The sequence below is a fragment of the Stutzerimonas nitrititolerans genome, assembly GCF_003696285.1.
Lineage (GTDB): Bacteria > Pseudomonadota > Gammaproteobacteria > Pseudomonadales > Pseudomonadaceae > Stutzerimonas > Stutzerimonas nitrititolerans.
In genome coordinates, this window is the sequence record NZ_RFFL01000002.1 from 287,566 (window position 1) to 344,994 (window position 57,429).

51 protein-coding genes and 1 riboswitch (1 of these 52 only partly in view) are annotated in these 57,429 nt (G+C 63.8%); of the genes, 27 read left to right on the forward strand and 24 right to left on the reverse strand.

Going from position 1 to position 57,429, the window contains the following annotated elements:
- Both EA795_RS03435 and EA795_RS03440 read right to left on the reverse strand, forming a co-directional pair.
- Positions 1-458, reverse strand: the 5' portion of a protein-coding gene (locus tag EA795_RS03435) for an ABC transporter permease (RefSeq protein WP_014851252.1). It extends 304 nt beyond the left edge of the window; only the first 458 of its 762 coding nucleotides appear in the window; it begins with the start codon at positions 456-458; its stop codon lies beyond the left edge, outside the window.
- Positions 455-1,384 carry an ABC transporter ATP-binding protein gene (locus EA795_RS03440; RefSeq protein ID WP_014851251.1) on the reverse strand — a complete coding sequence of 310 codons (930 nt, stop codon included), beginning with the start codon at positions 1,382-1,384 and terminating at the stop codon, positions 455-457. The genes EA795_RS03435 and EA795_RS03440 overlap by 4 nt, the downstream gene beginning before the upstream one ends.
- A gap of 137 nt (positions 1,385-1,521) precedes the next feature.
- On the opposite strand from EA795_RS03440, the gene EA795_RS03445 reads away from it, so the two are divergent.
- From EA795_RS03445 to EA795_RS03455, 3 genes are all read left to right on the forward strand, one after another.
- Complete coding sequence (locus EA795_RS03445) at positions 1,522-2,850, forward strand: ferredoxin reductase family protein (RefSeq protein WP_122075590.1); 1,329 nt, start codon at positions 1,522-1,524, stop codon at positions 2,848-2,850.
- Positions 2,851-2,918: 68 nt separating this feature from the next.
- Positions 2,919-4,586, forward strand: a complete 1,668-nt coding sequence (ligB, locus tag EA795_RS03450) for an NAD-dependent DNA ligase LigB (RefSeq protein ID WP_122075592.1) — start codon at positions 2,919-2,921, stop codon at positions 4,584-4,586.
- 60 nt (positions 4,587-4,646) lie between these two features.
- Positions 4,647-5,024, forward strand: a complete 378-nt coding sequence (locus tag EA795_RS03455; RefSeq protein ID WP_014851248.1) for a DUF1090 family protein — start codon at positions 4,647-4,649, stop codon at positions 5,022-5,024.
- A gap of 33 nt (positions 5,025-5,057) precedes the next feature.
- Here EA795_RS03455 and EA795_RS03460 read toward each other — a convergent pair whose 3' ends face one another.
- Complete coding sequence (locus tag EA795_RS03460; RefSeq protein ID WP_058074450.1) at positions 5,058-5,504, reverse strand: c-type cytochrome; 447 nt, start codon at positions 5,502-5,504, stop codon at positions 5,058-5,060.
- Positions 5,505-5,575: 71 nt separating this feature from the next.
- Positions 5,576-6,013, reverse strand: a complete 438-nt coding sequence (locus EA795_RS03465) for a hypothetical protein (RefSeq protein ID WP_122075594.1) — start codon at positions 6,011-6,013, stop codon at positions 5,576-5,578.
- A 197-nt stretch (positions 6,014-6,210) separates the two neighbouring features.
- Positions 6,211-6,292: riboswitch (S-adenosyl-L-homocysteine riboswitch) on the forward strand.
- Between the two features lie 24 nt (positions 6,293-6,316).
- Here EA795_RS03465 and ahcY point away from each other — a divergent pair.
- The 3 genes from ahcY (at position 6,317) to rhlE2 (ending at position 10,696) form a co-directional block, all read left to right on the forward strand.
- Positions 6,317-7,726 carry an adenosylhomocysteinase gene (gene ahcY / locus EA795_RS03470; protein ID WP_122075596.1) on the forward strand — a complete coding sequence of 470 codons (1,410 nt, stop codon included), beginning with the start codon at positions 6,317-6,319 and terminating at the stop codon, positions 7,724-7,726.
- A 112-nt stretch (positions 7,727-7,838) separates the two neighbouring features.
- Positions 7,839-8,690: a methylenetetrahydrofolate reductase [NAD(P)H] gene (gene metF / locus EA795_RS03475; protein WP_058078336.1), complete on the forward strand. Its 852-nt coding sequence runs from the start codon at positions 7,839-7,841 to the stop codon at positions 8,688-8,690.
- A gap of 230 nt (positions 8,691-8,920) precedes the next feature.
- Positions 8,921-10,696, forward strand: a complete 1,776-nt coding sequence (rhlE2, locus tag EA795_RS03480) for an RNA helicase RhlE2 (RefSeq protein WP_122075598.1) — start codon at positions 8,921-8,923, stop codon at positions 10,694-10,696.
- Positions 10,697-10,783: 87 nt separating this feature from the next.
- Here rhlE2 and adeC read toward each other — a convergent pair whose 3' ends face one another.
- The 5 genes from adeC to EA795_RS03505 form a co-directional block, all read right to left on the reverse strand.
- On the reverse strand, positions 10,784-12,229 hold the full coding sequence (gene adeC / locus EA795_RS03485; RefSeq protein WP_014851242.1) for an AdeC/AdeK/OprM family multidrug efflux complex outer membrane factor: 1,446 nt from the start codon (positions 12,227-12,229) through the stop codon (positions 10,784-10,786).
- Positions 12,226-15,363 carry an efflux RND transporter permease subunit gene (locus EA795_RS03490; RefSeq protein WP_014851241.1) on the reverse strand — a complete coding sequence of 1,046 codons (3,138 nt, stop codon included), beginning with the start codon at positions 15,361-15,363 and terminating at the stop codon, positions 12,226-12,228. Before EA795_RS03490 ends, adeC begins: the two co-directional genes overlap by 4 nt.
- Before the next feature lie 24 nt (positions 15,364-15,387).
- Positions 15,388-16,512, reverse strand: coding sequence for an efflux RND transporter periplasmic adaptor subunit (locus EA795_RS03495; RefSeq protein ID WP_014851240.1), 1,125 nt, complete (start codon positions 16,510-16,512; stop codon positions 15,388-15,390).
- A 300-nt stretch (positions 16,513-16,812) separates the two neighbouring features.
- Positions 16,813-17,388, reverse strand: coding sequence for a YceI family protein (locus EA795_RS03500; protein ID WP_043942487.1), 576 nt, complete (start codon positions 17,386-17,388; stop codon positions 16,813-16,815).
- Positions 17,389-17,410: 22 nt separating this feature from the next.
- Positions 17,411-17,962 (reverse strand): cytochrome b, encoded by a 552-nt coding sequence (locus EA795_RS03505; protein ID WP_014851238.1) that lies wholly within the window; start codon positions 17,960-17,962, stop codon positions 17,411-17,413.
- 169 nt (positions 17,963-18,131) lie between these two features.
- On the opposite strand from EA795_RS03505, the gene EA795_RS03510 reads away from it, so the two are divergent.
- Positions 18,132-19,538, forward strand: a complete 1,407-nt coding sequence (locus EA795_RS03510; RefSeq protein WP_115027345.1) for an adenosylmethionine--8-amino-7-oxononanoate transaminase — start codon at positions 18,132-18,134, stop codon at positions 19,536-19,538.
- Positions 19,539-19,646: 108 nt separating this feature from the next.
- Positions 19,647-20,363 (forward strand): 16S rRNA (uracil(1498)-N(3))-methyltransferase, encoded by a 717-nt coding sequence (locus EA795_RS03515; RefSeq protein ID WP_014851236.1) that lies wholly within the window; start codon positions 19,647-19,649, stop codon positions 20,361-20,363.
- Positions 20,364-20,442: 79 nt separating this feature from the next.
- Here EA795_RS03515 and EA795_RS03520 read toward each other — a convergent pair whose 3' ends face one another.
- The 8 genes from EA795_RS03520 to pilG form a co-directional block, all read right to left on the reverse strand.
- Positions 20,443-20,913 (reverse strand): chemotaxis protein CheW, encoded by a 471-nt coding sequence (locus EA795_RS03520; RefSeq protein ID WP_043942486.1) that lies wholly within the window; start codon positions 20,911-20,913, stop codon positions 20,443-20,445.
- Complete coding sequence (locus tag EA795_RS03525; RefSeq protein WP_014851234.1) at positions 20,910-21,962, reverse strand: chemotaxis protein CheB; 1,053 nt, start codon at positions 21,960-21,962, stop codon at positions 20,910-20,912. Before EA795_RS03525 ends, EA795_RS03520 begins: the two co-directional genes overlap by 4 nt.
- On the reverse strand, positions 21,955-29,025 hold the full coding sequence (locus EA795_RS03530) for an Hpt domain-containing protein (RefSeq protein WP_122075600.1): 7,071 nt from the start codon (positions 29,023-29,025) through the stop codon (positions 21,955-21,957). Before EA795_RS03530 ends, EA795_RS03525 begins: the two co-directional genes overlap by 8 nt.
- An 11-nt stretch (positions 29,026-29,036) precedes the next feature.
- Positions 29,037-29,903, reverse strand: coding sequence for a protein-glutamate O-methyltransferase (locus EA795_RS03535; protein WP_014851232.1), 867 nt, complete (start codon positions 29,901-29,903; stop codon positions 29,037-29,039).
- Between the two features lie 59 nt (positions 29,904-29,962).
- A complete protein-coding gene (locus EA795_RS03540; protein ID WP_014851231.1) occupies positions 29,963-32,011 on the reverse strand; it encodes a methyl-accepting chemotaxis protein in 2,049 nt (682 codons plus the stop codon).
- 77 nt (positions 32,012-32,088) lie between these two features.
- Complete coding sequence (locus tag EA795_RS03545) at positions 32,089-32,625, reverse strand: chemotaxis protein CheW (RefSeq protein ID WP_065985991.1); 537 nt, start codon at positions 32,623-32,625, stop codon at positions 32,089-32,091.
- A 40-nt stretch (positions 32,626-32,665) separates the two neighbouring features.
- Positions 32,666-33,031 (reverse strand): twitching motility response regulator PilH, encoded by a 366-nt coding sequence (pilH, locus tag EA795_RS03550; RefSeq protein ID WP_014851229.1) that lies wholly within the window; start codon positions 33,029-33,031, stop codon positions 32,666-32,668.
- 44 nt (positions 33,032-33,075) lie between these two features.
- On the reverse strand, positions 33,076-33,483 hold the full coding sequence (gene pilG / locus EA795_RS03555; RefSeq protein WP_014851228.1) for a twitching motility response regulator PilG: 408 nt from the start codon (positions 33,481-33,483) through the stop codon (positions 33,076-33,078).
- Between the two features lie 236 nt (positions 33,484-33,719).
- Between pilG and gshB the strand changes: the two genes are divergently transcribed.
- From gshB to EA795_RS03590, 7 genes are all read left to right on the forward strand, one after another.
- Positions 33,720-34,670: a glutathione synthase gene (gene gshB, locus EA795_RS03560; RefSeq protein WP_058074433.1), complete on the forward strand. Its 951-nt coding sequence runs from the start codon at positions 33,720-33,722 to the stop codon at positions 34,668-34,670.
- 143 nt (positions 34,671-34,813) lie between these two features.
- Positions 34,814-35,710 (forward strand): energy transducer TonB, encoded by an 897-nt coding sequence (locus EA795_RS03565; protein ID WP_058074434.1) that lies wholly within the window; start codon positions 34,814-34,816, stop codon positions 35,708-35,710.
- A gap of 129 nt (positions 35,711-35,839) precedes the next feature.
- Positions 35,840-36,409 carry a YqgE/AlgH family protein gene (locus EA795_RS03570; RefSeq protein ID WP_122075602.1) on the forward strand — a complete coding sequence of 190 codons (570 nt, stop codon included), beginning with the start codon at positions 35,840-35,842 and terminating at the stop codon, positions 36,407-36,409.
- Positions 36,406-36,834 (forward strand): Holliday junction resolvase RuvX, encoded by a 429-nt coding sequence (ruvX, locus tag EA795_RS03575; protein WP_122075604.1) that lies wholly within the window; start codon positions 36,406-36,408, stop codon positions 36,832-36,834. The genes EA795_RS03570 and ruvX overlap by 4 nt, the downstream gene beginning before the upstream one ends.
- A 22-nt stretch (positions 36,835-36,856) precedes the next feature.
- The gene (gene pyrR, locus EA795_RS03580; protein ID WP_014851223.1) at positions 36,857-37,369 is read left to right on the forward strand and encodes a bifunctional pyr operon transcriptional regulator/uracil phosphoribosyltransferase PyrR; all 513 of its coding nucleotides are present in this window, start codon (positions 36,857-36,859) and stop codon (positions 37,367-37,369) included.
- Between the two features lie 9 nt (positions 37,370-37,378).
- Positions 37,379-38,395 (forward strand): aspartate carbamoyltransferase catalytic subunit, encoded by a 1,017-nt coding sequence (locus EA795_RS03585; protein ID WP_058074437.1) that lies wholly within the window; start codon positions 37,379-37,381, stop codon positions 38,393-38,395.
- Positions 38,395-39,666: a dihydroorotase gene (locus EA795_RS03590; protein ID WP_065985749.1), complete on the forward strand. Its 1,272-nt coding sequence runs from the start codon at positions 38,395-38,397 to the stop codon at positions 39,664-39,666. Before EA795_RS03585 ends, EA795_RS03590 begins: the two co-directional genes overlap by 1 nt.
- 44 nt (positions 39,667-39,710) lie before the next feature.
- On the opposite strand, the gene EA795_RS03595 is transcribed toward EA795_RS03590, so the two are convergent.
- Positions 39,711-40,109 carry an NINE protein gene (locus EA795_RS03595; RefSeq protein WP_058074439.1) on the reverse strand — a complete coding sequence of 133 codons (399 nt, stop codon included), beginning with the start codon at positions 40,107-40,109 and terminating at the stop codon, positions 39,711-39,713.
- Positions 40,110-40,260: 151 nt separating this feature from the next.
- Between EA795_RS03595 and EA795_RS03600 the strand changes: the two genes are divergently transcribed.
- Together EA795_RS03600 and EA795_RS03605 are read left to right on the forward strand one after the other, a co-directional pair.
- Positions 40,261-41,472, forward strand: a complete 1,212-nt coding sequence (locus EA795_RS03600) for a putative DNA modification/repair radical SAM protein (RefSeq protein ID WP_122075698.1) — start codon at positions 40,261-40,263, stop codon at positions 41,470-41,472.
- Positions 41,472-42,308 (forward strand): TIGR03915 family putative DNA repair protein, encoded by an 837-nt coding sequence (locus EA795_RS03605; protein ID WP_122075606.1) that lies wholly within the window; start codon positions 41,472-41,474, stop codon positions 42,306-42,308. The genes EA795_RS03600 and EA795_RS03605 overlap by 1 nt, the downstream gene beginning before the upstream one ends.
- A 53-nt stretch (positions 42,309-42,361) precedes the next feature.
- Here the strand turns inward: EA795_RS03605 and EA795_RS03610 are convergent, their stop codons facing one another.
- Positions 42,362-43,507, reverse strand: coding sequence for a PilT/PilU family type 4a pilus ATPase (locus EA795_RS03610; RefSeq protein ID WP_014851217.1), 1,146 nt, complete (start codon positions 43,505-43,507; stop codon positions 42,362-42,364).
- A gap of 58 nt (positions 43,508-43,565) precedes the next feature.
- Positions 43,566-44,600 carry a type IV pilus twitching motility protein PilT gene (gene pilT, locus EA795_RS03615; protein ID WP_014851216.1) on the reverse strand — a complete coding sequence of 345 codons (1,035 nt, stop codon included), beginning with the start codon at positions 44,598-44,600 and terminating at the stop codon, positions 43,566-43,568.
- 67 nt (positions 44,601-44,667) lie between these two features.
- Between pilT and EA795_RS03620 the strand changes: the two genes are divergently transcribed.
- The 10 genes from EA795_RS03620 to EA795_RS03665 all read left to right on the forward strand — a co-directional run bounded on the left by EA795_RS03620 (position 44,668) and on the right by EA795_RS03665 (position 53,328).
- Positions 44,668-45,378, forward strand: a complete 711-nt coding sequence (locus EA795_RS03620) for a YggS family pyridoxal phosphate-dependent enzyme (protein WP_122075608.1) — start codon at positions 44,668-44,670, stop codon at positions 45,376-45,378.
- A 16-nt stretch (positions 45,379-45,394) separates the two neighbouring features.
- Positions 45,395-46,222 carry a pyrroline-5-carboxylate reductase gene (gene proC / locus EA795_RS03625; protein ID WP_122075610.1) on the forward strand — a complete coding sequence of 276 codons (828 nt, stop codon included), beginning with the start codon at positions 45,395-45,397 and terminating at the stop codon, positions 46,220-46,222.
- Complete coding sequence (locus EA795_RS03630; RefSeq protein WP_058078353.1) at positions 46,219-46,809, forward strand: YggT family protein; 591 nt, start codon at positions 46,219-46,221, stop codon at positions 46,807-46,809. Before proC ends, EA795_RS03630 begins: the two co-directional genes overlap by 4 nt.
- A 115-nt stretch (positions 46,810-46,924) precedes the next feature.
- On the forward strand, positions 46,925-48,892 hold the full coding sequence (locus EA795_RS03635; protein WP_122075612.1) for a dynamin family protein: 1,968 nt from the start codon (positions 46,925-46,927) through the stop codon (positions 48,890-48,892).
- 108 nt (positions 48,893-49,000) lie between these two features.
- The gene (gene metX, locus EA795_RS03640) at positions 49,001-50,140 is read left to right on the forward strand and encodes a homoserine O-succinyltransferase MetX (RefSeq protein WP_122075614.1); all 1,140 of its coding nucleotides are present in this window, start codon (positions 49,001-49,003) and stop codon (positions 50,138-50,140) included.
- Positions 50,141-50,149: 9 nt separating this feature from the next.
- Complete coding sequence (gene metW, locus EA795_RS03645; protein ID WP_014851210.1) at positions 50,150-50,749, forward strand: methionine biosynthesis protein MetW; 600 nt, start codon at positions 50,150-50,152, stop codon at positions 50,747-50,749.
- Positions 50,750-50,775: 26 nt separating this feature from the next.
- The gene (locus EA795_RS03650; protein ID WP_058074446.1) at positions 50,776-51,198 is read left to right on the forward strand and encodes a DUF4426 domain-containing protein; all 423 of its coding nucleotides are present in this window, start codon (positions 50,776-50,778) and stop codon (positions 51,196-51,198) included.
- Complete coding sequence (rdgB, locus tag EA795_RS03655) at positions 51,195-51,788, forward strand: RdgB/HAM1 family non-canonical purine NTP pyrophosphatase (RefSeq protein WP_058078357.1); 594 nt, start codon at positions 51,195-51,197, stop codon at positions 51,786-51,788. Before EA795_RS03650 ends, rdgB begins: the two co-directional genes overlap by 4 nt.
- Positions 51,785-52,996, forward strand: coding sequence for a radical SAM family heme chaperone HemW (hemW, locus tag EA795_RS03660; protein ID WP_240644982.1), 1,212 nt, complete (start codon positions 51,785-51,787; stop codon positions 52,994-52,996). The genes rdgB and hemW overlap by 4 nt, the downstream gene beginning before the upstream one ends.
- Positions 52,997-53,004: 8 nt before the next feature.
- Positions 53,005-53,328 (forward strand): DUF3392 domain-containing protein, encoded by a 324-nt coding sequence (locus EA795_RS03665; RefSeq protein ID WP_014851206.1) that lies wholly within the window; start codon positions 53,005-53,007, stop codon positions 53,326-53,328.
- Between the two features lie 758 nt (positions 53,329-54,086).
- Here the strand turns inward: EA795_RS03665 and EA795_RS03670 are convergent.
- The 4 genes from EA795_RS03670 to thiS form a co-directional block, all read right to left on the reverse strand.
- Positions 54,087-55,424 carry a DUF1329 domain-containing protein gene (locus EA795_RS03670; RefSeq protein WP_122075618.1) on the reverse strand — a complete coding sequence of 446 codons (1,338 nt, stop codon included), beginning with the start codon at positions 55,422-55,424 and terminating at the stop codon, positions 54,087-54,089.
- A 129-nt stretch (positions 55,425-55,553) separates the two neighbouring features.
- The gene (gene trmB / locus EA795_RS03675) at positions 55,554-56,264 is read right to left on the reverse strand and encodes a tRNA (guanosine(46)-N7)-methyltransferase TrmB (protein ID WP_014851204.1); all 711 of its coding nucleotides are present in this window, start codon (positions 56,262-56,264) and stop codon (positions 55,554-55,556) included.
- Positions 56,265-56,337: 73 nt separating this feature from the next.
- Positions 56,338-57,132: a thiazole synthase gene (locus EA795_RS03680; protein ID WP_014851203.1), complete on the reverse strand. Its 795-nt coding sequence runs from the start codon at positions 57,130-57,132 to the stop codon at positions 56,338-56,340.
- Positions 57,133-57,216: 84 nt separating this feature from the next.
- Positions 57,217-57,417: a sulfur carrier protein ThiS gene (gene thiS / locus EA795_RS21285; protein WP_014851202.1), complete on the reverse strand. Its 201-nt coding sequence runs from the start codon at positions 57,415-57,417 to the stop codon at positions 57,217-57,219.
- Between the last annotated feature and the right edge of the window lie 12 nt (positions 57,418-57,429).

Genomic DNA, 57,429 nt, shown 5'->3' on the forward strand with positions numbered 1-57,429 from the left:
AACAGGCAGAAGGTAATCGCCGTCAGCACCAGGAAAAACGCCATCCAGAAGGGGTGGGCGATCTCGAAGTCGACGAACAGCCGCGCCGTGATCAGGATGATCAACCCGAGAATGAGGGATTTGGTCGCCGCTGCCCCCACGTAGCCGATGACGATCTCCAGGTAGGAGACCGGCGCCGACAGTACTTCGTAGATGGTGCCCGAATAGCGCGGCATATAGATGCCGAAGGAAGCGTTGGAGATGCTTTCGCTGAGCAGCGCCATCATGATCAGCCCCGGCACGATGAAGGCGCCATAGCTGATACCGTGCATGGCTTCCATGCGCGAGCCGATGGCGGCACCGAACACCACGAAGTACAGCGAGGTGGAAATCACCGGCGTGGCGATGCTCTGCAGCAGCGTGCGCCAGGTGCGCGCCAGCTCGAACAGGTAGATGGCGCGGATGGCGTAGAAATTCATGTGCGGCTGCCCTTTACCAGACTGACGAAGATTTCCTCCAGCGAGCTCTGGCTCGACTGCAGGTCCTTGAAGTCGATGCCATGCTCGCCGAGGCGCTTGAGCAGATCGGCGATACCGGTGTGCTCGTGCTGGGCGTCGAAGGTGTAGACCAGCTGGTTGCCTTCATCGGCCAGCTCCAGCGGATAGTCGCCAAGTTCGGCAGGGATCACCGCCAGGGGTTGCTGCAGGTGCAGCGTGAGCTGCTTCTTGCCGAGCTTCTGCATCAGCGTGGCCTTGTCCTCGACCAGGATGATCTCGCCCTTGCTGATCACCCCGATGCGGTCGGCCATTTCCTCGGCCTCCTCGATGTAGTGCGTGGTGAGAATGATGGTCACACCGCGCTCGCGCAGGCCACGCACCATTTCCCACATGTCGCGGCGCAGCTCGACGTCGACGCCTGCGGTCGGCTCATCGAGGAACAGGATCGAGGGTTCATGGGACAGCGCCTTGGCGATCATTACCCGACGCTTCATGCCGCCGGACAGATCGAGAATGCGAGCGTGCTTCTTGTCCCACAGCGACAGGTCGCGCAGCAGCTTCTCGAGGAAGGCATCGTCCGGCGCCTTGCCGAACAGCCCACGGGAAAAGCGCACCGTGGCCCAGACGCTCTCGAAGCCTTCGTTGAACAGCTCCTGCGGCACCAGGCCGATCTTAGAACGGGCCGCGCGGTAGTCGCGGACGATGTCGTGGCCGTCGACCAGCACCCGTCCGCCGCCAGGATTGACGATGCCGCAGATGATGCTGATCAGCGTGGTCTTGCCAGCGCCATTGGGGCCCAGCAGGGCAAAGATCTCGCCCTTGCGGATCTGCAGGTCGATCTGCTTGAGCGCAGGGTGACCGGAGGCATAGGTCTTGGTGAGTCGTTCGATGGAAATGACGGGAAGCACAGGCAATTCTCTGGAGGATTTCGGGGGAGGTTGAAACCAGCTGCGCCGAATACAAGGCGCGGACCTGACCCCGATCATGTCAGTTCGAGCGTGAACGTCGCATGCTAGCGCAGCATGTAATACACCGGCACCTCTCCATGAAAAACATCAGGCTCAGCTTCATCATCTTGTTCATCGGCCTGTCGCTGCTCTGGCTGCTGGCAGAGGATTTCAGCCTGCAGGGCCATGGATTCTGGCCGCTGCGCACGACCATGGTTCACTACAGCGGCATTCTGGCGATGGGCGCCATGAGCGTGGCGATGCTGCTGGCCATGCGGCCGGTGCGGATCGAGCGCTTCTTCGACGGGCTGGACAAGACCTATCGACTGCACAAGTGGCTGGGAATCAGCGCGCTGGTGCTGAGCATCCTTCACTGGGGCTGGGCCCGGATACCGAAATGGCTGGTCGGCTGGGGCTGGCTGGAGCGCCCGGCTCGCAAAGGCGCCGCCCAGTCAGCGGATACCTTCTACGGTTACCTGCACAGCCTGCGCGGCTTTGCCGAAGGCATCGGCGAATGGGCATTCTACGCCGCCGCGCTGTTGCTCGTGCTGGCGCTGAGCAAGCGCGTTCCCTACCGCTGGTTCTTCAAGACGCACCGCCTGCTGGCACTGGCCTATCTGGTGCTGGTGGTGCATTCGTCGATCCTGCTGCCACCCGCCTACTGGGAATCGGCCATCGGCCCCCTGATGATCCTGCTGATGCTCGCCGCCAGCGTCGCGGCTGGTGTCTCGCTGACGCGCCGGGTCGGGCGTCGGCACCAGGTGGTGGGTCGCATCGACGAACTGCATTATCACCGTGACAATCATGTGCTGCGGGTGGGCATCGACCTCGACGGCCCCTGGCCGGGACATCTGGCCGGCCAGTTCGCCTTCGTCACCTTCGACGCGCAGGAAGGGCCGCATCCGTTCAGCATCTGCTCGGCCTGGCACAACGACGGCAAACTCGCCTTCTCGATCAAGGGGCTGGGCGACTACACCCGCTCGCTGCCGGAAAGGCTCCGCATCGGCAACCCGGTAACGGTCGAAGGCCCCTACGGCTGTTTCGATTTCCGCGGCAGCAAACCCCAGCAGATATGGATCGCCGGCGGTATCGGCATCGCGCCCTTCATCGCCCGCCTGCAGGCCCTGGCACCAACCCGCGGTGGCGGCAACGTCACGCTGTTCTATTCCACCAGCGCACCGGATCGACAGTTCATCGAGAGGATCCGCCAGCTCGCGGCCCAAGCCCGGGTGCAGCTGCACGTACTGGTCACGCATCAGGACGGTCGCCTGACGCCGGAGCGCATGCGGCAACTGGCGCCGCAGTGGAAGCGCTGCGATATCTGGTTCTGCGGCCCGGCGGGTTTCGCCCGAGACCTGCGTGACGACCTGCAGGAGCGTGGCCTGCCGCCAGAGGATTTCCATCAGGAGCTGTTCAACATGCGCTAGCGCACGGCCAGCGAAGCAGGGGATGGCGCACAATGTTGCGATCATCGATCTGAGCAAGGATGCTCGCCATGCGCCTGATAGCGTTACCGCTGATCTTCATCGCCTTTCCTTGCCTGGCGGCTTGCCCACCCTGGCCCGCCGAGCGCGCCGAACCCGAGATACAGGCGCTGAGTCGCCAGCTCGCCGAGTGGGACGAGGCCTATCATGCGCATGGCCTCTCACCAGTCGATGATGAAATCTACGACCAGGCCCGCGCTCGCCTGGATAGCTGGCAACGCTGCTTCGCGTCCTCCGCCGAAACATCAGGGTCACCGTTGCAAAGCGCCGCCGGCCCCCTGAACCATCCGGTGCCGCAGACCGGGCTGGCCAAGCTCGCCGATGAACAGGCCGTACGCAGCTGGATGGCACACCGCGAAGGCCTCTGGATACAGCCCAAGGTCGATGGCGTCGCCATCACCCTGACTTACCGGGACGGTCTGCTGCAGCAGGCGGTCAGCCGCGGTAACGGACAGACCGGCCAGGACTGGACGCACAAGGTGCGTGCCCTTCCCGGCGTACCGCAACGGCTGCCGACGCCCGACGAAGTCATCCTGCAAGGCGAACTGTACTGGCGAATGCCTGGCCACGTGCAGTCCGAAGCCGGCGGCAAGGGTGCGCGCAGCCGGGTTGCCGGCGCCATGGCCAGCCTGCAACTGGACGAGCAGGCAAGCGAACGGATCGGCCTGTTCGTCTGGGACTGGCCCAACGGCCCCGCCACCATGACCGCTCGTCTCCAAGGGCTGGCTGCGCTGGGCTTTGCCGACGCCACGCAGTTCACCTTGCCGATCGAACGGCTCGCCCAGGCACGACAATGGCGCGAACACTGGTATCGAACTCCGCTGCCCTTCGCCACCGACGGCGTGGTCCTGCGTCAGGGACAGCGCCCCGACTCGCAGCGCTGGAAGGCCGAAGCGCCCTACTGGGCCGCTGCCTGGAAGTATCCGCTACGCACCGGTCTGGCGAGTGTCAGCGCCGTGGAGTTTCGCATCGGGCGCAGTGGCCGGATCACACCGCTGCTGCAGCTGGAGCCCTTGCTACTGGACGACCGCCGGATCAGCCGTGTCAGCCTCGGCTCGTTGCAGCGCTGGCAAGCGCTGGATATCCGTCCCGGCGATCAGGTGGCGATCACCCTGGCCGGCTTGACCATTCCGCGCGTGGACGCAGTGGTATGGCGCAGCCAGGAGCGCCCAGTGATCGTTCCGCCCAGCCCGTCGGACTACCATGCGCTGAGCTGCTGGCAACCGGAGCCCGGCTGCGAGCAGCAATTCCTCGCCCGCCTGAACTGGTTGAGCAGTGAACGGGGGCTGGACCTGCCCGGCATCGGCGCCGGCACCTGGCAGGCGCTGCTCGAGGCCGGGCAGTTGCCGGACCTGCTGGCCTGGCTGGAACTGGATGGCGCACGCCTGCAGCGGCTACCCGGCTTCGCTGAAACCAGTGCCGCGAAACTGGCGGCCAGCTTCGCCCTGGCGCGGCAGCGCTCCTTCGCCGATTGGTTGCGAGCGCTTGGCCTGCCACCCAGCGGCGAGGCTTCGCTGGGTGACGACTGGGCCACGCTGGCCACACGCAGCGAGGCGCAATGGCGAGCCGAACCGGGCATCGGCGCGGGGCGCGCACAGCAGCTCAGCGCATTCTTCCGCGCGGCACCAGTCCTGGACCTGCGCGCTCGGCTCCAGGCAGCTGACGTCGCCGGCTTCTGACGGCACTTTCGTCATCGATGCGAAGTCCATAGAGGCTACGACTCGATTACGGAGCCTGGCATGCCTGCCAAGCGAACGATAACCCTACTGCTGCTCGCCAGCCTTGCGGTCGGGCAGATGCTCTGGGCGGCGGAGCCGCCGGCCGATTGCGGCGAGCGACGCAAGGAGCTCGGCGAACGGCTCACGGAGGCGCGACTACAGGGAGACAAGGTGCGGTTGTCGACGCTCGAGGAACACCTGCAAATGCTGAACAAGGACTGCCGAGGCCTGGTTCCCCTGCAGAGCAACCAGGCCGACGTGGGGCGCGCCAATCAACTGACCAGCGAGCGCGAAGCCCGGTTGCGCGAAGCCTTGGGCGCTGGCGATCGGCAGGACATCGACCTACGCAGGAAACAGCTGGACCAGGCCCGCCGCGCGCTCGAAGCGGCCAAACATTGAGATCGGCTTGACGTTGCGTCGCGGCCCCTTCGATCAATAGGCGCGAAACTCTTTATGGCAGGTTTCGCAGGCATCCTCGACCTGCTGGAACGCCGGCGCCACCTTCTCCGCCGTCACCGGTTGCTCGCTGGTCAGCGCCACCAGCGCCGCGGTCTGCTGTTCCAATGCTCGCGCCAGCTCGTTGAAGCGCGCCTCACGCTGCCAGACATCCTCGCGCGCGTCGCTCTGTTCTTCCTTGACCGCGGGATAATGCTGCCAAGGCTGACGTGACAGATCGTCGAGCCGAACCGCGCCGGCTGCGAATGCGTCGCCGTCGAAGGCCAGGCGGCCGCGCAACATGCCCCCCATGTCTTCCTTGACATCGAGCATCTGCTGGTAGATCGCCTTGCGTTTGCCGAGCGGCGAATCAGGGTCGATACGATCACAGCCGGACAGGGCCAGCATGCCGATCAGCGTCAGGCCCAACAACTTCAGCTTCATGTTCAGATCACCGGTCAACTGCAAAGCCGGCGATTATCACCCCTGAAATGGCGCAGGACAAACCACGTGGGCTATTGCGACCATTCACCGCCAGCGCTTTCGCAATCGATCCTGGCTTGCCCGCGGTCGCTGGCGTGGTAGTTGTAGGTGATGATCCGCGCGTCCTTGGCAACGGTCGTGGGCAGGGTACCGTTGTCCGCCTGGGTGCCGGTGGCGCGCTCGTTGGCCAGCGTTTCCGCCGTCATTGGCGCACTGCACACCCCAAAATGTCCCGCGGGGCAGCTGTCGCGCAGCTCACGGCGAGAGTTCTCAACCGCCTCGCTGTCGCTGCACACCCAGTCGATGGCCTTTTCATCGTCTATGCCGTGGTATTCGAAGCACTTCTCCGTGACCACGGGGGGCGGCACGACTCCGGAAGTGTCGGCGCTGACATAGCATGAACGGGCAGCTGCTGGCAGGCTGAGCGCGCCCGCCAGGACCAGCACGAAAGTACGGAACAAGAGGCTCATATCGGCGGCTCCTGATGTCGCCCGGCGAAGGTCGCCGGGGCCTGAAAGGTACGACTCCCGCGGTACGCATGGAGTTCGGCCGAAAGACGACTCGAGCGGCCGGATCCGACCGTTCAAGCCGGGCTTGGGATTGGCTGCGCTGACCGTTATAATCGCCGGGTTTCACGCGACCGACCCCGCTCGGCCGTGCCCGCCACCTGTCCGAGGGGCGCTGCAGCAGTCGAACTGTCAGGCTCGGATGGGGCGTTTCCTAGAACGCATCAACGGCGCCCATTCGCATATCTACGAATGGAGAACTCTTCGATGAGTGCTGTCATGACGCCTGCCGGTTTCACCGATTTCAAGGTCGCCGATATTTCCCTGGCCGCCTGGGGCCGCCGCGAGATCATCATCGCCGAATCCGAAATGCCCGCGCTGATGGGTCTGCGCCGCAAGTACGCCGGCGAACAGCCGCTGCAAGGCGCGAAGATCCTTGGCTGCATCCACATGACCATCCAGACCGCCGTACTGATCGAGACGCTGGTCGCGCTCGGCGCCGAAGTACGCTGGTCCTCCTGCAACATCTTCTCCACCCAGGATCAGGCCGCTGCCGCCATCGCCGCCGCCGGCATCCCGGTGTTCGCCTGGAAAGGCGAGACCGAAGAGGAGTACGAATGGTGCATCGAGCAGACCATCCTCAAGGACGGCCAGCCGTGGGATGCCAACATGGTGCTGGACGACGGCGGTGACCTGACCCAGATCCTCCACGACAAGTATCCGCAGGCGCTGGACAAGGTCCACGGCATCACCGAAGAGACCACCACCGGTGTGCACCGCCTGCTGGACATGCTCAAGGGCGGCACCCTGAAAGTCCCGGCGATCAACGTCAACGACTCGGTCACCAAGAGCAAGAACGACAACAAGTACGGCTGCCGTCACAGCCTCAGCGACGCCATCAAGCGCGCCACCGACCACCTGCTGTCGGGCAAGCAGGCGCTGGTGATCGGCTACGGCGACGTGGGCAAGGGCTCGGCGCAGTCGCTGCGCCAGGAAGGCATGATCGTCAAGGTCTCGGAAGTCGACCCGATCTGCGCCATGCAGGCCTGCATGGACGGCTTCGAGCTGGTCTCCCCGTATAACAACGGCATCAATGACGGCACCGACGCCTGCATCGACGCCGCGCTGCTGGGCAAGATCGACCTGATCGTCACCACCACCGGCAACGCCAACGTCTGTGACGCCGGCATGCTCAAGGCGCTGAAGAAGCGCGCCGTGGTCTGCAACATCGGCCACTTCGACAACGAGATCGACACCGCCTTCATGCGCAAGAACTGGGCGTGGGAAGAGGTCAAGCCGCAGGTGCACAAGATCCACCGTACCGGTGCCGGCAGCTTCGATGCGCAGAACGACGACTACCTGATCCTGCTCGCCGAAGGTCGCCTGGTGAACCTGGGCAACGCCACCGGCCACCCGAGCCGCATCATGGATGGTTCCTTCGCCAACCAAGTGCTGGCGCAGATCCACCTGTTCAACGAGAAGTTCGCCGACCTGCCGGTCGTGGAAAAGACCAAGAACGTCACCGTCATGGTCCTGCCGAAGAAGCTCGACGAGGAAGTGGCCGCCGAGATGGTCCGCGGCTTCGGCGGCGTGATCACCCAGCTGACACCGAAGCAGGCCGAATACATCGGCGTCGAAGTCGAAGGACCGTTCAAGCCGGACAGCTACCGCTACTGATCGCCGTAGGGTGGGAAACGGCCGAAGGCCTTTTCCACCGACCCATCCCAGGCGGTGGAAGAGCGCGGCGCGCTTTTCCACCCTGCGCCTGAAGCAGTCAAAGGAATTACTGATGACTTCTGCGAATCGCCCTTCGATCAGCTTCGAGTTCTTCCCCACCAAGACCGAAGCCGGGCACGAAAAACTGTTGGCCACCGCACGCCGGCTGGCCGAGTACAAGCCGGATTTCTTTTCCTGCACCTATGGCGCCGGCGGCTCGACCCGCGACCGCACGCTGAACACCGTGCTGCAGCTGGATGGTGAAGTGAAGGTTCCGACCGCGCCGCACCTGTCCTGCGTGGGCGACAGCAAGCAGGAACTGCGCGAACTGCTGAACCTGTACAAGAATGCCGGCATCAAGCGGATCGTCGCGTTGCGCGGCGACCTGCCGTCCGGCATGGGCATGGCCAGCGGCGAGCTGCGCTACGCCAACGAGCTGGTGGAATTCATTCGCGCCGAAACGGGCGATCACTTCCACATCGAAATCGCCGCCTACCCGGAGATGCATCCGCAGGCGCGCAACTTCGAGGACGACCTGGCCAACTTCGTGCGCAAGGCCCGGGCTGGCGCCAGCAGCGCCATCACCCAGTACTTTTTCAACGCCGACTGCTACTTCTACTTCGTCGAGCGCGTACGCAAGCTGGGCGTGGAAACGCCGATCGTGCCGGGCATCATGCCGATCACCAACTACAGCAAGCTGGCTCGTTTCTCCGACGCCTGTGGCGCGGAGATCCCGCGCTGGGTGCGCAAGCAGCTGGAGTCCTATGGCGACGACATGGACAGCATCCAGGCCTTCGGCACACAGGTGATCAGTGAGATGTGCGAGAAACTGCTCGCCGGCGGCGCGCCGGGCCTGCATTTCTACACCCTGAACCAGGCCGAGCCGAGCCTGGCGATCTGGGACAATCTCGGGCTGTCGCGCTGATCGAACGGCTCCCTGAAAAAAGGGAGCCAGTCGGCGAACCCTGAAACTGCGACACTGTCGAACCAGCGTGGAGTGAAAAAGCTCTGTTATACTCCGCGCTTCCGCCAGGCTTACGTCCGGATGCCAGCACTCTCAAGTTGCGGCAGGACCGGACGGGATCGCACGCCAGTCGCGATTCAGGCCAGGCATGACCATCCCGGGGCCTCGCCCTCTACAAGACAGGATCACTCATGTCCTTTGCTTCCCTCGGTCTCTCCGAGGCTTTAGCCGGTGCCGTCGAGGCCGCTGGCTATACCCAGCCTACACCAGTGCAACAGCGGGCCATTCCCGCCGTGTTGCAAGGACGCGACCTGATGGTCGCCGCACAGACAGGCACCGGCAAGACCGGTGGGTTCGCCCTCCCTGTTCTCGAACTGCTGTTCCCCGGCGGTCATCCGGACCGGGAACACCGCTACGGCCCGCGCCAGCCGCGTGTGCTGGTGCTGACGCCGACTCGCGAACTCGCGGCGCAGGTACACGACAGTTTCAAGGTCTACGCCCGTGACCTGCCACTGAAAAGCGCGTGCATCTTCGGTGGCGTGGGCATGAATCCGCAGGTCCAGGCCATCGCCAAGGGCCTCGACGTACTGGTGGCTTGCCCGGGCCGCCTGCTCGATCTGGCCAACCAGAAGGCCGTTGATCTCGGCCACGTGGAAATCCTGGTTCTCGATGAAGCCGACCGCATGCTCGACATGGGCTTCATCCACGACGTCAAGAAGGTGCTGGCCAAGCTGCCCGCCAAACGGCAGAACCTGCTGTTCTCGGCGACCTTCTCCAAGGACATCACCGACCTGGCCGGCAAGCTGCTGCATGAGCCGGAGCGCATCGAAGTGACGCCGCCGAACACCACGGTCGAGCGCATCGAACAACGCGTCTATCGGCTGCCAGCGACGCACAAGCGCGCATTGCTCGCCCACCTGATCACCCAGGGCGCCTGGGAACAGGTACTGGTATTCACGCGCACCAAGCACGGCGCCAACCGCCTGGCCGAGTATCTGGAAAAGCACGGCCTGCCGGCTGCCGCGATCCACGGCAACAAGAGCCAGAACGCCCGCACCAAGGCCCTCGCCGACTTCAAGGCGAACCAGGTACGCATCCTGGTGGCGACCGATATTGCCGCCCGCGGCCTGGACATCGACCAGCTGCCACACGTGGTCAACTTCGAGCTGCCCAACGTCGAGGAAGACTATGTGCACCGCATCGGCCGTACCGGCCGTGCCGGACGCAGCGGCGAGGCGATCTCGCTGGTCTCCCCGGACGAGGAGAAGCTGCTCAAGGGCATCGAGCGCATGACCAAGCAGAAGATCGCCGATGGCGACCTGATGGGCTTCGACGCCAGCACCATCGAGGCGGAAAAGCCGGAAACCCGCGAGCCGCGCCAACCCCGCCAGGCACGTGGCGAACGCAAGCCGCGCGGCGAGCGCAGCAAGCCCGCCGAACAGGGTGAGCCGAAAGAACGCCAGGGCCGTAATCGGCGCGCCAAGAGCAAAACCAAGGCACCGGCCGCAGCCGGCGAGACAGGCCAGGCGATCACCCGCCCACCGCAGCTGCCGCCAAACCGGGACCCTGAAGCCTTTCTGGACGACGAGCTGGACAATTTCGGCAACCGCGTCGACTACGTCAGCCCCTACCAGAACAAGCAAGGCCGTGGCCGCCGCCCCGGCGCCCCGGGCAAGCCAGGCGCTGCCCAGCCTCGCGCGGCGAACGGCCAACGCGGTGCCGCCGGTTCGGGCAAGGGCAAGCGCGCATCTGACTCCCGCGGTGGGCAGCAGCCTCGTCGCAAGAACGAAGGGCCCCGCTCCGCGACAGGCACGCAGCAGGAAGCGGCCGTCCGACCGCCGGAGAAGAAGCCGCTGATCATTCACAAGGAGTCGAAGATCGACCGCCTGCCCAGCGCCGAGCAGCTGGAACAGTTGCCCCAGCGCCCACGTGGCGAAAAGCCGGCCCTGCTGACGCGCAATCGCTGATTGTCGCCGTAACGCAAAACGCCGCCCTCGGGCGGCGTTTTCGTTTCATCATCGATTCCGCCCGGGCTTCGGACGGAATCGATGCGATCAACCTTCCGCGGGCGGTGTCGCTCCACCCTGCTCGGTCGAGACCGCTTCCTGCCAGCCACCGCCCATGGCCTTGAACAGGTTGACCTCGCTGGTCAGCTGCGCAAGGCGATCGGCGATCAGTTGCTGCTGCACGCTGTACAACTGACGCTGGGCGTCCAGCAGCGTCAGGTAGTTATCGACACCGGCACGGTAACGCCGCTCGGCGAGCCGGTAATAATCTTCGCTGCTCTCGAGCAGGCTGCGCTGGGCCTGTACCTGGCGGGTATAGGTTTCCTGCGCAGCGAGGCCGTCGGCCACTTCGCGGAAGGCCGTCTGGATGGCCTTCTCGTACTGGGCCACCTGGATGTTCTCGCTGATCCGCGCATAGTCCAGATTGGCCCGCAACTGGCCAGCATTGAAGATCGGCACGCTGATGCTGGGCGCGAAGCTCCAGTAGCCGGAACCACCATCGAACAACCCGGACAGTTCGCTGCTCGCCGTACCGGCGGCACCCGTCAGACTGATCCGCGGGAAGAACGCGGCACGGGCCGCACCGATACTGGCATTGACCGCCCGCAGCTGGTGCTCGGCCTGAAGGATGTCAGGGCGTTTGAACAGCAGATCTGAAGGCAGGCCTATCGGCAACTCCGCCAGTTGCTGGCGCGCCAGACCCTCGCCGCTGCCAGGCAGATCGGCCGGCACTGCCTGACCGAGCAACAGCGCCAGTGCGTTGCGATCCTGGGCGACCAGGCGGGTGTATTGCTCGACATTGACCCGGGCGCTGTCGGCCGCGCTGCGCGCCTGACTCAGCTCCAGCGCCGAGGCGACACCCACATCGAAGCTGCGCTGGGTCAGACCCAGGCTTTCGTCATAGGCCTTGAGGGTATCGTTCGTCACCTGCAACAGCGCCAGGTCGGCCTGCAGTGTCAGCCAGGCATTCGCCACGCTGGCCACCAGACTGATCTGCGCACTGCGCTGTGCCGCTTCGCTGGCGAAGAACTCTTCCAGCGCCTGGTCGCGCAGGCTGCGCAGCCGGCCGAACAGGTCCAGCTCCCAGGAGACGCCGAAGGTTGCGCTGTACTGGCTGCTGATGCCCGATTGACCCATGGGATTCAGATCCGCCGGGGTTCGGCTGCGGCTACCGTCGCCATTGGCGCTGACCGCCGGAAACAGATCGGCACGCTGAATCTGATACAGCGCCCGATACGCCTCGACGTTCAGGGCCGCCACGCGCAGATCGCGGTTATTTTCCAGAGCGACCTCGATCAACCGCTGCAAGGCCGGATCATGGAAGAACTCACGCCAACCCAGTTCCGCCGCTTGCGCGCTGGCGGCGCTCGGCCCGTAGGCTTCGCCCTGCGGCCAGCTATCGGCGACCGGCGCATCCGGGCGCTGGTAGTCGGGGATCAACGAGCAGCCACTCAGCGCCGCGAGCAGCGCCATGCTCAATAATGACTTTTTCACTGGACCTCTCCTTTTTCGCTCTCGGTCGCAGTTTTCTTACCGCCGGCGAGCGAGGACACCATCACGAAGAATAGCGGTACCCAGAAGATCACCAGCAGGGTCGCCGTGACCATGCCGCCGATCACGCCGGTTCCGATCGCATGGGAACTACCGGCCCCCGCACCACTGGCCAGCGCCAGCGGCACCACGCCGAGGGTGAAGGCGAGGGAGGTCATGATGATAGGCCGCAAACGCATGCGACAGGCTTCGACCGCTGCCTCGAACAGGCTCTTGCCCTCGGCATGCAGGTCTTTGGCGAACTCGACGATGAGGATCGCGTTCTTCGCCGTCAGGCCGACCGTCGTCAACAGGCCGACCTGGAAGAACACATCGTTGCTCAGATCGCGCCCCATGGTCGCCAGCACAGCGCCGATCACGCCCAGCGGCACCACCAGCATCACCGCGAACGGAATCGACCAGCTCTCGTACAGTGCGGCCAGACAGAGGAACACCACCAGCAGCGACAGCGCATACAAAGCCGGCGCCTGGCCGCCCGACAGGCGTTCCTCGTAGGACAGGCCCGTCCAGGACACGCCCACCCCTGACGGCAGTTGCTGGGCGAGGCGCTCGACCTCGGCCATCGCATCACCCGTGCTGTAGCCCGGTGCCGCTTCGCCGAGAATCTCCATCGCCGACACGCCGTTGTAGCGCGACAGCTTGGGTGAACCATAAACCCACTTGCCGCTGCCGAAGGCGCTGAACGGCACCATCTCGCCTTGATCGTTACGCACGAACCACTTGTCGAGGTCTTCCGGCCCCATGCGCGAAGGCGCCGTGCCTTGCATGTAGACCTTCTTCACCCGACCGCGATCGATGAAATCGTTGACGTAGCTCGAACCCCAGCCAATCGACAAGGCGCTGTTGATCTCATCCAGGGAGACGCCCAGCGTCCGCGCCTTCTCGTCATCGATCAGCAATTGGTATTGAGGTTCGTCATTCAGACCATTCGGGCGGACCGCCTGCAACACGGAACTCTGAGCCGCCATCCCCAGGAACTGGTTGCGCGCCCCCATCAAGGCCTCATGCCCGAGGCCGGCACGGTCCTGCAGGTAGAAGTTGAAGCCGGTGGCGTTGCCGAGCTCCATGACCGCGGGCGGCGCGAAAGCGAACACCTGAGCATCACGGAAATTGGCGAAGTGCTGCTGGGCGCGCTGGGCCAGCGCGAAGACGCTTTGCTCCGCGTCCGGACGCTCGCTCCATGGCTTGAGCCCGATGAACGCCAACGCCGAGTTCTGGCCGCGGCCGGCAAAGTTGAAGCCGGTTACGGTAAACACCGAGTTGACCACGTCGCTCTCTTCGGTCAACAGGTATTCGCGCATCGCATCCACGGTCTGCTGGGTACGCTCGGCCGTCGAGCCCACTGGCGTCTGAACCTGGGTAAACAGGACACCCTGATCCTCATCGGGCAGGAACGAGCTGGGCAACCGACTGAACAGCACCGCCAGCGCCGCCACGATGACCAGATAAATGATGATGAAAGGCGCCTTGCGCTTCAGTACGGCGACGACGCCCCTCTCGTAGCGATGCACGCCGCGATCGAAGGTGCGGTTGAACCAGCCGAAGAAACCGCGTTTCTCGTGGTGATGACCCTTCTCGATCGGCTTGAGCATGGTCGCGCACAGTGCCGGGGTGAAAATCAGCGCCACCAGCACCGACAGGGTCATCGCCGAGGCGATGGTGATCGAGAACTGCCGATAGATGACGCCCGTGGAACCGCCGAAGAAGGCCATCGGCAGGAACACCGCGGAAAGCACCAGGCCGATACCGACCAGCGCGCCCTGGATCTGCCCCATGGACTTGCGGGTCGCCTCCAGCGGCGACAGGCCCTCTTCGGCCATCACCCGCTCGACGTTTTCCACCACGACGATGGCGTCGTCCACCAGCAGGCCGATCGCCAGGACCATGGCGAACATGGTCAGGGTGTTGACGCTGAAGCCGAACACCGCCAACAGGCCGAAGGTACCCAGCAGCACCACCGGCACCGCCAGCGTCGGAATCAGCGTCGCACGGAAGTTCTGCAGGAACAGATACATCACCAGGAACACCAGCACGATGGCTTCGAACAGGGTGTGCACCACGTTGGTGATGGATGCCGAGACCACCGGAGAGGTGTCGTACGGATAGACGATTTCCATCCCCGCCGGGAAGAACGGCTGCAGGTCGCTGATGGTCTGGCGCACCGCCTTGGCGGTATCCAGCGCGTTGGCGCCGGTGGCCAGCTTGATACCGATACCGGCGGCCGGCTTGCCGTTGTACAGCGCGGTGATGGCGGCGCGCTCGGCGCCCAGTTCGACCCGTGCGACGTCCTTCAGACGCACCTGAGAGCCGTCACCGTTGACCTTCAACAGGATTTCGCGGAACTGCTCGGGCGTCTGCAGGCGCGTCTTGCCGATGATGGTGGCGCTCAGTTGCTGTCCCGGTACCGCCGGCAACCCACCGAACTGGCCGGCGGAGACCTGGACGTTCTGGGTGCGAATCGCATTGGCCACGTCCGTCGGCGTGAGCTGGAAGTTGTTCAGCTTGGCTGGATCCAGCCAGATGCGCATCGCGTACTGCGAGCCGAACACCTGGAAGTCGCCCACCCCGCTGGTGCGCGACAAGGGGTCCTGGATGTTGGAGACGATATAGTCGGCCAGGTCGCTCTGGTTCATGCTGCCGTCCGCCGAAACGACGCCGACCACCATCAGAAAGTTGCGAACGGCCTTGGTCACGCGGATGCCCTGCTGCTGCACTTCCTGCGGCAACAACGGGGTAGCCAGCTGCAGCTTGTTCTGCACCTGCACCTGGGCGATATCAGGGTCAGTGCCCTGATTGAAGGTCACGGTAATCTCCATGCTGCCATCGGAGTTGCTCGACGAGCTGATGTAGCGCAACCCGTCGATACCGTTCATCTGCTGTTCGATGACCTGAACCACGGTGTCCTGCACCGTCTGCGCCGAGGCGCCCGGGTAGGTCACGGAAATGCCTACCGCTGGCGGCGCGATGCTGGGGTACTGGTTGACCGGCAGGCCGAGAATGGCGAGCCCCCCGGCGAGCATGATCACCAGCGCGATCACCCAGGCGAAGATCGGGCGATCAATGAAGAACTTGGACATCTCGAATTATCCTCGGGCTCAGCCTTAGTTGGCTTGCGGCTGGGCAGCCACGTTGCTGGCAGGGACGGCATCCACTTCGACACCCGGCTGGATGAACTGCAGGCCTTCGGTGATCAGTCGGTCACCCGCCTGGAGCCCATCGGCGATCAGCCAGCGATTGCCAACGGCGCGATCGGTCTTGACCTGCCGCACCTCGACCTTGTTTTCGGCGTTGATCACCATCGCGGTAGCGTCGCCCTTGGGGTTGCGCGTCACACCCTGCTGAGGCGCGAGGATCGCTTCGCTCTTCAGTCCGGCGACCAGCTGCGCATGCACGAACATGCCCGGCAGCAGGACGCGATCCGGATTGGGGAAGACCGCACGCAGGGTCACCGACCCGGTGGTGGGGTCGACCGAGACCTCGGAGAACTCCAGCTTGCCCTCGTGCGCGTATTGAGTGCCGTCCTCGAGCGTCAACTTGACCTTGGCGGCATCCTCGCCCGCCTTCTGCAGGCGCCCCTCGGCCAGGTCACGGCGCAAACCGAGCAGATCACGCGCGGGCTGGGTGACATCGATATAGATGGGATCGAGTTGCTGGATGGTCGCCATTTCCTGCGCCTGACCATTGCTGACCAGCGCTCCCTCGGTCACCGCCGAGCGACCGATACGTCCCGAAATGGGCGCCAGCACCTTGGTGTAGCGCAGGTTGATGCGTGCCTGTTCCAGGTTGGCCTCGGCCTGCAGGGTGGCGGCGCGCGCTTCGTCATAGGCCTGCCGGCTGACCGCCCGCTCCTCGACCAGTGACGCGTAACGCTCCGACAGGGACTTGGCCGAGGCCAGACTGGCCTGCGCACTCTTCAATGTGGCCTCGTACACCGAGGAATCGATCTGATAAAGCTGCTGCCCGGCCTTCACCTCGCTGCCTTCAGTGAACAGGCGCTTCTGGATGATGCCATTGACTTGCGGGCGCACTTCCGCGACTCGATGCGCCCGCGCACGGCCCGGCAGCTCGGTGGTCAGTGCAAAGGGCTCGGCCTGCAGCGTCACGAAGCCTACCTTCGGCGCCGGCTGCTCGGCAGGCGCAGCGGCCTCTTCCTGGCAACCGACGAGCGCTAACGCCGCGGCGATTATTGAAACCAAGGCGGCGGCATTGGCTGACTTACGTGACATGGGAGGAACCTCTCGTAAACGGACGATCCAGGGCAGCATAGGCCCGGCAGACTCGAATGGCAGGGTCGGGAATATACTTACATTCAAGTGTGTCTGTAAATACAAAAAACCGCCTGACTCATCCCTCGGAAAGCACGGCGCAAGCGCTATCCAGCACACACCGCTGCAGCGAATTGTCTCATTCCTTTACAAGCCGCTTCTGTCGACCGATAGCAACAAGTTGTTCAAAGAAAATCGACTACCAAAGATGTGGAAAGCACAACGCCGGCAAATGCCGGCGTTGACTTCATTCGACATGCGTTACTTGCGCACGCCCTCGACCGAGATGATCAGGTCGACCGTCTGGGTTGCGGGGCCGAGATCCATCTTGATGTCGAAATCTTTCAGCTTGAGTGTCGTGGTACCTTCGAAGCCGGCACGATAGCCGCCCCAGGGATCCTCGCCTTCGCCAATGAACTTGGCGGCGATGACGACCGGCTTGGTGACACCATTGAGCGTGAGGTTGCCTTCGATATCGGCAGTGCCTTCGCCGGTGCTCTTGACCGAAGTGGACTCGAAGGTCGCCGTCGGGTGCTTGCCGACATTCAGGAAGTCGTCGCTACGCAGGTGCTTGTCGCGCTCGGCATGGTTGGTATCGAGGCTCGCCGTCTTGAGCGTCACCTTGACCTTGCTGGCTTCCGGCTGCGCCGCGTCGAAGCTGAAGCTCCCCTCGAAATCCTTGAAGGTTCCCCACAGCCAGCTATAGCCCAGGTGGCTGGCCTTGAAATTGACGAAGGCATGCTGGCCTTGCTTGTCGATGACGTAGTCGGCAGCCATGGCCTGACCGGCAAAGAGCATCGAGCCCAGCGCGAGTGCAGCAAAGGTTTTCTTCAACATCGATAGTCTCCTTTGGTGATAATCAGTTGGCGCGTCCGAACATCCGCTTGAGCGTCGCGTCGTGATCGACGAAGTGGTGTTTCAGTGCAGCGAGCGCATGGATGCCGGCGAAGATGATCAGCGCCCATGCAAGGTATTCATGCACCAGACCGGCAATATCCTCCTGGTTCGGGATACCACTGATCAGCGCCGGCACATCGAACCAGCCGAATACGCTGATCGCCCGGCCATCGGCGGTGGATATCAGATAACCCGAGATCATAAGCACAAAGAGCCCCAGGTAGAGCACGCCGTGCCCGAGCTTTGTCGCCAGACGTGTCAAGCCCCCATGACTGGCCAGAGGTGCCGGCCCGGGACTGAGGAAACGCCACAGCACGCGCAGCAGCATCAGCACGAACAGCAGGATGCCCACGCTCTTGTGGATATCCGGTGCCGTCCGGTACCAGCTGCTGTAGTAGTTCAGCCCGACCATCCAGTAGCCCAGCGCGAACAGTCCGAATACTGCGACCGCTACCAGCCAATGCAGCAGGATGCTGGTCGCGCCATAGTTGGTTGAGGAGTTTCGCCATTGCATCGAACATGGTTCCCCGGTGTTGGTGAGTGATAAGCCTAGCGACAAACCCATCTAAACGGCGCGGATTTTTTGCGTCAAAAAGATCGAAGGAGCCGATACGATTTTCGGCGATGCGTGCCCCATCTGCTAGGCTGCGCCGTCGAACCGTGGACAAGCCAGGAGCACCAAGATGAGTCAGAACGAAAGCTGGATGCAACGCGACCTCGCGGTTCTCTGGCACCCCTGCACCCAGATGAAAGATCACGAGCAGTTGCCGTTGATCCCCATCCGGCGCGGCGAAGGCGTCTGGCTCGAGGATTTCGATGGCAAGCGTTATATCGATGCCGTCAGCTCCTGGTGGGTCAACGTGTTCGGCCACTCCAATCCGCGCATCAACCAGCGCATCAAGAATCAGCTCGACCAGCTCGAGCACGTGATGTTGGCCGGCTTCAGCCATCAGCCGGTGGTAGAGCTGTCCGAACGACTGGTGGCGCTCACCCCGCCGGGACTGGAGCGGGTGTTCTACACCGACAATGGCTCGACCGGTATCGAGGTCGCGCTGAAGATGAGCTTCCACTACTGGCGCAACAGTGGCCAGCCGACCAAGCAGCGCTTCGTCACCCTGACCAACAGCTACCACGGCGAAACCGTCGCCGCGATGTCGGTGGGCGATGTCGCGCTTTTCACCGATACCTACAAGCCGTTGCTGCTGGACACCTTCAAGGTGCTGAGCCCGGACTGCTACCTGCGCCCCGAAGGCATGAGCTGGGAAGAGCACTCGCGCAACATGTTCGCGCACATGGAACGGACACTGGCCGAGCATCATCGGGAAATCGCGGCGGTGATCGTCGAGCCGCTAATCCAGGGCGCCGGCGGCATGCGCATGTATCACCCGGTCTACCTCAAGCTGCTGCGCGAGGCGTGTGATCGCCATGACGTGCACCTGATCCACGACGAGATCGCCGTCGGTTTCGGCCGTACCGGGACGATGTTCGCCTGCGAACAGGCCGGCATCACGCCAGACTTCCTCTGCCTGTCCAAGGCGCTCACCGGCGGCTACCTGCCGATGGCGGCAGTGCTGACGACCGACAAGCTCTATCAGGCGTTCTACGACGACTACTCGACCTTGCGCGCCTTCCTCCATTCGCACACCTACACCGGCAACCCGCTGGCATGCGCGGCGGCGCTGGCGACACTGGATATCTTCGAACAGGACAACGTCATCGAGGCCAACAAGGCGCTGGCGGCACGCATGGCGACGGCCACCGCTCACCTGGTCGACCACCCGCACGTTGCGGAAGTCAGGCAGACCGGCATGGCGCTGGCCATCGAAATGGTCGCCGACAAGGCCCGCAAGACACCCTATCCCTGGCAGGAGCGGCGCGGCCTCAAGGTCTACCAGCATGCCCTGCAGCGCGGCGCGCTGCTGCGCCCGCTGGGCAGCGTGGTGTACTTCCTGCCGCCCTACACCATCACCGAAGAACAGATCGATCTCCTCGCCCAGATCGCCACGGAGGGGATCGACATCGCCACCCAGGCTTCGGTCAGCGTGGCGCTCGCGCCGGGAGCGCCTGCGGATTTCCGCGATCCGGGCTAGTTCGGCGGCCATCATGAACGGCGCCGTAAAGCCTAAGGCTGGACGAAAAGCAGCGGGGACTGCACCATGCCGTCCTCGTTCAGCCTCCAATCTTCGCCGGCTTTCTTTATGCGCCTGTCCCGCTTTTTCATCGATGCCCCGCTCGCCCTCGGTGAGCACACCCTGCCCGAGGCGCCCTCTCACTACATGGCTCGCGTGCTGCGTCTCGCCGCAGGCGCAGCCGTACAGCTCTTCGATGGCCGCGGCCAGGAGTACCGGGGCGAGCTGATCGAAGTGGGCAAGAAGGCGGTACGTGTCCAGCTGCACGAGGCGCTGCCGGGTCTGGCCGAATCGAGGTTGCAGATTCACCTCGGCCAGGGGCTGTCACGGGGCGAGCGGATGGATTGGGCTATCCAGAAAGCGACCGAGCTGGGCGCAACGCAGATCACGCCCGTCATCAGTGAACGCTGCGAAGTTCGCTTGAAGGACGAGCGAGCCGACAAGCGCCTGACCCATTGGCGCCAGATCGCCATCAGCGCCTGCGAGCAATGTGGCCGCTCGGTGATTCCGGTCATTCACCCGCCGCAATTGCTGGCCGATTGGCTGGCAATCGAAGCCGACCTGAAGCTGGTGCTGCACCCGGTCGCCGAACCGCTGGAGAGCCACGCGGCGCCCGCCACACTGGCTTTCCTGATCGGCCCCGAAGGCGGGTTGAACGACGCCGAGGTCGAACAGGCACGGACTGCCGGCTTTCAGCCCGCACGCCTGGGGCCGCGAGTACTGCGCACCGAAACCGCACCCGTGGTCGCCCTGAGCGTGGCCCAGCAGTTGTGGGGGGATTTTTAGGCTTCAGGCATCACCGCGCGCCGAAAGCGTCATCGGACATTCCGATCACTTCAAGCTCGCGGCCTGGAACGGCCCTCTCTCAAACCAACCCGGCGTCTGCGAGCTTCTGCTCCAATGCGATCAGATCGGGAATGCGCGCCTGGACATCGCCCAGGTTGACCGCATCCAGTTCCAGCGGCGCCAGCGCTACGTCCGACCGCGCCAGGCTCGCATCGACCTTGATCGAACGAGGGATACCCTGCACCAGCAGCGCGATGAACTTCACATGCTCACGCCCCCCCAGCGCGTTCAGTATCGCCACGCGTGCGCCGGAATCGGGCGCTGCTACGCCATTCGACGCGGCCTCGAAAGACAACAGCGGCAAGCTCAGGTCGCGCCAGGCCACCTGGCCGAGAAACCACGAGGGTGCGCCCTCTGCGGTTCGGGGCGCACGATAGGGCACGAGCTCGGCAACCGCCACGTTGGGCAGCAGCAGGGTACGGTCGGCAAGCGGCACCAGCAGTCCGGTAAGGCTGCTAGGGGTATCCTGAGAAACGACTGATTGACTCATGGGTTGTCCAGTTCCAGTGCCGCAACGGTCCGGCCGGCCTGTTGCGCGAGTTGGTTGACCAGAGCTTGGGCAAGCTCCCGCGGATCGCCACTGAGCGAGCTGTAGCCGCTCTCGCGAAGGTTGTCTGGCATGCTCGAACATGCGCAGGAATTGGCATCCTGCGTCCACACCCGTCCGCCCTGGCGCAACAGGTAGGCAGCCGCCGCGCCGCCATCGCTGCCCATGCCGCTGAATGCGATCACACCGCAACGATCACCATAATGCTGGGCCAGGTTGAGCATCATCTGATCGATGGAAGGGCTGTACGGCTCCGGCCAGCTGCGACCGGTGAGGCGCATGCCACCGTCATCATCGAAGCTCATTTCCTGACTGATCGGCACCACCACCACTTCGCCACAACGAACCGGATCGCCGGCTCGGCTCTGGTTGACCTGCCACTGGCTATGCCGACCGACCGCCTGCGACAGCGCCGACTCGAAGCTCGCCTCGATATGCTGCGCATAGATGAAACCCAGCGGCAGCCCGCCCGGCAAGGCATCGAGAAACGCCTTGACCGCTTCCGGCCCTCCCAGCGAAGCCGCCAACAGCCAGACCTGGCCAGCCGGTTCGCCGCCGGACGACTTCATTCCGGCCAGCTCCCGCGGCAGGTCCAGGCAGGCCGGGCGTTGCACCTCGCCAGACAGCGCTTCGAGGCGCGGGCCTACCGCCACCGAGGGATCGCCGACCAGGCGCTTGAGCTTGCCCAGCAGGCGCCGCTCCCAACGCGGATAGTGTTCCGATTGCCGTTCTGGCGCATGCCCTTCGCCGAAAAGCACCGGGCAGTCGTCGCGCTCGAGCAGGGCATCCACCAGCGGAGAATCCTCGGTCTGAACCAGGTCGACCAGCCAGAGATCGGCTTCGACAGCCTGCAGATCCGCCTCGTCCAGTTGCGCCGGGTCGCTATTGAACACCACCCGATACCCGTTGGCGCTCAACGCCCGCTGCAGCACGTGACGCTGCAACGAGGTGTCGGCGATGACACCGATGCGCCCCGGAGTCAGATCAGCCATGGACGCCTACCAGTTGCTGGATCGCCTCGAGCAGGGTCGACTCCTGATAAGGCTTGCCGAGGTACTCGTTGACGCCGATGGCCAGTGCGCGATCCCGGTGTTTCTCACCGGTACGCGAGGTGATCATGATGATCGGCAAATCCTTGAGGTGCTCGTCGTGGCGCACCAGCGTGGCAACCTCGAAACCGTCCATGCGCGGCATTTCGATATCCAGCAGCATGATGTCGGGCTTGCGCTCCTGCAGCTGGGTGATGGCATCGACGCCGTCCTTGGCGGTGAGCACGTTCATGCCGTTACGCTCGAGAAGACGGCTGGTCACCTTGCGTACGGTGACCGAGTCGTCCACCACCATCACCAGCGTCGGCCGATCGACTTCGACGTCCCCGTCCTCGGCCGAGTCGAGCAGGTGCGGCGTCTGCTGCTGGGTCAGCAGGTGCGCATGCAGCACACGGATGGTCGCGAGCAGGTCGAGAATCACCACCACGCGGCCGTCACCCAGAATGGTCGCGCCGGAGATGCCCGGTACGGTCGCGAATTGCGGTCCCAGGCTCTTGACCACGATCTCCCGCGAGCCGGCCAGGCTATCGACCTGCACGGCGACGCTGTGCTCGTTGGAGCGCACCAGGATCACCGGCAGCGGCAGGCTCTGGCCGACCAGTTTCGGCCGTTGGCCGTTGTTCAGCAGCTCGCCGAGGTAACGCAGCTCGTAGTTCTGCCCTGCGTATTCGAAGCGAGGCGCGCCGGGCTGGTAATAGGCCTCCAGCTCATAAGGCGAGACCCGCACGATGCCCTCGATGGTGTTCAGCGGAATCGCGTAGAGATCCTCCCCCGAATACACCATCAGCGCGCGGTTGACCGACACGGTGAACGGCAGGCGGATCAGGAAGCGGGTGCCTTGCCCCTGTTTCGACTCGATGCTCATCGAGCCGCCGAGCTGCTTGACCTCGGAATGGACCACGTCCATGCCGACGCCGCGACCGGAAATCTGCGTGACGCGCTCTGCGGTGGAGAAACCGGCCTCGAGAATGAACTGCAGGATTTCATGGTCGGTCAGCGCGGTGTCGGTGGTCATCAGGCCACGGTCGATCGCCTTGCGCCGGACCGCTTCGAGGTTGATACCGGCGCCATCGTCGCTCAGGGTCAGCACGATATCGCCACCTTCGCGCGCCAGATCGAGGCGAATGTGCCCCTGCTCAGGCTTGCCTGCGGCAACGCGTCGGTCGGCAGTTTCGATACCGTGGTCCACCGCGTTGCGCAGCATGTGTTCCAGTGGCGCGACGATGCGCTCCAGAACGCTGCGGTCCATTTCCCCGGTGGCATTGCCCACCTGGAACTCGACCTGCTTGCCCAACTCGCCGGCCACCTGCCGAACGATCCGCCGCAGACGCGGCACCAGCCGCTCGAAGGGCACCATGCGCGTGCGCATCAGGCCTTCCTGAAGCTCGGTATTGACGCGCGCCTGCTGCAGCAACAGGGTCTCGGCATCGCGGTTGCGCGCCGCCAGGGTTTCCTTCAGGTCGAGCAAGTCGGAAGCGGACTCGAACAGCGCGCGGGACAACTGCTGCAACTGCGAATGGCGGTCCATCTCCAGCGGGTCGAAGTCATCGTAGCCGGCGCGTTCCGCCTCGGCCTGGTAGCGGCTGAGAATCTGCGCCTGGGTTTCGGTGTCCAGTCGCCGCAGCTGGTCGCGCACCCGCTCGATGGTGGCCTCCATCTCGCCGAGGGTGAAACCGACATCGCTGACCTGTTGCTCGACCCGGCCACGGAAGATCGAGGTTTCACCCGCCAGGTTGACCAGGCCCTCGAGAAGCTCGGCGGGCACCTTGACCAGTTCCTGGGGCGCCCGACGCGAGGCGGCATCCAGCGCCGCCTGCTCGGCACGTCGAATGAACGGCAACACCTTTGCCGTGCCACTGACCACCGGCGCCTGGGTGCTGGCCGCCACGATGGGCGATGCCAGCGTAACCGGAGCCGGCTCCGGCGTATCCACAGGCTCATCGGCGAACTGATCGGCCGCGGGGACATCCGGCTCATCGATCAGGCGCGAACGCATCCGCTCGACTTCTTCATGCAGTCGGTCGTAGGCGCTCTGTACCTCCAGGAACAGACTTTCGGGCCAGGGCGCACCCTCTTGCTGGGCTTTGGCCAGGGTCTGTTCCAGATCGTGGGCCATGTCGCCCAAGTCGACCTGGGCCGCCAACCGTGCACCGCCCTTGAGGGTGTGCAGGATACGCATCATTTCCTCGATGGCGTCCGCACTGTCCGGCACTGCCTCCCAACGGCTCAGCGCCGCATCCATCTGCTCCAGCAGCTCGTCGGCCTCTTCGACGAAGATATCCAGGATCTCGGCTTCGGCGGCATCCTGGGCCGCCTTCAGCGCAACGCTCTCCGGCATGCTCAGTTGCTCCTGGGGATTGGCCAGGAAGCGGCGGATCATTTCGACCAGACTGAGGCCGCTCGGCAGGCCCCGGTAGGCGCGTACCGCATCGAGCATCTCGGCGAGCCGATCATGGCAGGCCTGCAACAGCTGGAAGAGTGCCGGGCTCGCACGATAGTTGCCGGCACAAAGCCCCTCGTAAAGCGACTCCAGTTCATGGGCGAGGTCGCCAATCTCGGCGATGTCAGCCATGCGCGCACCGCCTTTGAGCGTATGCAGATCACGCTGCAGGGCTTCCAGCTCGTAACTGTCTTCGACGTTGCCGAACCAGCGCTGCAGCGATGTGCCGGCACGCTCGATGATGTCGAACCCTTCCTCGAGGAAGATCTGCACCAGTTCCGGATCACGGTCTTCCCAGCTGGCATCGGCTGTCGGCTCGGGAATGACGGGCTCTTCGTCGAGCTGCGCCTGGACCTGCGCAGGCTCGGCGGGCGAATCGATGTCGATACTCCAATCGTCCGGCACAGATTCCGGCACCGCCTGCGCATCGGGCTGAAACTCGCTCTCTTCGCTGATCAGCCAGGATGCGTCGATCAGTTCGGCGGGTCGTACTTCTTCGACGGTGATCTCGTCCAGTTCGGAAACGGGGTCAGCACTCGCCGCCCCTTGTTCTTCCGGGAACGCATCGATCACCTCGAAAGCTGGCACGAAGGTCTGCCTGTACGCCCGAATGTCGCCCAGCAACTCCAGGGCATCGCTCATCGGCTGACGCGCCTGCAGCTGCTCGAGCTGCACCGCCAGTTGGTCATGGCTGCGTTGCAGCAACTGCGCCAGCTCCGGCGTATGCACGTAGCGGCCGTCGGACAGCCCTTCGTAGAGCGTCTCCAGCTCATGGGCCAGATCGCCGATGGGGCGGATCTTGGCCATCCGCGCACCGCCTTTGAGCGTATGCAGATCCCGCAGCAGTGCAGACAACGCCAGCTGGTTATCCGGATCGTCCAGCCAGCGCTCCAGCGCCTCGCCGGCGCTTTCCAGCAGATCGACCGCTTCGTCCAGGAAGATTTCGGCCATCTCCTGGTCCTGCTCGTCATCTTCCGTCAGCGGCGTGTCCGGCCAAGCCTGCATCTGCTCGGATTCTTCCGCGGCTTGGGCCTCGACAGCCGGTAATTCTATTTCAACGACCTCAGGCTCTTCCTGCACATCTTCGGGCACGGTTTCCAGCTTCGGCTCCGTGGCATCGTCGAGCAGGGCGCGCAGCCGGGCCACCAGCTCCGGCTGACCGGTAACCTGCAGGCCCGCAGCCACCTGGTCCATCATGCCGACCAACGCTTCATGTCCCTCCTCGACCACGTCGAAGAAGCGCTCGCTCACCGGCAAACGGCCGTCCTGGACGACACCATAAAGATCGAGCAACACCTGGCACAGGGCATCGATCTGAGGCAGATCGGCCATCTGCGCGCCCAGGCCGAGGGTCGTCAACTCTTCCAGCAGAGCCGTCAGCTCCTGGCGCTGCGCCGGATGTTCGCGCCAGCGATGTAGCAGATCCTCGGCATCGAGCAGGATATTCGTGCCCTCGGCCAGGAACAGGCTGATCATTCCGGGATCACGCGGCTCGCCCTGCTCGTTCTCGCCGCGCGAGTTGGCTTCCGCCAGGCGCGCCTGATGCAAGGCGTGCACGCGCTCGATGAACTCGGGCGCACCCTCGATCGGAGCCAGGGGATCGTTCGCGAGATTGTCCACACCGAGGCGCAGCAATTGCTCGGCCTCGTGCAGCAACTGGGCCGCCTCCAGGTCCATGGCAATCAGGTTGGTCTTGAACTCCTTGGCCATTTTCTCCAGCGGCGTGGCGATTTCCGCAATCGGCAACACGCCCGCCATGTGCGCGCTGCCCTTGAGCGTGTGCAGTGCGCGCTGAAGGTTGTCGGTCACTGGCTGCGGCAGTTGCTGGGCACAGTCGGCCAGGAAGCCGACCAACGCCTTCAGATGCGCATCGGCCTCGTTGCGAAAGATCTCCAGCAGCTGGTGATCGAGCCCACCGGCATCCAGGCCCTGCTGTACGGCATCCGAATCGACGCTTGGCTCGGCTGCCGGCTGTGGCAACTGTCCCTTTGCCAGCGCATGGGCGTCGGCCGCCAGTCGGTCGACGTCGTCGCGCTGGCGCTGCGCCTTGGCGGCAAACTCATCGACCAGTGCCGGCATCAACGCCACGACATCGGCAACCAGCGTCTTGACCGGTGCACTCGCCTCGATGCTGCGATCGAGCACACGATTGAGCAGATTCTCCACCGACCAGGCCAGTTCGCCGATGATCAGTGCACGCACCATGCGGCCACTGCCCTTGAGCGTATGAAAAGCGCGCCGCACTTCGCCCAGCGCCTCGTTATCGGCGGCATCGGCCGCCCACCTCGGCAGATACTCGCCGATGGTCTCCAGTACTTCGGCCGCCTCTTCGATGAAGACTTCGAGCAACTCCTCATCGACCGGTTCTTCATCGGCAGGCGGCGGTAACAGGCTCGGCGGCATATCCTGGGCAGGTGGATTGATGGCGACGACGGGCGCCGCCATCACTTCTTCCATGCTGATGGGCTGCTCAACCGGCTGTTCCTGCACGGCCATTTCCGGCAGCTCGACCTCGGGCATCTGCAACTCGGCCATCTCGGCCTCGCTCCAATCCACCAGGTAGTCTGCCTCGCCTTCGTCGAGCATTTCCAACGTCGCGGAATCGGTGGCCTCGACTATCGGTTGTTCGAACTCGACGACCTCGGGCTGCAGATCCGCCAAGTCATACTCCGGCTCCTCGCTGTCCAGCTCGGGTTGCGGAAGCTGGACCTGATCAGGTTCGACATCCAGTTCGAACAGCTCTGTGCCGTCTTGCTCCAGCAGTGGACTGCCCTGCGTTTCAGGTTCCGCTTCAGGTAGCAGGCTATCCTCAACGGGCTGATCGGCAGGCGCGGCATTCACCGGCGCGCCGAAATCCTCCAGTTCCAGGATGGATGGCTTTTCATGCAGGGGGTAACCCAGGTTGCGTAGGCTTTCCTCAGCTACATCGAGGATCAGGTCGCCCTGTGAGCCGCAATCCTCGCTCAGCCGCTCGAGGTAGTACTCGACACTGGTGATGGCATCGGCCAGCGTATCCAGGCTCTGCCAGTCCGGTATCGCCCGACGGGCGAGCAGCTGCTCCTGAATGTATCGATTGCAGGCATCCAGCAAGGCCGCAGCCCGCTCCAGCGGTATCATCACCAGCCCGCCGCGCGACTGGGTAAGCAGGTCCGGCACCCGAACCAGATGCTGATGGTCCCACTGGGAGGCGATGAATTCTATGATCGCGTCCTTGGCCTGTTCGAGTCCGGTGCGCGCTTCGCGAATGACCAACTGATGGATCTGTGCGACATCGGTGGTCGGCAGATGGCTTTCTTCGCCCCTGCCGTCGTTCATCCCGCCAACCATACCGGCGAGTGTCGCCTCGACGTAAAGCAGCGCCCCGGCCATATCCATCAATACAGCGTCGTCGGGCGTCTGCATGCCCTGCATCAGTGCCTGAATCACGCCTATCTGGTCGAGAACGATCTTGCGCGGCTGGCCGAAACCCAGCACCGCCAGGGTATCGGCAATCTGTTTCAGAGGGACCTGCAACGCCTCCAGATCGGGCAGCGCCTTGCGGTCGCTGCGCACGAACAGATCGAGACTGTCCTTGACGCGTACCAGCTCCTCGCACAGTGCGGCCACCACCGAGCGCATCGCGCCACGGTCAGGACCTGCCAGCTGGGCGCGCTCCTCGTTGACGACGGAACTGTCGGGCAGCGCTTCATCCAGGCTGTAGCGCGCCTTCAGCGATTGAATGCGCTCGGATTGCCCCGGCGCCTTGGCCACGTAGAACAGCAGATTCTTGATCAGCTCGTCGGGAGCGGCCTGGTTGATGCCGTCCGCCCCCTGCTCGACGAGTCGCTTGAGTTCCCTGTCGACTTGGCGCAGCAGCGTGCGGACGGAAGTCCCGTTGGCCACGCCACCGCTGGCAAGCCCTTCGACGACGCCGGATGCAATCTGCCAGAGGGCACCCAGCGGGGCATCCTTGCAGAGCATCTCGAGGCGTGCGAAAACCCGTGCCATGAAACCCAGGTTGGTGGGCAGGTCCTGATTGCGGATAACCCCTACCAGCGCCACCTGCAACATTTGCCGAAGCTTGCGCAGCAATGCTGGCAGATCGGCTGTCTGCCGCTGCGCCACGGACTCGGTCGGCAACGCCGGAAGCCGACCGGACATGTCCGGCACGAACAGACTGGTTTCCGAAAGCAGCTTCTCGCTGCGCGCGGCGCGCAGATCGTTGAGCAGCGGCAACAACGTCATCGGCAGGTCGCGACGGGCGCTCTGGATGCGGTCGAGGTACGTCGGCATCTGCAGGATCGCCTGCATCAGCACTTCCAGCGCCTCGGCCTGACTGGCAACCCGGCCGTCGAGCAAGGCCCGTGCGAGCTGTTCCATTTCTTCGGCGAGCAGGGCCGCACCGTAGAACTCGACCATCTGCAGGGTGCCATGGACCTGATGGACATAGGTCAGGCAGAAACGCATCCGCGTCGAGTCCTGCGGGTTGTCGACGAACGCTTCCAACGCCTGTCGCGCCTGCTTCAGCGTCTCGGCAATTTCGCCTTTCACCCATTCCAGGGCGACATAATCGTGCCGATCACCCATAGCGACTCCGCTCATAAGCTTTTCCGGGTAAAGGCCAGAACCTGGCTATCAGCAACCGGCATCAGATCCGGATGCTGCCAGCCCACCACCTCACCGACGCCGATAACCAGCAATCCCCCTGGGGCCAGGCGCTCGGCCAGACGATTGAGGATTTCGCGGCGGCGCCAGCGACGGAAGTAGATCAACAGGTTCTGGCAAAAAATGACGTCCATATCGGACATTGGCGCACTGCCCAGCTCCAATACGTTGAGCCTGGCAAAACAAACGCGTGCCGCCAGACTCGGCACTACCTGATACTGGCCTTCCGGCAGTTTCTGGAAATAACGCTCGCGCAATTGCGCATCCACCTGCTCCAGCTTGCTGCCACTGTATGTGCCATCCCTCGACTTGCTCAGGGCGCTGAGACTGATATCCGTCCCGGTCACGCCGTAGGCCGTCGCATGATTGCTACCCGCCAGCGCTTCAGCCGCACAAATGGCCAGCGAATAGGTTTCCTGACCGCTCGAACAGCCAACGCTCCACAACGACCAGGGCGCCTGCATTTCACCCACATCGAGGCGCTGGCGCAGATAGCGACTGAGCAAATCGAACGAGGGCGGATGACGGAAAAAGCGTGTTTCCTGCACCGTCAGGCGATCCATCAGGGTGGACCACTCCACCGAGCCGCGCGGCCCGGCGGTGACCTGCCGGTAGTAGCTCGCGTAATCGGGCGCACCGATCTCACGCATGCGACTGCTGAGATTGGCCTGCAGGAAAGCGCGGCGCTGCTCGGAAACCACCATACCGGAACGCTCCTCGAGCAGCGCCTGCCATTCATGGAATTCCGCCGGCGACATATCGGCCAAGGGCTTCAGTGCCCAGTCGGCGCTTGGCTGCATGCCCTGCCCCTTACTCATGAACGTTGACGGCAGCCATCGCCAGCTGCCGTACTATCAAGTCAGGCCTGCTCCTGAGCTTCCGGCAAGGTGAAACCGGATACGGAGTGACGCATCTCGTTGGCCATCTTCGCCAGGTTACCAATGCTCCGCGCGGTGGCGGTGGTACCCGACGAGGTCTGCGAGGTGATCTCCTGAATGACGTTCATGGTGTTGGAAATGTGGCCAGCCGAGGAGGCCTGCTGCCGGGCTGCGTTGGAAATGTTCTGAATCAACGCCGCAAGGCTCTTGGATACCTTCTCGATCTCTTCCAGGGCGACACCGGCATCCTGTGCCAGGCGGGCGCCGCGTACCACTTCCGAAGTGGTCTGTTCCATCGAGATAACCGCCTCGTTGGTATCGGTCTGAATCGTCTTGACCAGTGCCTCGATCTGCTTGGTCGCCGCGGACGAACGTTCAGCAAGGCGCTGGACTTCGTCGGCAACCACCGCGAAGCCTCGTCCGGCGTCGCCGGCCATGGAAGCCTGGATGGCCGCGTTCAGTGCCAGGATGTTGGTCTGGTCGGCGATGTCGTTGATCAGGCTGACGATGTCACCAATCTCCTGCGACGATTCACCGAGACGCTTGATCCGCTTGGAGGTGTCCTGGATCTGCTCGCGAATGTTGTCCATGCCGGTGATGGTGTTGTGCACCACCTCGTTGCCCTTGTTGGCGATGGCTACCGAACGCTCCGCTACCGCCGAGGATTCGGCGGCGTTCGCCGATACCTGGTCGATCGACACGGCCATTTCGTTGATTGCCGCCGAAGCTCCGGCAATTTCCTGCGCCTGATGCTCGGACGCCTCGGCAAGATGCATGGCGGTCGCCTGGGTTTCCTGCGCCGCACCGGACACCTGAACCGCAGTCTGGTTGATGGTGCCGACGAGATCGCGCAGTTGGTCGATGGAGTAGTTGATCGAGTCGGCGATGGCGCCGGTGAAGTCTTCGGTTACCGTCGCGGCCACGGTCAGGTCACCGTCGGCCAGGTCACCGATCTCGTCGAGCAGACGCAGAATGGCCGTCTGGTTACGCTCGTTCTTCTCGGCTGTTTCGCTCAGGCGGGTTCGCGTTTCACGGACCATGACCACACCGATGAGAACGATCGAGGCCAGGGCCAGGGCGCCGAGCACATAGCCCAGCAGGGTATTCAGGTAACGCGCATCGGCACGAGCCTGCAGCCCCTGTGTCAGCGCGGACGTCTTGTCCAGCAGTGTCTGCGAAACTTCGAAGATACTGTTGGAGGATTCACGCACCTGGAACAGCTCGGGCGAGGTTTCGAGAATCTCATCCACCGAGCCGGACACGAACTGGAACAGCTCGGAGATCGCGGTCAAACGATCCAGCGCTTCCTCGTCGCTCACGCGAGAGATGCCCATGGCCTCGTTGCCTTCCTGCATGGCACGCAGAACCCGGCCGAACAGACTGGCATCACGACCGAACATGTCGGCAGCCTGTACCGAGTCCTGATCACCGGAAAGTACCTTGTTGACCGAACCGAGAATACGTTCCGCCAGCAAGGACTGACGCTGCGCCACGGAAACCTGCACCGCCGGCGCCGAACTCTCCAGCAGAATGTCGACGACTTCCTCGTACTCGACCTGCAGTTGCGGAATGGTTTCGGCAAGCGTGGTCGCTACCTGGTGCAGGGAAAGCACGGTCTGCTCGCTGGCGAGGATCGCATCGGTGTTCTGCCGCAGCGTATCCCAGTCCTGCTGTACGGCACTCACCTCAGCCTGTAGCGAATCCGGCACGGCAGGCAGGCCGATCGACGCATCGCCCTGGGAGAGATAGGCCCAGCGTTGACTGAACTCGTCCCGCGCAGTTTTCAACGAAGCGAACGCCCCGCCGGTACCGGCGGCCGCTTCCACGGCGTCCTTCGCGATGCGCTGCGACAGAACCCGCAGCTCACCCGCGTGGCCGATGTATTCGTTGTCGTAATCGGCCTGCGTACTGACGTATGCGAAGTTTGCAAACAGCAGCACCATCGAGACGAGCAAGACGATGAACAGCCCAGCGATCAGCGTATTGCTACGCATCCCGGTCAATAGTGCATTTGCATTCATTTTTTTCATTGTCTGGCCCCCGCCTGGACCGCCCCAACCTTTTCCTTCAAGAACCAAAAGGCCGGCATCAGCCAGCCCCACCTACATCAATAAGCAACGTCGAGAAACGCCTGATGCGACGCCAACGCATGAGGACTGAACACCAGCCAGGGCTGCTCACGCTGGAACACCCCATGTATGAATGGCTGGATGGAGGCCTCCACGGGCGGCAACTGCTCGGAGAAAGCTTCCACCGCGAAGTGCTGCATGCCGAATACTTCATCGACCGTCAGCCCGGCGAACACCTCCTGGTGATCGACTACCAGCACGCGCCGTTGCTTACGTAACGGCGAAAGCTCCAGACCGAAGTAGCCACACAGATCCATGATCGGCAGCAACCTGCCACGCACGTTCGCCACACCTTTCACCCAGCCTTTCACGCCCGGAAGCAGGGTGTATCGCGGCTCGTGCAAGATCTCACCGACTTCCCCCATCGGCGCGACGAACAGCCGCCCCCCCATGCGAAAGCCGATACCGGCCCACATCTGCACGGCTTCCTGCTGCGATGGCAAGCCAGCCGCCAATGCCCGGCATCGGCTATCAATATCCAGCAGCTGCTGAAACGGCGTTTGCGTGTCCGACATGCCGGCCATATCCCTTGTCCAGATTACCGAAGCGTCAGCCTCAGCCCGCCAGTACGGCGTTAAGGGTCTTCAGCAAGGTGGCTTCATCCACCGGCTTGGTCAGGTAGTCCTTGGCACCTTGTCGCTTGCCCCAGACCTTATCGGTTTCCTGATCCTTGGTGGTCACAATGATTACCGGAATGTGACTGGTTTCCGCATCTTTGGTCAGTTGGCGGGTCGCCTGAAAACCGTTCAGCCCCGGCATGACGATATCCATCAGCACCGCGTCGGGCTTTTCCTGGCGGGCGATCGCTACACCGTCAGCGCCATTCTCGGCCTTGAGGACGACATGACCGTGCTTCTCCAGCATGGCGGTCAGCTTGTACATTTCAGTCGGCGAGTCATCAACAATCAGAACGCGAGCCATGATTTCTCCAGGGGAAAGGCTTCAACGGCACACAGGGCCGAACTTCAGGATATTTGCTCTACCGGTGCGAAATCAGGCACATGCGCCTTGATTGCACCGAGCAACTCTTCTTTGCTGAACGGTTTGGTCAGGTACTGGTCGGATCCCACGATGCGGCCCTTGGCCTTGTCGAACAGACCATCCTTGGACGACAGCATGATTACCGGCGTCGACTTGAAGGAACTGTTGTTCTTGATCAGCGCACAGGTCTGATAACCATCCAGCCGAGGCATCATGATATCGACGAAGATGATACGGGGGTGAGTGTCCGCTATCTTGGCGAGCGCATCGAAACCGTCGACTGCCGTGATGACGTCACAACCCACTTTCTTCAATAGCGTCTCGGCGGTCCGACGAATCGTTTTCGAATCGTCGATCACCATGACCTTCAAGCCCTCGGAGTGCTGTTCCATTTCGCCCTACCATCGCCTCGGTGAGTCGTAGTTTATCGTTATGCCGGTGAGCCGAAGGCCCTGCCACCGATGGGCTGCACCCAATCGCCGGACCTTTTTAGCACACTCCTGTTTCGCAAGCCATCAACCGCAAAAGCAGCGGGATTTTCCTTGACCCAGCGCACAACCGCCGCCAATCTGCCTCGACTTTTCTCAGCCTGCAGCTTCGTTCTGCATCAACCGTCGGAGACCTCAATATGACCGTTCGCGTCGGGATCATCATGGACCCTATCGCGCAGATCGCCTTCAAGAAGGACAGCTCCCTCGCCATGCTGCTGGCTGCCCAGGCCCGCGGCTGGACGCTCTTCTACATGGAGCAGCGCGACCTGTACCAGATCGGCGGTGAAGCCCGCGCGCGGATGCGTGCCCTTCAGGTATTCGACGATCCGCAGCATTGGTACGACGCCGGCGAGGAAATCGACGCGCCCCTGGGCGAGCTCGATGTGATCCTGATGCGCAAGGACCCACCCTTCAACGGCGAGTACGTCTATACCACCTATCTGCTCGAGATGGCCGAGCGCGCCGGAGCGCTGATCGTCAACCGACCGCAGAGCCTTCGCGATTGCAACGAAAAATTCTTTGCCACGCAGTTTCCGCAATGCACGCCGCCGACACTGGTCAGTCGGCGCGCCGACATTCTCCGCGAGTTCGCCCGGGAGCAGCGTGACGTCATTCTCAAACCGCTGGACGAGATGGGCGGCGCCTCGATCTTCCGCCACCGCGAGGGCGACCCCAACCTCTCGGTTATTCTCGAGACGCTGACCGAGCACGGCGCCCGCCAGATCATGGCGCAGCGCTACATTCCCGCGATCAAGGATGGCGACAAGCGCATCCTGATGATCGACGGCGAACCGATCCCCTACTGCCTGGCGCGCATCCCCGCCGCAGGCGAAACCCGTGGCAATCTGGCTGCCGGCGGGCGCGGAGTGGCGCAGCCGCTGTCCGACCGCGACAGAGAGATCGCGACCATCGTCGGCCCCGAATTGCGCAAGCGCGGGCTGCTATTCGTGGGCCTGGACGTGATCGGCGACTACCTCACCGAAATCAACATCACCAGCCCGACCTGTATCCGCGAAATCGACAATGCCTTCGATACCCGCATCGGCGAGCGACTGATGGATGCGATCGCCGAGAAGCTGAAGCCGTAACGACTGCGCGCCTCGCCCCTGCAGCTTGGAGCCTCCGGCTTCAAGCTGCTTTTATGATCCAGCTAACAGCTTTGAGCTCATCGCTTGCGACCTGAAGCGCAAAGCCGGCAGACTGCGCGCATTCCGACCCGACCTGTAATGCGATGAACGCTGCCACCCGTCCACCTATCTCCGCCAACCCTGGCGTCCGCCCGGCGGACCGGCTGGGCTTCACGCTGTTCATCGCCGCCGTGGTGCACGCTGCTCTGATTCTCGGCATCGGTTTCACGCTGAACGAACCCAGCCAGCTCAGCAAGACCCTGGAAATCACCCTGTCGACCTTCAAGAGCGAGGAGAAACCCAAGGAAGCGGACTTCATCGCCCAGGACAATCAGCAGGGCAGCGGCACCCTGGAGCACAAGGCGTCGCCGAAGACCACCGAGCAGGCTCCGTTCCAGGACACCCAGATCCGCAAGGTGACCCCCGCCGCCTCGCCTCCGCCGAGCAATCCGGTCGAGACCCCGAAAACCGCGGTTGCCACGCGCAAACCGCAACCAGACAAGACCCCCGACAAGCCGCAGAAGAACAAGCCGCAACCACAGACGCAACCGGCACCGGTCTTCGACAGCTCACAGCTGAGCGCGGAAATCGCCAGCCTCGAAGCGCAGCTGTCCAAGGATCGCCAGGAATACGCCAAGCGTCCCCGCGTCAGCCGCCAGAACACCGCCGCCACCATGCGCGACATCAGCGCCTGGTACCGCGACGAATGGCGCAAGAAAGTCGAGCGTATCGGCAACCTCAATTACCCCGACGAAGCCCGGCGCCAGCGGATCTATGGCAGCCTGCGGATGCTGGTCATCGTCAAGAGCGATGGCACCGTCGAGGAGCTGCGCGTTCTCGAGTCGTCCGGCCGCCCGGTGCTCGACGAAGCCGCCATGCGCATCGTCAGACTGTCCGCCCCCTTCGCACCCTTCAGTGGCGAGCTGGCCCGGAACTACGACCAGGTCGAAATCATTCGCACCTGGCGCTTCGAGCGCGGCGACACGCTGTCGAGCCAATAGTAGCGAGCAGGGCGACCGACGCCGGATTCCCACCAGGTACTCGCTGCTTTTCCTCGTGATTCGAATGCGGTCGCCTGCCGCGGCTTCGTGAAGCTTGAAGCGGCCGCGCCGAACCACGAAACTAGCCGCATGAAGACCTCCACGACCGCCTCTCTCAAGCACCATTTCCTGATCGCCATGCCGCACATGGCCGATCCGCGTTTCGCCCAGGCGTTGATCTACCTGGTCGAGCACAATCAGGACGGCGCCATGGGCCTGGTGATCAATCGCCCGAGCGGGCTGAACCTGGCCGACATCATGGAGCAACTGCGCCCTGACAGCCCGACGGCACCGCCTTATCAGGCCGCCCTTGTCTATGCCGGCGGCCCGGTACAAACCGACCGGGGCTTCGTGCTGCACCCTGCCGACCATCACTTCCAGGCCACCCTGGCGCTCGGAGAGCTGGGCATGACTACCTCCCAGGACGTGCTGTTCGCCATCGCCGACGGCCAGGGCCCGGCACGGCACCTCATCGCCCTCGGCTATGCCGGCTGGGGTGCCGGACAGCTGGAAGCGGAGCTTGCGCAGAATGCCTGGCTGAGCTGTCCCGCGCAGCCGCAGATCCTTTTCGACCTGCCACCTGATCAGCGCCTGGACGCCGCGGCGGCCTCGCTAGGCATCCAGCTCAGCCAGCTCAGCAGCCAGGTCGGCCACGCATGAGCACACCGCGACTGTTGCTCGGTTTCGATTACGGCACCCGACAGATCGGTGTCGCGGTGGGCCAGATGATCACGGGCCAGGCGCGTGAGCTCTGCACGCTGAAGGCCCGCGACGGCGTGCCGGACTGGGGCCGGATCGAGGCCCTGTTGCGCGAGTGGCAGCCCGATGCACTGGTGGTCGGCTTGCCGTTGAACATGGATGGCAGCCCCAGCGAGATGAGCGCGCGCGCGGAAAAGTTCGCGCGCCGCCTGAATGGTCGTTTCAACCTGCCGGTACACACTCACGACGAACGCCTGACTACATACGAGGCCAAGGGGCAGCGCCTGCGCCAGGGCCAGACGGGCGGCTACCGGGAGCGTCCCGTCGATGCCCTGGCCGCCGCGCTGCTGCTGGAAGGCTGGCTGAACGAACACCCGGCGCCCTGATCGGGCCCGCCAAGGAGTAACCATGACACTGCCAAACCCCGAACAGCTGTTGCCGGAGATGCTCGCCGCGCTGAACCAGCACCTGACCAACCGCTCGATCAGCGAGCCGCGCTTCATCGGCATTCGCACTGGCGGCGTCTGGGTCGCCCAGGCCTTGCTCGAGGCACGTGGCCAGGAGGAAGCGCTCGGCATCCTGGACGTGTCCTTCTACCGTGACGACTTCACCCAGAACGGGCTGCATCCCCAGGTTCGCCCCTCCGAACTGCCGTTCGAGATCGAGGGCCAGCACCTGGTGCTGATCGACGACGTGCTGATGAGCGGACGCACCGTTCGCGCCGCCCTCAACGAGCTTTTCGATTACGGCCGGCCGGCCAGCGTCACCCTGGTCTGTCTGCTCGATCTCAACGCCCGCGAGCTGCCCATCCGCCCCGACGTGGTAGGCGCCACCTTGTCTTTGCCGCCCGAGCAGCGGGTAAAATTGCTCGGCCCCGCTCCGCTCGGCCTCGAATACCAGACCCTCGCTTCCGCCAACTGAGAACCCGCGATGACGCCCACCGACGCCAAGCGCCCGCTACAGCTGAACGACATCGGTCAGTTGCGCCACTTTCTGTCCCTGGATGGATTGTCCCGCGAACTGCTGACGGAAATCCTCGACACCGCCGACTCCTTCCTCGAAGTCGGCGCCAGGGCGGTCAAGAAGGTGCCGCTGCTCCGTGGCAAGACGGTGTGCAACGTGTTCTTCGAGAACTCGACCCGCACCCGCACCACCTTCGAACTGGCTGCCAAGCGCTTGTCGGCGGACGTCATCACCCTCAACGTATCGACCTCCTCGACCAGCAAGGGCGAAACCCTCACCGACACCCTGCGCAACCTCGAAGCCATGGCGGCGGACATGTTCGTGGTACGTCACGCCGACTCGGGTGCCGCGCACTTCATCGCCGAGCACGTGTGTCCCGAGGTCGCCGTGATCAACGGCGGCGACGGGCGTCATGCGCACCCGACCCAGGGCATGCTCGATATGCTCACCATTCGTCGCCACAAGGGTGAATTCGAAAAGCTTTCGGTGGCCATCGTCGGCGATATCCTGCATTCGCGGGTGGCCCGCTCGAACATGCTGGCGCTGAAGACCCTGGGCTGCCCCGACATCCGTGTGATCGGCCCGAAAACCCTGCTTCCGGTCGGACTGGAGCAGTACGGGGTGAGCGTTTACCACGACATGGACGAAGGGCTGCGTGACGTCGACGTGGTGATCATGCTGCGCCTGCAGCGCGAGCGCATGCAGGGCGGCCTGCTGCCCAGCGAAGGCGAGTTCTACCGGCTCTACGGGTTGACCACCCAGCGCATGGCGCTGGCCAAACCGGATGCGATCGTCATGCATCCGGGACCGATCAACCGCGGCGTCGAGATCGAGTCGGCGGTAGCCGACGGCGTGCAGTCGGTGATCCTCAATCAGGTGACCTATGGCATCGCCGTGCGCATGGCGGTGCTCTCCATGACCATGAGCGGCCAGACCGCGCAGCGCCAGCTTGAAAACGAATATGCCGCCGAGGAGCAGAACTGATGCCCATTGAAATTCTCGGCGCGCGCCTGATCGACCCGGCCAGCGGCCGTGACGAAGTCACCGACATCTATTGCGCGGATGGCAAGATTCTCGCCATCGGCCAGGCGCCGGCAGGCTTCACCGCGCAGCAGAGCATCCAGGCTCAGGGGCTGGTCGCCGCGCCCGGTCTCGTCGACCTGTCCGTCGCCCTGCGCGAGCCGGGCTACAGCCGCAAGGGCAATATCAGCAGCGAAACCCTGGCCGCCACCGCCGGTGGCATCACCAGCCTGTGCTGCCCACCACAGACCCGCCCGGTGCTGGATACCGCGGCGGTGGCCGACCTGATACTCGACCGCGCGCGCGAGTCCGGCCATGCCAAGGTATTCCCCATCGGCGCCCTCACTCGCGGCCTGGCCGGCGAGCAGCTGGCCGAACTGGTGGCCTTACGCGAGGCCGGCTGCGTGGCGTTCGGCAACGGCCTGGCGAACTTCGCCGACCACCGCAGCCTGCGGCGCGCGCTGGAGTATGCGGCCACCTTCGACCTCACCGTGATCATCCACCCCCTGGATCGCGATCTGGCCGAAGGCGGCATCGCCCATGAAGGTCCGGCGGCGGCCTTCCTCGGCCTGGCGGGGATTCCCGAAACGGCCGAAACCGTCGCCCTGGCCCGCGACCTGCTGCTGGTGGAGCAATCCGGCGTGCGTGCGCATTTCAGCCAGCTGACCACGGCGCGCGGCGCACAGATGATCGCCGAGGCGCAGGCACGCGGACTGCCGGTCACGGCCGATGTGGCGATGTACCAGCTGATCCTGACCGACGAGGCGCTGCACGGCTTCTCCAGCCTGTATCACGTGCAACCGCCGCTGCGCAGCGCGGCGGACCGCGAAGGCTTGCGCGCGGCAGTGAAGAGCGGTGTGATCTCGGCCATTTCCAGCCACCATCAGCCCCACGAGGTGGACGCCAAGCTCGCACCGTTCGCGGAGACCGAGCCCGGAATCAGCAGCGCGGAGCTGCTACTGCCGCTGGCCATGACGCTGGTCGAGGATGGCCTGCTCGATCTGCCGACGCTCATCGCGCGCCTGAGCAGCGGCCCGGCCGCCGCCCTGCGGCTACCGGCCGGCCGTCTGGCCGAGGACCTGCCGGCGGACATCCTGCTGTTCGATCCCAAGCGTTCGACGCTCGCGGGCGAGACCTGGTATTCGAAAGGCCGCAACTGCCCCTTCATCGGGCACTGCCTGCCGGGCATGGTGCGCTACACCTTCGTCGACGGCAGGGTCAGCTACCAGGCCTGAGGCTGACGGCCGGAGGCTCGATTCTCCTCCGGCCTACCGCGTCCCTACCGGCTCTTTTCGACGTTACGCACCGAAACCTGGTCGTTCAGCGTCCAGAAATCGTACAGCACGCCAACGAAGAACAGCCCGCCCGTGCACAGGTAGAGAATCCCGGTGATCCATTTGCCCTGATACATCCGGTGCACGCCGAACACGCCGAGAAAGGTCAGCAGGATCCAGGCAAGGGTGTAGTCGATGGGGCCGGGCTGGAAGCGCATGTCGGCCTCGCGGTCCATCGACGGGATCAGGAACAGATCGATGATCCAGCCGACGAACAACAGGCCGAGGGTGAAGAACCAGATGGTGCCGGTCACCGGCTTGCCGTAATAGAAGCGGTGAGAGCCGAGAAAGCCGAATATCCACAGGAGATAGCCGATCAGGGTGCTGTGTGTGTTCTGCCGCATCTGAACCTCGCTGTCTGGTGGCAGGCATCGGAGCCTGCCGGGCACGTCGAGCTTATCCGATTCGCGTCGTTCGAACCCTCTGCCGAGCGGAGGTTGCCGGATGCAACCATCGTGATACTGTATGTACGAACAGTATCACGACACCTGCCTCATGCAATTGATCGACAAACTCAGCGTCCTGGCCGACGCTGCAAAATATGATGTTTCCTGCGCCAGCAGCGGCGCGCCGAAGCGCAGCTCCAAGGGCCGCAGCGGGCTTGGCGCCACCGACGGCATGGGCATCTGCCACAGCTTCACGCCCGACGGCCGCTGCGTGGCCCTGCTGAAAATCCTGCTGACCAACTTCTGCCTGTACGACTGCCAGTACTGCGTGAACCGCCGCTCCAGCGACGTGCCTCGCGCGCGCTTCACCCCGGAAGAAGTGGTGACGCTGACGCTGGACTTCTATCGCCGCAACTGCATCAGCGGCCTGTTCCTGAGCTCCGGCATCATCCGCTCGGCCGATTACACCATGGAGCAGCTGAACCGCGTGGCCAGGCTGCTGCGCGAGGAGCACGAGTTCCGCGGCTACATCCACCTGAAGACCATCCCGGGCGCCGACCCGCTGCTGATCGCCGAGGCCGGCCGCTACGCTGATCGGCTCAGCGTCAACATCGAGCTGCCTACCGAGAGCAGCCTGATCCGTCTCGCGCCGGAGAAGCAGGTCGTCTCCATCAAGCAGGCGATGCATGCGATCCACCTTGGCGAAACCGAAGCGCAGGCCGAGAAGCGAGCGCCACGCTTCGCCCCTGCCGGACAGAGTACGCAGATGATCGTCGGCGCCGACGCCACGGACGACAGCACCATTCTCCACACCGCCCAGTCGCTCTATGGCGACTTCCACCTGCGTCGCGTCTATTACTCGGCGTTCAGCCCGATTCCGCACAGCCCCAAGACCGTCCCCTTCGAAGCGCCGCCACTGCTGCGCGAGCATCGCCTGTACCAGGCCGACTTTCTCATGCGTGGCTATGGTTTCCGTGCCGGCGAACTGCTTGCCGGACCAGGCAACCTGCCGCTGGACATCGATCCCAAGCTCGCCTGGGCGCTGTCCAATCGCGAGCACTTTCCGGTCGATCTGAACCGTGCCGAGCCTTCGCTGATCGCACGGGTCCCCGGCATCGGTATTCTCAGTGCCAAGCGCCTGGTTGCCCTGCGTCGTCAAAAGCGCATCCGCTTCGAGGACCTCACACGCCTTCGCTGTTCGCTGGAGAAAGCCAAGCCCTTCGTCATTACCCAGGACTATCGCCCGCGTCTGGCCCTCCAGGATTCCACGGCCCTGCGCCAGCGACTCGGCGAAGGTCCCCGGCAGATGGCGCTGTGGTGATGCACCAGGTGCGCTTCGATGGCCGTTTCGATGAATGGCGCCCGCTCGCGCGCGATCTGCTTGCAGCGGGCGTCGAGCCCCATCAGGTCGAATGGCTGAACGGCGACGCCCCAAGCAGCCTGTTCACGCAATGCGCGGACCTGCCCGAGCCTGGTAATCCGCCGCGCCCCATACGTATCCCGAAGCAGTTGCTGGCCGAACTGGAGATGGCTGCGCGCTTTCGCAGCGATGATCGCTGGGCGCTGCTCTATCGCATTCTCTGGCGCGTCGTCGAAGGCGAGCGAACGGCCTGTCTAGTGGGCGATGTCGATGGCAGCGAGCTGCACTTGCGAATCAAGGCGGTACGCCGCGAAGCGCACCATCTGCACGCCTTTCTGCGTTTCAGCCCGTCGGAGGCGAGCGATGCGCCGGATTACCTGGCCTGGTTCGAGCCTGCCCATGACATCCTGCTCAGCGCCGCACCACACTTCGCCGAACGCATGGGTCTGCATTCCTGGCTGATCGCAACACCGGATGACGCGGTGCTCTGGGATGGGCGGGCGATGCACTACGCCAGCCCCTGCCCACCTGCCTGGCGGCAACTGGCCCAAGGCGCGCAGGATCCAGGCGCCGAGTTGTGGAAGACCTATTACGAAAGCACCTTCAACCCCGCCCGGCTGAATCGGCAGGTGATGCAGAGCAATCTGCCGGTGCGCTTCTGGAAGAACCTGCCGGAAGGGCCACTGATTGGCCAGCTGATGAGCCGCGCCCGTGCCGGCGCGCAGCAGAATGGCCAGGCCGAGCGCGTCGCCCAGCGGCCAGGCAAGCGCATCGGCATGGCCCACCAGGGCAATTAACGGGCTGTTGGAAAACGACCTGCGTTGGCAAGACTTCGTTGTTCAGCGGCCTGTCAGCGGAAACTGCGCCCAGGGTCGTCGTCGCTCATTTCCAGAGTCAGGCCTTGGGAGACGCTGGTGAGATGCTCGCCATCGGTTTCCGAGCCCAGCTTGATCATCAGGCGCAGGTCGTTGGACGAGTCGGCGTGCAGCAAGGCGTCCTCGTAAGTGATTTCGCCCTGTACATAGAGGTTGTACAGCGCCTGGTCGAAGGTCTGCATGCCCAGATCGGTGGAGCGCTTCATCAGGCCCTTGAGCTCGTGCACCTCGCCCTTGCGGATCAGGTCGGCCGCCAGTGGCGTGTTGATCAGCACCTCGATGACCGCACGACGGCCCTTGCCATCCGGAGTCGGCACCAGCTGCTGCGCGACGATGGCCTTGAGGTTGAGCGACAGGTCCATCCATACCTGGTTCTGCCGGTCGGCGGGGAAGAAGTTGATGATGCGGTCCAGCGCCTGGTTGGCGTTGTTGGCGTGCAGCGTGGCCAGGCACAGGTGGCCGGTTTCGGCGAAGGCCACGGCATGGTCCATGGTTTCGCGGGTACGCACCTCGCCGATCAGGATTACGTCCGGCGCCTGGCGCAGGGTGTTCTTCAGGGCCACCTCGAACGAGTCGGTATCGATGCCCACTTCGCGCTGGGTGACGATGCAGTTCTGGTGCTGATGGATGAACTCGATGGGGTCTTCGATGGAGATGATGTGGCCGCTGGAGTTCTTGTTCCGATAGCCGATCATCGCCGCCAGCGAGGTGGACTTGCCGGTACCGGTGGCGCCGACGAAGAGCACCAGACCACGCTTGGTCAGGGCCAGCTTCTTCAGCACGTCCGGCAGCTTGAGGTCTTCTATCGTCGGGATATTGGTTTCGATCCGCCGCAGCACCATGCCCGCCAGGTTGCGCTGATAGAAGGCGCTGACACGGAAGCGGCCGATGCCACGGGCGCTGATGGCGAAGTTGCACTCGTGGTTCTCGGTGAACTCACGGCGCTGCTGCTCGTTCATCACTCCATGCACGGTTTCGCGGGTCATCTCCGGCGACATCGGCGTCTTGTTCACCGGCAGGATCTTGCCATTGACCTTCATCGAGGGTGGCACGCCCGCAGTAATGAACAGGTCGGAGCCGCCTTTTTCCACCATCAGGCGCAACAGTTTCTCGAATTCCATCGTCGTACTCGCAGTCCTAGCGAAGCCACTCGAGGGCGCCGCCGGTAGTTATCGGTTGTTAAAAGTTTTCCGGCTGCTTGGCCTTTTCCTTGGCGCTGTCACGCGAGATCAGGCCCTTGGCGAGCAGGCCCTTGAGGCATGAGTCGAGCGTCTGCATGCCCAGCGAACCACCGGTCTGGATCGAGGAATACATCTGCGCCACCTTGTCCTCGCGGATCAGGTTACGAATCGCCGGGGTGCCGATCATGATCTCGTGGGCCGCCACCCGACCGCCGCCGACCTTTTTCAGCAGCGTCTGGGAAATCACCGCCTGCAACGATTCGGAGAGCATCGAGCGGACCATGGACTTCTCCTCGGCCGGGAACACGTCGACCACGCGGTCGATGGTCTTGGCGGCGGAAGTGGTGTGCAGGGTGCCGAATACCAGGTGGCCGGTCTCCGCGGCGGTCAGCGCCAGGCGGATGGTTTCCAGATCGCGCATCTCACCTACTAGGATGATGTCCGGGTCTTCGCGCAGCGCCGAACGCAGCGCTTCGGAGAAGCCCAGGGTGTCGCGATGCACCTCGCGCTGGTTGACCAGGCACTTCTTCGACTCGTGGACGAATTCGATCGGGTCTTCGATGGTGAGGATGTGGTGGTACTTGGTGTTGTTCAGGTAGTCGAGCATCGCCGCCAGGGTGGTGGACTTGCCCGAGCCGGTCGGGCCGGTGACCAGTACCAGGCCGCGCGGCACGTCGGTGATCTTGCGGAAGACCTCGCCCATGCCCAGGTCTTCCATGGTCAGCACCTTGGAGGGAATGGTCCGGAACACCGCGCCGGCACCGCGGTTCTGGTTGAAGGCGTTGACCCGGAAACGGGCGACGCCGGGCACTTCGAACGAGAAGTCTGTCTCGAGGAACTCCTCGAAATCCTTGCGCTGCTTGTCGTTCATGATGTCGTAGATCAGCGCATGTACCTGCTTGTGGTCCATGGCCGGCAGATTGATCCGCCGCACGTCGCCGTCGACGCGGATCATCGGCGGCAGGCCGGAAGAAAGGTGCAGGTCCGACGCACCCTGCTTGGCGCTGAAGGCCAGCAGTTCTGTGATATCCATGGGACTCCCCAATTACAAGCAAGCAGGTAGAATGCCGCGCAGACCCTAAGGTGGCGGGCGCAGGTAAATGTCCACGATAGCGAACAATATTGCAAAGGTCGCAGCGCGCATCCGTGAGGCGGCGCAAGCTGCGGGGCGCGATCCGGATACGGTCGGCCTGCTGGCGGTCAGCAAGACCCAGCCGGCCGAGGCCATTCGCGAAGCCAATGGCGCCGGCCTGAGCGATTTCGGCGAGAACTATCTGCAGGAGGCCCTGGAGAAACAGGCCCGTCTCGCCGACCTCGCCCTGACCTGGCATTTCATCGGCCCCATTCAGTCGAACAAGACCCGCGCAATCGCCGAGCATTTCGACTGGGTGCATTCGGTGGATCGCCTGAAGATCGCCCAGCGCCTGTCGGAGCAACGCTCTACCGAGCTGCCACCACTGAATGTCTGTCTGCAGGTCAATGTCAGCGGTGAAGCGAGCAAGTCCGGCTGCGCGCCACAGGACGTCGCGGAACTGGCCCGCACCATCGCCACTCTGCCCAATCTGCGCCTGCGCGGCCTGATGGCCATCCCCGAACCCACCGACGACCGCGCCGAACAGCACGCCGCCTTCGCCCGCTTGCGCCAGCTGCAACAGGCGCTCGCTCTGGAACTCGACACCCTTTCCATGGGCATGAGCCAGGACCTGGAAGCCGCCATCGCCGAAGGCGCCACCTGGGTCCGCATCGGCACCGCCCTGTTCGGCGCCCGCGCCTATCCTTCGCAGACAGTCCCCGGCCAGCCCGGCGCATGATCAAAGGAACCCACCCATGAGCACTCCCCGAATCGCCTTCATCGGCGGCGGCAACATGGCCGCCAGCCTGATTGGCGGGCTGCGCGCCCGAGGCACGCCTGCCGACGCCATCTGCGCCAGCGACCCCGGCGAAGAACAACGCAGGAAGATCGGCACCGAACATGGCATCCAGGCCTTCGCTCGGAATGCCGACGCGCTGGCTGGCGCCGACGTGGTGGTACTGGCGGTCAAGCCGCAGGTGATGCAGACCGTGTGCCGCGACCTGGCCCAGCACCTCGGCGAGGCACCGCTGATCGTCTCCATCGCAGCCGGCATCGGTTGCGACAGCCTGCAGCACTGGCTCGGCCCGCAGCCGCGCGCCATCGTGCGCTGCATGCCCAATACCCCGTCGCTGCTGGGCCAGGGTGCCAGCGGCCTTTACGCCAATGCCCGGGTAAGCGCCGAACAGAAGGCCCAGGCCGAGCAGCTGCTGTCGGCGGTCGGTCTGGCGCTGTGGCTGGATGACGAGCAGTTGATCGACGCCGTGACCGCGGTATCCGGCAGCGGCCCGGCCTATTTCTTCCTGCTGATCGAAGCCATGACCGCTGCGGGCGAGCAGCTCGGTCTGCCGCGCGAGATTGCCGCCCGCCTGACCCTGCAGACGGCCCTTGGCGCCGCGCGCATGGCCTGCGAAAGCGACGTCGAGGCCGCCGAATTGCGCCGACGCGTCACCTCACCGAACGGAACCACCGAAGCGGCAATCAAAACCTTCCAGGCGGGCGGCTTCGAGGCGCTGGTGCAGCAGGCGCTTAATGCCGCCGCACAGCGCTCGGCCGAACTCGCACAAACCAAGGAGCCTTCATGACCCAACTCTCGCAAGCCCTGCTGCTGATCATTCAGACGCTCGGCAGCCTCTACCTGCTCATCGTGCTGCTGCGCTTCATCCTGCAACTGGTGCGCGCGGACTTCTACAACCCCCTGAGCCAGTTCATCGTGCGCGCCACCCATCCGCTGCTGCGACCCTTGCGGCGGTTCATTCCCAGCGTCGGCGGCCTTGATCTGTCATCGCTGGTGCTGGCCGTGCTGCTGCAGATGCTGCTGATGGCGGCGATTCTGATGCTCGCCTACGGCAGCACCGGCAACGTGCTGCAACTGCTGATCTGGGCCATCATCGGCATCACCGGGCTGTTCCTGAACATCTTCTTCTGGGCGCTGATCATCAGCGTGATCCTGTCCTGGGTCGCGCCGGGCAGCCACAACCCCGGTGCGCAGCTGGTCAGTCAGCTCTGCGAACCGGTCCTGGCGCCGTTCCGCCGTCTGCTGCCGAACCTGGGCGGTCTGGACATCTCGCCGATCTTCGCGTTTCTGGCGATCAAGCTGCTGGACATGCTGGTGATCAACAACCTGGCGGTCATGACGCATATGCCCAACATCCTGCGAACGCTGATCTGACCCAGGCGACCGTCCAGCCCCTTCTCCGGGCCGCTGGGCGGCAACCGAGCCGGCGAGCATTGACCCCGGCAGCGGTGGCGCGGATAAAGCATCGTCAACACACGACGGGACAGGGATGAGCATGGAACGACTCGAACGGCAGGTGGATGCCTATGTCGCCTGGAAGCGCGACCTGGTGCGCGAGATCACCCGTTATCGCAGTTGGCTGGCGCACAACAAGCTCATTTCCGAAGCGGTCGATGCGCGCCTCGAGCGCGCGCTGAAGCTGCTGCGCACCGACCACATCACCCTGGCCTTCGTCGGCGAGTTTTCCCGCGGCAAGACCGAACTGATTAACAGCCTGTTCTTTTCCGAATACGGCCAACGCATCCTGCCGTCACGGGCCGGGCGCACCACCATGTGCCCGACCGAGCTCTTCTTCGACTCGCGCGCGGAACGCTCGTACATTCGCCTGCTGCCGATCGAAACCCGTCTGGAAGACGCCAGCATCGCGCAGCTCAAGCGCACCCCGCGGCACTGGCTGCAGCTGCCGCTGGACACCCGTGACCCGGACAGCATGATCGAGGCCTTCGCCCAGGTCGCCATGACCAAATCGATGCCGGTGGAGCTAGCGATTCAGCTGGGCTTCCACCCGGACGCGCTGGAAGAAGTCGATAGCGCGAACGAAGTCAGGGTGCCGGCCTGGCGGCACGCCATGGTCAACTTCGATCATCCGCTGCTGCGCCAAGGGTTGCGCATCCTCGATACGCCCGGCCTCAATGCGCTGGGCAGCGAGCCGGAACTCACCCTGTCGATGCTGCCCAGCGCCCAGGCGATCGTCTTCCTGCTCTCGGCCGATGCGGGCGTCACCGCCAGCGACATGGACATCTGGCAGCAGCACATTCGCCAGCTCGATGGCGACGGCCGAAGCAGCCTGTTCGCCGTGCTGAACAAGATCGACGTGCTCTGGGACGACGTTGCCGGCGAGGTCTTCGTGCAGGAAGCCATCACCCGAATGCGCGCCGTCACGGCGCAGCAACTGGGTATCGACAGCCAGGACGTGCTGCCGCTGTCGGCCAAGCAGGCACTGCTCGGCAAGATCCGCGGCGACCAGGCACTGCTCGAGCGCAGTCAGCTCGACAGCCTGGAGAAACTACTGTGCGAGCGCATTCTGCTGCAGAAGGAGCAGCTGATCGAACGCCAGGTGCTGGGGCAGGTCGTCACACTGCTGCAGAGCAGCCAGCGCATCCTCGGGCAGCGTCTGGAAAAGGTTCACGAACAGGGCACGCTGTTGGCGGGTCGCCGCGAGGACAGCGGCCAGACGCTGCTCGAACTGACCGCGCGCACCCGCCACGACCATAACCAGCACCACAAGCGTCTGCTGCACCTCAAGACCAACCAGCGCCTGCTGCAACGCCAAGGCGAATTGCTGCGCGAAGCCATTCGCGCCGAGCGCCTGGAAGAGCATCTGACACGCCTGCGCCGCAGCCTGACCGGCAGCCTTACGACCCTGGGCATCAACCTCAGCATCCTGCACTTCTTCCGCGCCGTGGAGCAAGACCTCGGCCAACTTGAGAACGAGGCGAACCTGGCCAACAAGATGGTGGCCGCCATCTACCGCCGGCACAACGAGGACAACCCGCTGCAGGCGGTGGACATTCCGGCGTTTCGCCTGCAGCCGTACCAGCAGGAACTCAAGCACCTCGAGCGCAAGGCCGATCAGTTCCGCCTGCAGCTCAAGACCCTGCTCACCGAACAGCGCACCCTCACCCGGCGCTTCTTCGCCACCCTGGTGCAGGAAGTGATCAGCCTGCATCAACGCCTGCGCCTGGAAGCCGAACAGTGGTCCGATGATGCGCTGATGCCTCTGGTACAGCATGCCCTGGAGAACAAGCAGCAACTGGAAGCCCACATGCTGCGCCTGAAGAGCCTCACTCTGGAAAGCCGGCAGAACAGCCAGCGCGTCGAGTTGCTGGGGCGCTACGGCCGAGAGCTGGAACAGCAACTGGCACAGGCGGCCGAGATGTTGCGGGCATTGCGCCGACCGGCACCGATCCGCCGCCAGGGCAAGGTGGTCAGCCTCGGCAATGCCGGTCATGGCTAGGATCGGTTGCCGTTTCGTCGCGGGCCGCGTTACTGCGCATTCAACAGATGAATTGAGGCGCCTGAAGCTTTAGACTTTGCGGCTCCCTTTTTCCAAGAGCCTGGCTCGATGCCCACTGAAATACCAGCCGATTCCGTTGGCCTGGTGAGCCCGCAGATCGCGCATTTCGCCGAACCATTGGTGCTCGCTTGCGGCCGTACCTTGGCCGATTACCAACTGATCTACGAAACCTATGGCGAACTGAACGCCGCGCGTAGCAATGCCGTGCTGATCTGCCATGCCCTCTCGGGGCATCACCACGCCGCCGGTTACCACAGCATGGACGACCGCAAGCCGGGCTGGTGGGATTCGTGCATCGGCCCGGGCAAGGCCATCGACACCAACCGCTTCTTCGTCGTCAGCCTGAACAACCTCGGCGGTTGCAATGGCTCGACGGGGCCGAGCAGCCTCAATCCGCAAACCAATAAGCCCTACGGCGCCGATTTCCCGGTGGTGACCGTGGAGGACTGGGTCAACAGTCAGGCGCGCCTGGCCGACGTGCTGGGCATCGAGCAATGGGCCGCAGTGGTCGGCGGCAGCCTGGGTGGCATGCAGGCGCTGCAGTGGAGCATCAGCTACCCCGAGCGGATTCGTCACTGCGTGGCGATCGCCTCGGCACCCAAGCTTTCGGCACAGAACATCGCCTTCAACGAAGTGGCGCGCCAGGCCATTCTCTCCGATCCCGAATTCCACGGCGGACACTTCCAGGAGCAGGGCGTGATCCCCCGGCGCGGGCTGATGCTGGCGCGCATGGTGGGGCACATCACCTACCTGTCCGATGACGCCATGGGCACCAAGTTCGGCCGCGGTCTCAAGAGCGAGAAGCTCAATTACGATTTCAACAGCGTGGAATTCCAGGTCGAGAGCTACCTGCGCTACCAGGGCGAAGAGTTTTCCAGCCGTTTCGATGCCAATACCTACCTGTTGATGACCAAGGCGCTGGATTACTTCGACCCGGCCGCCGCCCACGAGGACGACCTGGCCGCGACGCTGGCAGCCGCCCAGGCCGACTTCTGCGTGATCTCCTTCACCACCGACTGGCGCTTCTCGCCGGAGCGTTCGCAGGAAATCGTCAACGCGCTGATGGCGGCCCGCAAGAACGTCAGCTACCTGGAAATCGACGCGCCGCAAGGCCACGATGCGTTCCTGATTCCGATCCCACGCTACCTGCAAGCCTTCCGCGGTTACATGAACCGCATCGCCGTATAAGGAATCGACATGCGCGCCGATCTGGAAATCATCCAAGACTGGATCCCCGCCGGCAGCCGGGTACTCGACCTCGGCTGCGGCAACGGCGACCTGCTGGCCTGGCTGCGCGAGCACAAGCAGGTCAGCGGCTACGGCCTGGAAATCGACCCGGACAACATCGCCGCCTGCGTCGAGAAAGGCGTCAACGTCATCGAGCAGAACCTGGACCTGGGCCTGGGCAACTTCGCCAGCGACAGCTTCGACATGGTGGTCATGACCCAGGCGCTGCAGGCCGTTCACTACCCCGACCTGCTGATGAAGGAAATGCTGCGCGTCGGCCGCGAGTGCATCATCACCTTCCCCAACTTCGGCCACTGGCGCTGCCGCTGGTACCTGGCGAGCAAGGGTCGCATGCCGGTCTCGGAGTTCCTGCCATACACCTGGTACAACACGCCCAACATCCACTTTTGCACCTTCGAGGATTTCGAGCGCCTGTGTCAGGAACGCGGCGCGCGCGTGCTCGAACGCCTGGCGGTCGACCGCGATCACAAACATGGCTGGGGCAGCCGCCTGTGGCCGAACCTGCTCGGCGAAATCGGCATCTACCGCGTTACCGGGCCGAACAGATGACCCGCTTCACTGATGGAGGGAATACCATGAAACGCAGTCTGATCTGCCTGCTGGCCCTGCTGTTGACGATGCCGGCCTGGGCCGAACGCAAGCACAGCTTCGGCGAATACGACGTGCACTACATCGCCTTCAACTCCGGCTTCCTGCAACCGGACATCGCGGCCGCCGCCGGCCTGGTGCGCAGCAAGGCCCAGGGCGTGGTCAACGTTTCGGTGCTCAAGGCGGGCAAACCGACGGTGGCGCTGGTCAGCGGTACCGTCAAGAACCTGCTGGGCCAGGATAGGCCGCTGACCTTCAAGCAATTGAAGGAAGGCGAAGAAGCCATCTACTACCTGGCCCAGTTCCCCTTCGATTCGCGCGAGACGCTGCGTTTCAACCTGACCGTGCAGCCCATGGGCGAAGAGCCGGTCAGCTTCAACTTCACTCAGGAATTCTTCCCGGACGAATGATGCCTTTCAAAGAACTGGTGCTGGCCAGCCACAACGCCGGCAAGCTCAAGGAACTCCAGGCCATGCTGGGCGACGCCGTACGCGTGCGTTCGGTGGGTGAATTCAGCGATGTGGAACCGGAAGAAACCGGCCTGTCGTTCATCGAGAACGCCATCCTCAAAGCCCGTAACGCCGCGCGGGTGTCCGGCCTGCCGGCCCTGGCCGACGATTCCGGCCTTGCGGTCGATCATCTCGGTGGCGCCCCGGGCATCTACTCGGCGCGCTATGCCGACGGCCAGGGCGATGCGGCGAACAACGCCAAGCTGCTGGACGTCCTGAAGGACGTACCGGACGCCGAGCGCGGCGCCCAGTTCGTCTGCGCCCTGGCGCTGGTACGCCACGCCGAGGACCCGCTGCCGATCATCTGTGAAGGACTCTGGCACGGGCGCATCCTGCATGCGCCACGTGGCGAACAGGGCTTCGGCTACGACCCGCTGTTCTGGGTGCCCGAGCGCGACCGCTCCAGCGCCGAGCTGACGCCCACCGACAAGAACCAGCTCAGCCACCGCGCCCGGGCCATGGCGTTGCTCAAGGCGCGGTTGGGGATATGAAAGCCGCAAGCTGCAAGCCACAAGCTGCAAGCGAAGACGACTCGGGCAACTTGCCGCTTGGAGCTTGCCGCTTGGAGCTGCCGCCTCTGGCGGCCTATGTGCATATCCCCTGGTGTGTGCGCAAGTGCCCGTACTGTGACTTCAATTCCCATGCGGCCGGGCCGCAGCTGCCGGAAGATGAATACGTCGCGGCGCTGCTGGCCGATCTCGACGAGGATTTCGATCAGGTTCAGGGCCGCCGGCTCGGCTCGATTTTCTTCGGTGGCGGCACGCCCAGCCTGTTTTCCGCCCAGGCACTGGGCCGGATTCTCGAAGGGCTGGAGCAGCGTGTCGGCTTTGCCGACGACATCGAGATCACTCTGGAAGCCAACCCGGGCACTTTCGAACAGGCCAAATTCCGCGATTACCGCCGCCTCGGCATCAATCGCCTGTCCATCGGCGTGCAGAGCTTCCAGCCAGCCAAGCTGAAGGCCCTGGGCCGCATCCACGATGGCGACGAGGCCATTCGCGCCGCCGACATGGCTCGCGCCGCCGGTTTCGACAACTTCAACCTGGACCTGATGCACGGCCTGCCCGGGCAGAGCCTGGACGATGCGCTGAGCGACCTGCGTACCGCCATCGCCCAGCAACCGACACACCTGTCCTGGTATCAGCTCACCGTCGAGCCCAACACCGAATTCTGGAACAGGCCGCCACAACTACCCGAGGACGACACCCTCTGGGACATCCAGGAGGCCGGTCAGGCGCTACTCGCCGAACACGGCTACGCCCAGTACGAAACCTCGGCCTATGCCCAACCCGGCCGCCAGGCGCGGCATAACCTCAACTACTGGACCTTCGGCGACTTCCTCGGCCTCGGCGCGGGCGCCCACGGCAAGATCAGCCGGGGCGACGGCCACATCCTGCGCAACTGGAAAACCCGCCTGCCCAAGGACTATCTGGACCCGGCCAAACGCTTTCGCGCCGGTGAAAAGCAGCTGCAGGCCGAGGAACTGCCCTTCGAATTCCTGATGAATGTGCTGCGCCTCACCGACGGCGTGCCGGCGCTGTTGTTCACTCAGCGCACCGGTTTGCCCTTGGAGCGCCTGGCCGAAGCCCGCCGCGAAGCCGAAGCCCGTGGGCTGCTGGTCGTCGACCCGCAACGCCTGGTGGCGACGCCCAAGGGCCAGCTGTTTCTCAACGATTTGCTGCAACTCTTTCTGCCATAGGATTTCGCATGGATTTGCTACTCGACCTGATCGCCACCCTGTCGCGCTGGAGCCGCAGTCATCTTTCGGATATATCCCTGGCGATCATGGCCACGCTGTTCGTGCTGTTCGGGCCGGTGCTTAATGCCTGGGTGCAGAGGAACATCGCAGGGCTGAACTTCATCCTGCGGACGTTGCTGTTCGTGGTGTTCTGTGCGGTGGTCTATGGACTGGGGATCATCTACCTGAGCCCCTGGTTGGCGAAGGGGCTGGCGCAGTTCAACAACTACACGCTGGCGCCGGTGTTGATTCTGGTGTTGTTCATTATTGGGGTGGTGGCTGATCGGAATTAGAGGTTGTTTCTTGGCATTGGCGTCCAAGACTGATTGGGACCACAACGCTTTCCTCGGCTGGGTCTACAGATTGCGCCTTGCACGGCGCCTTACTTTTCTTTGTTTGCGCAAAGAAAAGTAAGCAAAAGAAAGCGCACCCCGACATCCGGGTCCGGCCTGCGGCCAGACTTCCCTCACTCCGGTGCTGCTCCGGGGGCCGTCACGGAGGGGCGTCCCTGTCCCTTCGTTCCTCGCTCGGCGTCCATGCCTCGCGTCCCCCTACGCAACACCTCCACTCGGCCTCTCTGACGGGGATATGAGTCCGAGTCGCCTGGAAGATCGAGAATTTGCTTTGGCTTTTTGGCCCGACGCACAAACCATCAGACGACACCAACCGCCCCTGTCAGGAGGGTGAGTGGAACCGTTGTGTAAGGGAGCGAACCGCATGGATGCGGCGAGAGGACTAGGCGTCCCCGCTTAAAGGGCCATGGACGGCCCTTGTAAGCCGGCCCCTGGAGCAGCGGTGGAGCGAACGAACCCTGCTCGCAGCGCAGGGCCGTATGTAGGGGCAAGCGTTTTTGGTTACTTTTTTCGGGGCCGGCCACCCGGCGATTGGAAAAAGTGACTCGCCCAGCAGGGCGAAACCCGCGCCATCAAGCAACTCGCTAATCGCTAATCGCTAATCGCTAATCGCTAATCGCTAATCGCTAATCGCTAATCGCTAATCGCTAATCGCTAATCGCTAATCGCTAATCGCTTTGAAAGCGCCCCAGCCCTCCTCAGTTCCCCCCTCTCCTCAACGCCGCCGGCGAGAAGTCCCGCGGGCTGAGCCTTGCACCGAAATCGTACATCTGCTCGTTGTTGTCCAGCCCATCGACGAAGTAGTTGCCATCCTCGAGGTGGTACAGCGTCTCGAGCGTACTGGCGAACATCGGCACCTCGTAGTAGCTGATCGGATGGCTTTCCTGAAGCCCGATCAACTCGTTGTCTTCATCGAACAGATCCACCGCCAGGATCTGCCAGCTGTCCTCGTCGATATAGAAGCGACGCTTGTCGTAGGGATGGCTGAAACCCTTGCGCAGGCTCGCTTCGACGATCCACACGCGGTGCAGCTCGTAGCGCAGCAGTTCCGGGTTGAGCGTGCGTGGCCCCACGATCTCGCCATAGGCAATACCCTGCTGGTGCACCGCATAGCTGTTGTACGGCATCAGCATTTCGCGCTTGCCCACCAGCTTCCATTCATAGCGGTCGGGTGCGCCGTTGAACGAGTCGACCACGTCCGCGGTGGCCAGGCCGCTGGTGTCCGGCTGCAGGGAGTCGTAGGCCAACGAAGGCAGGCGGCGCACCCGGCGATCGTCCGGGCTGTAGCGCCAGGCCTTGCGGATCGACAGCACCTGGTCCATGGGATCCTGCACCACCAGGGCGGTGCCCGAGAGTTTCGCCGGCGCCGTCACCCGGTACTTGTAGTACAGCAGCGTGTTGTCCAGTCCCTGCTCGTCCATCCCCTCGCGGTTATAGACATAGAAGATGTGCCGGTCGCGCTTGATGAAGCTGGCGCGCCCGTTGATCACCACCGCCTGGTTGTTGACGAAGTGAGTCTGGTCGCCCTTGTAATGCAGCACATGGTTCCAGATCGCTTCCATGCCATCCTGCGGAATCGGGAAGGGAATACCGGCGAACGCACCCTTGATGCCATTGCCGTTGGCGATCAGCTCGGCATTGACGGCGTTGGCGCGCGTCGCGTCGTAGATGCGCTGCGGCGCCGACGCACTGCGCCGCGAAGGAAATACCCGCAGGTAGTAATCGGGGTAGCGCTCCAGCAGGGCGCGCTGCCCCTCGGGCAGCAGAGCGGCATACTGCGAGACATTGCTCTGGTCGACCTTGTAGAGCACCGGGTCGGCCGCGAAGGGGTCCGGATGGTGCATGCCCGGCGTGTAGCCGGCCGGTGGCTGTACGCCTCCCGTCCAGGCAGGGATGCTGCCGGCGGCATTGTCTGCACGTTCGGCGCCCAGCGGAGTGAGATCCTGCCCCAGGCGCGCGGCCTGGGTTGCATCGACCTTTGCCTGGACCTGGAAGGCGCATGCCGCCAGGACTAGAAATCCTAATTTTCTGAACATCTTTCGCTCCTTTGCAGGCTCGCATGCAGGCCTGCACGTAAACCGCGGCCGACTGGCCGCAGCATTTCTTCCGGCAAGGCAGATCGAGAGCCATCCCGCTGGCCCTGCTGTGGCGCTGATCGCGCGCTATCAGGCGTTGCGCTGGAACTTCAGATCCCAGACACCATGACCGAGGCGTTCGCCGCGTCGCTCGAACTTGGTGACCGGCCGCTCCGGCGGGCGCTCCACGTATTGTCCGTCGACGGCCTGATTGACATAGCCGGGCGCAACGCTCATGACCTCGAGCATGTACTCGGCGTAGGGCTGCCAATCGGTGGCCATGTGCAGCACGCCCCCGACCTTCAGCTTCTGCCGCACCAGCTCGGCGAAAGCAGGCTGGACGATCCGGCGCTTGTGGTGGCGGCTCTTGTGCCAGGGGTCGGGGAAAAACAGCAGAACCCGGTCCAGGCTGGAATCGGGGACACATTCACGCAGCACTTCCAGCGCGTCGCAACTGTAGATGCGCACATTGCTCAGATTTTGTGACAGAAGTCCGCCCAGCAGCGCCCCGACGCCGGGCTTGTGCACTTCCACCCCGATGAAATCCTGCTCGGGCGCCGCGGCGGCCATCTCCAGCGTGGAATGCCCCATGCCGAAACCGATTTCGAAGGTGCGTGGCGCCTGACGGCCGAATACCTCGTCGAAATCACGCATGCCGTCGGCCAGTTCCAGGCCGAAGCGCGGCCAGCCCTGGTCCAGCCCGCGCTGCTGGCCTTCGGTCATGCGCCCGGCGCGCATCACGAAGCTTTTGATGGTGCGCATACGGCGCTGGCCGTCGGCCGGGGGGACGATGTCACTCATGAACGAACCTGCAGATAGAAAGAAAAAAAGCCGCACGGCGCAATGGCGGTGCGGCATGAACCCGGGCTCAGGCTTAGCGGATCAGCCCTTCCAGCGGCGACGAGGCGCTGGCGTAGAGCTTCTTCGGCATGCGGCCGGCGAGATAGGCCAGGCGACCGGCCTCGATGGCGTACTTCATCGCCTCGGCCATCAGTACCGGATGCTGCGCATGGGCGATGGCGCTGTTCATCAGCACCGCTTCGCAGCCCAGCTCCATGGCGATGGTCGCATCGGACGCCGTACCGACGCCAGCATCCACCAGCACCGGCACCTTGGCTTCCTCGAGGATGATGCGCAGGTTGTACGGGTTGCAGATGCCCAGGCCGGTCCCGATCAGCCCGGCCAGCGGCATCACCGCGATGCAGCCCATTTCGGCCAGCTGGCGCGCGATGATCGGATCGTCGCTGGTGTAGACCATGACGTCGAAACCGTCCTTGACCAGCACCTCGGCGGCCTTGAGCGTCTCGATGACGTTGGGGAACAGGGTCTTCTGGTCGGCCAGTACTTCCAGCTTGACCAGCTTATGGCCATCGAGCAGTTCACGGGCCAGGCGGCAGGTACGCACGGCCTGTTCGGCGTCGTAGCAACCGGCGGTGTTCGGCAGGATGGTGTAGCGCTCCGGCGAGATCACGTCGAGCAGGTTGGGCTCGCCGGGGTTCTGTCCGATGTTGGTCCGGCGCACCGCTACCGTGACGATCTCGGCGCCCGAGGCCTCGATGGCGACACGGGTTTCCTCGAGATCCTTGTACTTGCCGGTTCCCACCAGCAAGCGCGACTGGTAGGTGCGGCCAGCAAGCGTGAAGGGTTTGTCGTGCGGAATTTGGCTCATGCGACCATCCTGTACAGGCGTAATGAAGCGAGAAGAACGTCGCTGCACGGGCGACGTGCGGAAATACGGATGCAGCGGGTACCGTCAGCCACCACCGATGGCATGCACCACCTCTACTTGGTCGCCTTCACCCAGCAGGGTGGCGGCGTGCTGGCTGCGCGGAACGATGTCCTGGTTGAGTTCGACTGCCAGACGGCGCCCGGTCAGCTCCAGGCGCTGCAGCAGATCGGCCACCGACTGACCATCGGGGAGCTCATAGCGCTCGCCGTTCAACTGAATGTGCATAGTGCTCGCCAC

Coding starts and splice junctions, on each gene's coding strand:
- EA795_RS03445 (WP_122075590.1), top strand. CDS start 1,522: ATGAAAAACATCAGGCTCAGCTTCATCATCTTGTTCATCGGCCTGTCG.
- ligB (WP_122075592.1), top strand. CDS start 2,919: ATGCGCCTGATAGCGTTACCGCTGATCTTCATCGCCTTTCCTTGCCTG.
- EA795_RS03455 (WP_014851248.1), top strand. CDS start 4,647: ATGCCTGCCAAGCGAACGATAACCCTACTGCTGCTCGCCAGCCTTGCG.
- EA795_RS03460 (WP_058074450.1), bottom strand. CDS start 5,504: ATGAAGCTGAAGTTGTTGGGCCTGACGCTGATCGGCATGCTGGCCCTG.
- EA795_RS03465 (WP_122075594.1), bottom strand. CDS start 6,013: ATGAGCCTCTTGTTCCGTACTTTCGTGCTGGTCCTGGCGGGCGCGCTC.
- ahcY (WP_122075596.1), top strand. CDS start 6,317: ATGAGTGCTGTCATGACGCCTGCCGGTTTCACCGATTTCAAGGTCGCC.
- metF (WP_058078336.1), top strand. CDS start 7,839: ATGACTTCTGCGAATCGCCCTTCGATCAGCTTCGAGTTCTTCCCCACC.
- rhlE2 (WP_122075598.1), top strand. CDS start 8,921: ATGTCCTTTGCTTCCCTCGGTCTCTCCGAGGCTTTAGCCGGTGCCGTC.
- EA795_RS03490 (WP_014851241.1), bottom strand. CDS start 15,363: ATGTCCAAGTTCTTCATTGATCGCCCGATCTTCGCCTGGGTGATCGCG.
- EA795_RS03495 (WP_014851240.1), bottom strand. CDS start 16,512: ATGTCACGTAAGTCAGCCAATGCCGCCGCCTTGGTTTCAATAATCGCC.
- EA795_RS03500 (WP_043942487.1), bottom strand. CDS start 17,388: ATGTTGAAGAAAACCTTTGCTGCACTCGCGCTGGGCTCGATGCTCTTT.
- EA795_RS03505 (WP_014851238.1), bottom strand. CDS start 17,962: ATGCAATGGCGAAACTCCTCAACCAACTATGGCGCGACCAGCATCCTG.
- EA795_RS03510 (WP_115027345.1), top strand. CDS start 18,132: ATGAGTCAGAACGAAAGCTGGATGCAACGCGACCTCGCGGTTCTCTGG.
- EA795_RS03515 (WP_014851236.1), top strand. CDS start 19,647: ATGCGCCTGTCCCGCTTTTTCATCGATGCCCCGCTCGCCCTCGGTGAG.
- EA795_RS03520 (WP_043942486.1), bottom strand. CDS start 20,913: ATGAGTCAATCAGTCGTTTCTCAGGATACCCCTAGCAGCCTTACCGGA.
- EA795_RS03525 (WP_014851234.1), bottom strand. CDS start 21,962: ATGGCTGATCTGACTCCGGGGCGCATCGGTGTCATCGCCGACACCTCG.
- EA795_RS03530 (WP_122075600.1), bottom strand. CDS start 29,025: ATGGGTGATCGGCACGATTATGTCGCCCTGGAATGGGTGAAAGGCGAA.
- EA795_RS03535 (WP_014851232.1), bottom strand. CDS start 29,903: ATGCAGCCAAGCGCCGACTGGGCACTGAAGCCCTTGGCCGATATGTCG.
- EA795_RS03540 (WP_014851231.1), bottom strand. CDS start 32,011: ATGAAAAAAATGAATGCAAATGCACTATTGACCGGGATGCGTAGCAAT.
- EA795_RS03545 (WP_065985991.1), bottom strand. CDS start 32,625: ATGTCGGACACGCAAACGCCGTTTCAGCAGCTGCTGGATATTGATAGC.
- pilH (WP_014851229.1), bottom strand. CDS start 33,031: ATGGCTCGCGTTCTGATTGTTGATGACTCGCCGACTGAAATGTACAAG.
- pilG (WP_014851228.1), bottom strand. CDS start 33,483: ATGGAACAGCACTCCGAGGGCTTGAAGGTCATGGTGATCGACGATTCG.
- gshB (WP_058074433.1), top strand. CDS start 33,720: ATGACCGTTCGCGTCGGGATCATCATGGACCCTATCGCGCAGATCGCC.
- EA795_RS03565 (WP_058074434.1), top strand. CDS start 34,814: ATGAACGCTGCCACCCGTCCACCTATCTCCGCCAACCCTGGCGTCCGC.
- EA795_RS03570 (WP_122075602.1), top strand. CDS start 35,840: ATGAAGACCTCCACGACCGCCTCTCTCAAGCACCATTTCCTGATCGCC.
- ruvX (WP_122075604.1), top strand. CDS start 36,406: ATGAGCACACCGCGACTGTTGCTCGGTTTCGATTACGGCACCCGACAG.
- pyrR (WP_014851223.1), top strand. CDS start 36,857: ATGACACTGCCAAACCCCGAACAGCTGTTGCCGGAGATGCTCGCCGCG.
- EA795_RS03585 (WP_058074437.1), top strand. CDS start 37,379: ATGACGCCCACCGACGCCAAGCGCCCGCTACAGCTGAACGACATCGGT.
- EA795_RS03590 (WP_065985749.1), top strand. CDS start 38,395: ATGCCCATTGAAATTCTCGGCGCGCGCCTGATCGACCCGGCCAGCGGC.
- EA795_RS03595 (WP_058074439.1), bottom strand. CDS start 40,109: ATGCGGCAGAACACACACAGCACCCTGATCGGCTATCTCCTGTGGATA.
- EA795_RS03600 (WP_122075698.1), top strand. CDS start 40,261: ATGCAATTGATCGACAAACTCAGCGTCCTGGCCGACGCTGCAAAATAT.
- EA795_RS03605 (WP_122075606.1), top strand. CDS start 41,472: ATGCACCAGGTGCGCTTCGATGGCCGTTTCGATGAATGGCGCCCGCTC.
- EA795_RS03610 (WP_014851217.1), bottom strand. CDS start 43,507: ATGGAATTCGAGAAACTGTTGCGCCTGATGGTGGAAAAAGGCGGCTCC.
- pilT (WP_014851216.1), bottom strand. CDS start 44,600: ATGGATATCACAGAACTGCTGGCCTTCAGCGCCAAGCAGGGTGCGTCG.
- EA795_RS03620 (WP_122075608.1), top strand. CDS start 44,668: ATGTCCACGATAGCGAACAATATTGCAAAGGTCGCAGCGCGCATCCGT.
- proC (WP_122075610.1), top strand. CDS start 45,395: ATGAGCACTCCCCGAATCGCCTTCATCGGCGGCGGCAACATGGCCGCC.
- EA795_RS03630 (WP_058078353.1), top strand. CDS start 46,219: ATGACCCAACTCTCGCAAGCCCTGCTGCTGATCATTCAGACGCTCGGC.
- EA795_RS03635 (WP_122075612.1), top strand. CDS start 46,925: ATGAGCATGGAACGACTCGAACGGCAGGTGGATGCCTATGTCGCCTGG.
- metX (WP_122075614.1), top strand. CDS start 49,001: ATGCCCACTGAAATACCAGCCGATTCCGTTGGCCTGGTGAGCCCGCAG.
- metW (WP_014851210.1), top strand. CDS start 50,150: ATGCGCGCCGATCTGGAAATCATCCAAGACTGGATCCCCGCCGGCAGC.
- EA795_RS03650 (WP_058074446.1), top strand. CDS start 50,776: ATGAAACGCAGTCTGATCTGCCTGCTGGCCCTGCTGTTGACGATGCCG.
- rdgB (WP_058078357.1), top strand. CDS start 51,195: ATGATGCCTTTCAAAGAACTGGTGCTGGCCAGCCACAACGCCGGCAAG.
- hemW (WP_240644982.1), top strand. CDS start 51,785: ATGAAAGCCGCAAGCTGCAAGCCACAAGCTGCAAGCGAAGACGACTCG.
- EA795_RS03665 (WP_014851206.1), top strand. CDS start 53,005: ATGGATTTGCTACTCGACCTGATCGCCACCCTGTCGCGCTGGAGCCGC.
- EA795_RS03670 (WP_122075618.1), bottom strand. CDS start 55,424: ATGTTCAGAAAATTAGGATTTCTAGTCCTGGCGGCATGCGCCTTCCAG.
- trmB (WP_014851204.1), bottom strand. CDS start 56,264: ATGAGTGACATCGTCCCCCCGGCCGACGGCCAGCGCCGTATGCGCACC.
- EA795_RS03680 (WP_014851203.1), bottom strand. CDS start 57,132: ATGAGCCAAATTCCGCACGACAAACCCTTCACGCTTGCTGGCCGCACC.
- thiS (WP_014851202.1), bottom strand. CDS start 57,417: ATGCACATTCAGTTGAACGGCGAGCGCTATGAGCTCCCCGATGGTCAG.